General features: G+C 60.2%; 54 protein-coding genes (1 of these 54 only partly in view). 32 read left to right on the forward strand and 22 right to left on the reverse strand.

Going from position 1 to position 56574, the window contains the following annotated elements:
- The 4 genes from J5M66_RS11780 to J5M66_RS11795 form a co-directional block, all read left to right on the forward strand.
- Positions 1–593, forward strand: the 3' portion of a protein-coding gene (locus tag J5M66_RS11780) for a polyamine ABC transporter substrate-binding protein (RefSeq protein ID WP_207809601.1). 496 nt of this gene lie to the left of the window's left edge; only the last 593 of its 1089 coding nucleotides appear in the window; the start codon falls outside the window, past its left edge; its stop codon occupies positions 591–593.
- A complete protein-coding gene (locus J5M66_RS11785) occupies positions 590–1891 on the forward strand; it encodes an FAD-binding oxidoreductase (RefSeq protein WP_207809603.1) in 1302 nt (433 codons plus the stop codon). Before J5M66_RS11780 ends, J5M66_RS11785 begins: the two co-directional genes overlap by 4 nt.
- A gap of 245 nt (positions 1892–2136) precedes the next feature.
- Positions 2137–3792: an MlaD family protein gene (locus tag J5M66_RS11790; RefSeq protein ID WP_071172432.1), complete on the forward strand. Its 1656-nt coding sequence runs from the start codon at positions 2137–2139 to the stop codon at positions 3790–3792.
- A gap of 17 nt (positions 3793–3809) precedes the next feature.
- Positions 3810–4361, forward strand: coding sequence for a PqiC family protein (locus tag J5M66_RS11795; protein ID WP_136493346.1), 552 nt, complete (start codon positions 3810–3812; stop codon positions 4359–4361).
- 5 nt (positions 4362–4366) lie between these two features.
- Here J5M66_RS11795 and J5M66_RS11800 read toward each other — a convergent pair whose 3' ends face one another.
- Positions 4367–5305, reverse strand: coding sequence for a tyrosine-type recombinase/integrase (locus tag J5M66_RS11800; RefSeq protein ID WP_306663005.1), 939 nt, complete (start codon positions 5303–5305; stop codon positions 4367–4369).
- Between the two features lie 243 nt (positions 5306–5548).
- Between J5M66_RS11800 and J5M66_RS11805 the strand changes: the two genes are divergently transcribed.
- The 5 genes from J5M66_RS11805 to J5M66_RS11825 all read left to right on the forward strand — a co-directional run bounded on the left by J5M66_RS11805 (position 5549) and on the right by J5M66_RS11825 (position 11647).
- Positions 5549–6928: a UDP-glucose/GDP-mannose dehydrogenase family protein gene (locus J5M66_RS11805; RefSeq protein ID WP_207809605.1), complete on the forward strand. Its 1380-nt coding sequence runs from the start codon at positions 5549–5551 to the stop codon at positions 6926–6928.
- Positions 6929–7221: 293 nt separating this feature from the next.
- Positions 7222–8388: an MFS transporter gene (locus J5M66_RS11810; protein WP_207809607.1), complete on the forward strand. Its 1167-nt coding sequence runs from the start codon at positions 7222–7224 to the stop codon at positions 8386–8388.
- Between the two features lie 168 nt (positions 8389–8556).
- Complete coding sequence (locus J5M66_RS11815) at positions 8557–9243, forward strand: HPP family protein (RefSeq protein WP_024012953.1); 687 nt, start codon at positions 8557–8559, stop codon at positions 9241–9243.
- 142 nt (positions 9244–9385) lie between these two features.
- The gene (locus tag J5M66_RS11820) at positions 9386–10492 is read left to right on the forward strand and encodes an enoyl-CoA hydratase/isomerase family protein (RefSeq protein WP_123442492.1); all 1107 of its coding nucleotides are present in this window, start codon (positions 9386–9388) and stop codon (positions 10490–10492) included.
- Positions 10493–10495: 3 nt separating this feature from the next.
- Complete coding sequence (locus J5M66_RS11825; protein WP_123442493.1) at positions 10496–11647, forward strand: acyl-CoA dehydrogenase family protein; 1152 nt, start codon at positions 10496–10498, stop codon at positions 11645–11647.
- A gap of 91 nt (positions 11648–11738) precedes the next feature.
- On the opposite strand, the gene J5M66_RS11830 is transcribed toward J5M66_RS11825, so the two are convergent.
- The 6 genes from J5M66_RS11830 to J5M66_RS11855 all read right to left on the reverse strand — a co-directional run bounded on the left by J5M66_RS11830 (position 11739) and on the right by J5M66_RS11855 (position 18648).
- Positions 11739–12512 carry an enoyl-CoA hydratase gene (locus J5M66_RS11830; protein WP_207809866.1) on the reverse strand — a complete coding sequence of 258 codons (774 nt, stop codon included), beginning with the start codon at positions 12510–12512 and terminating at the stop codon, positions 11739–11741.
- 15 nt (positions 12513–12527) lie between these two features.
- On the reverse strand, positions 12528–13655 hold the full coding sequence (locus J5M66_RS11835) for an acyl-CoA dehydrogenase (protein ID WP_095180012.1): 1128 nt from the start codon (positions 13653–13655) through the stop codon (positions 12528–12530).
- Positions 13656–13797: 142 nt separating this feature from the next.
- Positions 13798–14991 carry an acetyl-CoA C-acyltransferase gene (locus tag J5M66_RS11840; RefSeq protein WP_125916249.1) on the reverse strand — a complete coding sequence of 398 codons (1194 nt, stop codon included), beginning with the start codon at positions 14989–14991 and terminating at the stop codon, positions 13798–13800.
- 12 nt (positions 14992–15003) lie between these two features.
- The gene (locus J5M66_RS11845) at positions 15004–15765 is read right to left on the reverse strand and encodes an SDR family NAD(P)-dependent oxidoreductase (RefSeq protein ID WP_207809074.1); all 762 of its coding nucleotides are present in this window, start codon (positions 15763–15765) and stop codon (positions 15004–15006) included.
- An 18-nt stretch (positions 15766–15783) separates the two neighbouring features.
- Positions 15784–17448, reverse strand: coding sequence for an AMP-binding protein (locus J5M66_RS11850; protein WP_207809077.1), 1665 nt, complete (start codon positions 17446–17448; stop codon positions 15784–15786).
- Positions 17449–17631: 183 nt separating this feature from the next.
- Positions 17632–18648 (reverse strand): AraC family transcriptional regulator, encoded by a 1017-nt coding sequence (locus J5M66_RS11855; protein ID WP_207809079.1) that lies wholly within the window; start codon positions 18646–18648, stop codon positions 17632–17634.
- 259 nt (positions 18649–18907) lie between these two features.
- Here J5M66_RS11855 and efeU point away from each other — a divergent pair, with 259 nt between their 5' ends.
- From efeU to efeO (J5M66_RS11875), 4 genes are read left to right on the forward strand one after another with little or no spacing between them, the layout of a single operon-like run.
- Positions 18908–19747 carry an iron uptake transporter permease EfeU gene (gene efeU / locus J5M66_RS11860; RefSeq protein WP_207809081.1) on the forward strand — a complete coding sequence of 280 codons (840 nt, stop codon included), beginning with the start codon at positions 18908–18910 and terminating at the stop codon, positions 19745–19747.
- A gap of 8 nt (positions 19748–19755) precedes the next feature.
- Complete coding sequence (gene efeO / locus J5M66_RS11865; RefSeq protein WP_207809083.1) at positions 19756–20940, forward strand: iron uptake system protein EfeO; 1185 nt, start codon at positions 19756–19758, stop codon at positions 20938–20940.
- A gap of 17 nt (positions 20941–20957) precedes the next feature.
- Positions 20958–22256 carry an iron uptake transporter deferrochelatase/peroxidase subunit gene (gene efeB, locus J5M66_RS11870; protein ID WP_123442499.1) on the forward strand — a complete coding sequence of 433 codons (1299 nt, stop codon included), beginning with the start codon at positions 20958–20960 and terminating at the stop codon, positions 22254–22256.
- 26 nt (positions 22257–22282) lie between these two features.
- Entirely contained in the window at positions 22283–23107 is an 825-nt protein-coding gene (efeO, locus tag J5M66_RS11875; protein WP_207809085.1) for an iron uptake system protein EfeO, read from the forward strand.
- Positions 23108–23227: 120 nt separating this feature from the next.
- Here efeO (J5M66_RS11875) and pssA read toward each other — a convergent pair whose 3' ends face one another.
- On the reverse strand, positions 23228–24571 hold the full coding sequence (pssA, locus tag J5M66_RS11880; RefSeq protein WP_207809087.1) for a CDP-diacylglycerol--serine O-phosphatidyltransferase: 1344 nt from the start codon (positions 24569–24571) through the stop codon (positions 23228–23230).
- 215 nt (positions 24572–24786) lie between these two features.
- On the opposite strand from pssA, the gene J5M66_RS11885 reads away from it, so the two are divergent.
- The 3 genes from J5M66_RS11885 (at position 24787) to J5M66_RS11895 (ending at position 26895) form a co-directional block, all read left to right on the forward strand.
- Positions 24787–25350, forward strand: a complete 564-nt coding sequence (locus tag J5M66_RS11885; protein ID WP_136493643.1) for a TetR family transcriptional regulator — start codon at positions 24787–24789, stop codon at positions 25348–25350.
- A 54-nt stretch (positions 25351–25404) separates the two neighbouring features.
- Positions 25405–25884, forward strand: a complete 480-nt coding sequence (locus J5M66_RS11890; protein ID WP_130930111.1) for a nuclear transport factor 2 family protein — start codon at positions 25405–25407, stop codon at positions 25882–25884.
- A 231-nt stretch (positions 25885–26115) separates the two neighbouring features.
- Positions 26116–26895, forward strand: coding sequence for a TSUP family transporter (locus J5M66_RS11895; protein ID WP_016774706.1), 780 nt, complete (start codon positions 26116–26118; stop codon positions 26893–26895).
- Here J5M66_RS11895 and nudC read toward each other — a convergent pair.
- From nudC to J5M66_RS11915, 4 genes are all read right to left on the reverse strand, one after another.
- Positions 26863–27693, reverse strand: a complete 831-nt coding sequence (nudC, locus tag J5M66_RS11900) for an NAD(+) diphosphatase (protein ID WP_125916241.1) — start codon at positions 27691–27693, stop codon at positions 26863–26865. The two genes, J5M66_RS11895 and nudC, sit on opposite strands and share 33 nt — an antisense overlap.
- A 7-nt stretch (positions 27694–27700) precedes the next feature.
- Positions 27701–28513: a crotonase/enoyl-CoA hydratase family protein gene (locus tag J5M66_RS11905; RefSeq protein ID WP_207809089.1), complete on the reverse strand. Its 813-nt coding sequence runs from the start codon at positions 28511–28513 to the stop codon at positions 27701–27703.
- 186 nt (positions 28514–28699) lie between these two features.
- Positions 28700–29845: a PQQ-dependent sugar dehydrogenase gene (locus tag J5M66_RS11910; protein WP_207809090.1), complete on the reverse strand. Its 1146-nt coding sequence runs from the start codon at positions 29843–29845 to the stop codon at positions 28700–28702.
- A gap of 52 nt (positions 29846–29897) precedes the next feature.
- Positions 29898–30218, reverse strand: coding sequence for a hypothetical protein (locus tag J5M66_RS11915; protein ID WP_016774702.1), 321 nt, complete (start codon positions 30216–30218; stop codon positions 29898–29900).
- Positions 30219–30407: 189 nt separating this feature from the next.
- On the opposite strand from J5M66_RS11915, the gene J5M66_RS11920 reads away from it, so the two are divergent.
- Positions 30408–31274 (forward strand): Ku protein, encoded by an 867-nt coding sequence (locus tag J5M66_RS11920; protein WP_122612738.1) that lies wholly within the window; start codon positions 30408–30410, stop codon positions 31272–31274.
- 132 nt (positions 31275–31406) lie between these two features.
- On the opposite strand, the gene lpxO is transcribed toward J5M66_RS11920, so the two are convergent.
- A complete protein-coding gene (gene lpxO / locus J5M66_RS11925; protein WP_207809093.1) occupies positions 31407–32306 on the reverse strand; it encodes a lipid A hydroxylase LpxO in 900 nt (299 codons plus the stop codon).
- Positions 32307–32615: 309 nt separating this feature from the next.
- On the opposite strand from lpxO, the gene J5M66_RS11930 reads away from it, so the two are divergent.
- Positions 32616–33050 (forward strand): short chain dehydrogenase, encoded by a 435-nt coding sequence (locus J5M66_RS11930; RefSeq protein ID WP_122698302.1) that lies wholly within the window; start codon positions 32616–32618, stop codon positions 33048–33050.
- A 33-nt stretch (positions 33051–33083) separates the two neighbouring features.
- Here J5M66_RS11930 and J5M66_RS11935 read toward each other — a convergent pair whose 3' ends face one another.
- The 4 genes from J5M66_RS11935 to J5M66_RS11950 all read right to left on the reverse strand — a co-directional run bounded on the left by J5M66_RS11935 (position 33084) and on the right by J5M66_RS11950 (position 37689).
- A complete protein-coding gene (locus J5M66_RS11935; protein WP_016774697.1) occupies positions 33084–34028 on the reverse strand; it encodes a class I SAM-dependent methyltransferase in 945 nt (314 codons plus the stop codon).
- 14 nt (positions 34029–34042) lie between these two features.
- Complete coding sequence (locus tag J5M66_RS11940; protein ID WP_207809095.1) at positions 34043–35410, reverse strand: iron-containing redox enzyme family protein; 1368 nt, start codon at positions 35408–35410, stop codon at positions 34043–34045.
- 107 nt (positions 35411–35517) lie between these two features.
- Entirely contained in the window at positions 35518–36447 is a 930-nt protein-coding gene (locus J5M66_RS11945; protein ID WP_130927242.1) for a ZIP family metal transporter, read from the reverse strand.
- 15 nt (positions 36448–36462) lie between these two features.
- Positions 36463–37689, reverse strand: coding sequence for a zinc-dependent alcohol dehydrogenase (locus tag J5M66_RS11950; protein ID WP_207809097.1), 1227 nt, complete (start codon positions 37687–37689; stop codon positions 36463–36465).
- Between the two features lie 375 nt (positions 37690–38064).
- On the opposite strand from J5M66_RS11950, the gene J5M66_RS11955 reads away from it, so the two are divergent.
- Both J5M66_RS11955 and J5M66_RS11960 read left to right on the forward strand, forming a co-directional pair.
- On the forward strand, positions 38065–39651 hold the full coding sequence (locus J5M66_RS11955; protein WP_016774693.1) for an ABC-F family ATPase: 1587 nt from the start codon (positions 38065–38067) through the stop codon (positions 39649–39651).
- A gap of 250 nt (positions 39652–39901) precedes the next feature.
- On the forward strand, positions 39902–41089 hold the full coding sequence (locus tag J5M66_RS11960; protein ID WP_207809100.1) for an MFS transporter: 1188 nt from the start codon (positions 39902–39904) through the stop codon (positions 41087–41089).
- Between the two features lie 128 nt (positions 41090–41217).
- On the opposite strand, the gene J5M66_RS11965 is transcribed toward J5M66_RS11960, so the two are convergent.
- Both J5M66_RS11965 and J5M66_RS11970 read right to left on the reverse strand, forming a co-directional pair.
- Entirely contained in the window at positions 41218–42255 is a 1038-nt protein-coding gene (locus tag J5M66_RS11965; protein WP_207809102.1) for a dienelactone hydrolase, read from the reverse strand.
- A 167-nt stretch (positions 42256–42422) separates the two neighbouring features.
- Positions 42423–43034, reverse strand: coding sequence for an FMN-dependent NADH-azoreductase (locus J5M66_RS11970; RefSeq protein WP_016774691.1), 612 nt, complete (start codon positions 43032–43034; stop codon positions 42423–42425).
- A gap of 126 nt (positions 43035–43160) precedes the next feature.
- On the opposite strand from J5M66_RS11970, the gene J5M66_RS11975 reads away from it, so the two are divergent.
- Together J5M66_RS11975 and J5M66_RS11980 are read left to right on the forward strand one after the other, a co-directional pair.
- On the forward strand, positions 43161–44069 hold the full coding sequence (locus J5M66_RS11975) for a LysR substrate-binding domain-containing protein (RefSeq protein WP_125916232.1): 909 nt from the start codon (positions 43161–43163) through the stop codon (positions 44067–44069).
- Positions 44066–44425, forward strand: coding sequence for an MmcQ/YjbR family DNA-binding protein (locus J5M66_RS11980; protein ID WP_207809104.1), 360 nt, complete (start codon positions 44066–44068; stop codon positions 44423–44425). The genes J5M66_RS11975 and J5M66_RS11980 overlap by 4 nt, the downstream gene beginning before the upstream one ends.
- A 149-nt stretch (positions 44426–44574) precedes the next feature.
- Here J5M66_RS11980 and J5M66_RS11985 read toward each other — a convergent pair whose 3' ends face one another.
- Positions 44575–45003, reverse strand: coding sequence for a DUF1294 domain-containing protein (locus J5M66_RS11985; RefSeq protein WP_123442514.1), 429 nt, complete (start codon positions 45001–45003; stop codon positions 44575–44577).
- Positions 45000–45830 carry an undecaprenyl-diphosphate phosphatase gene (locus tag J5M66_RS11990; protein WP_016774688.1) on the reverse strand — a complete coding sequence of 277 codons (831 nt, stop codon included), beginning with the start codon at positions 45828–45830 and terminating at the stop codon, positions 45000–45002. Before J5M66_RS11990 ends, J5M66_RS11985 begins: the two co-directional genes overlap by 4 nt.
- A 293-nt stretch (positions 45831–46123) precedes the next feature.
- Between J5M66_RS11990 and J5M66_RS11995 the strand changes: the two genes are divergently transcribed.
- From J5M66_RS11995 to J5M66_RS12035, 9 genes are all read left to right on the forward strand, one after another.
- Positions 46124–47758, forward strand: coding sequence for a methyl-accepting chemotaxis protein (locus J5M66_RS11995; RefSeq protein WP_123442515.1), 1635 nt, complete (start codon positions 46124–46126; stop codon positions 47756–47758).
- 170 nt (positions 47759–47928) lie between these two features.
- The gene (pnuC, locus tag J5M66_RS12000) at positions 47929–48492 is read left to right on the forward strand and encodes a nicotinamide riboside transporter PnuC (protein ID WP_123442516.1); all 564 of its coding nucleotides are present in this window, start codon (positions 47929–47931) and stop codon (positions 48490–48492) included.
- Positions 48489–49013, forward strand: a complete 525-nt coding sequence (locus tag J5M66_RS12005; protein WP_123442517.1) for an AAA family ATPase — start codon at positions 48489–48491, stop codon at positions 49011–49013. The genes pnuC and J5M66_RS12005 overlap by 4 nt, the downstream gene beginning before the upstream one ends.
- Before the next feature lie 331 nt (positions 49014–49344).
- Positions 49345–49794: a hypothetical protein gene (locus J5M66_RS12010; protein ID WP_024012918.1), complete on the forward strand. Its 450-nt coding sequence runs from the start codon at positions 49345–49347 to the stop codon at positions 49792–49794.
- Between the two features lies 1 nt (position 49795).
- Positions 49796–50368, forward strand: a complete 573-nt coding sequence (locus J5M66_RS12015; RefSeq protein WP_122601745.1) for an adhesin — start codon at positions 49796–49798, stop codon at positions 50366–50368.
- A 73-nt stretch (positions 50369–50441) separates the two neighbouring features.
- Complete coding sequence (locus J5M66_RS12020) at positions 50442–51440, forward strand: heme utilization protein (RefSeq protein ID WP_206420305.1); 999 nt, start codon at positions 50442–50444, stop codon at positions 51438–51440.
- A gap of 66 nt (positions 51441–51506) precedes the next feature.
- Positions 51507–52187, forward strand: a complete 681-nt coding sequence (locus J5M66_RS12025; RefSeq protein ID WP_073474518.1) for a C39 family peptidase — start codon at positions 51507–51509, stop codon at positions 52185–52187.
- Positions 52188–52230: 43 nt separating this feature from the next.
- Positions 52231–52977: a hypothetical protein gene (locus J5M66_RS12030; protein WP_123442519.1), complete on the forward strand. Its 747-nt coding sequence runs from the start codon at positions 52231–52233 to the stop codon at positions 52975–52977.
- Positions 52978–53022: 45 nt separating this feature from the next.
- A complete protein-coding gene (locus J5M66_RS12035; RefSeq protein WP_125916227.1) occupies positions 53023–54336 on the forward strand; it encodes a hypothetical protein in 1314 nt (437 codons plus the stop codon).
- Between the two features lie 85 nt (positions 54337–54421).
- On the opposite strand, the gene J5M66_RS12040 is transcribed toward J5M66_RS12035, so the two are convergent.
- On the reverse strand, positions 54422–55747 hold the full coding sequence (locus J5M66_RS12040; protein WP_122704350.1) for a sigma-54 dependent transcriptional regulator: 1326 nt from the start codon (positions 55745–55747) through the stop codon (positions 54422–54424).
- A 523-nt stretch (positions 55748–56270) separates the two neighbouring features.
- Here J5M66_RS12040 and J5M66_RS12045 point away from each other — a divergent pair.
- Positions 56271–56537 (forward strand): hypothetical protein, encoded by a 267-nt coding sequence (locus tag J5M66_RS12045; RefSeq protein ID WP_016774677.1) that lies wholly within the window; start codon positions 56271–56273, stop codon positions 56535–56537.
- The last annotated feature ends 37 nt before the right edge of the window (positions 56538–56574 follow it).

Below are 56574 nucleotides of genomic sequence, written 5' to 3' on the forward strand. Positions count from 1 at the left end.
GCCAGTGCGGCGTGTCGATGATGGACTCCGCCGACGAAGTCTTCCCGGCCATCCTCAACTACATGGGCATGGACCCGCGCAGTGAAAACCCTGAAGACTACAAAAAGGCCGAAGCCAAGCTGCTGAGCATCCGCCCGTACATCACCTATTTCCATTCTTCCAAGTATGTGTCGGACCTGGCCAATGGCGACATCTGCGTTGCGTTCGGTTACTCCGGCGATGTGTTCCAGGCAGCCAACCGCGCCAAGGAAGCCAAGAACGATGTGAATATCGCTTACGCCATCCCCAAGGAAGGCGCCAACCTGTGGTTCGATCTGCTGGCGATCCCAGCCGATGCGAGCAACGCCAAAGAGGCGCACGCCTTCATCAACTACCTGCTCGATCCGCAAGTGATCGCCAAAGTCAGCGCCACCGTCGGCTACGCCAATCCGAACCCGGCGGCCAAGCCGTTCATGGATCAGGAACTGGTCAACAACCCTGAGGTTTATCCGCCGCAGTCGGTGCTCGACAAACTCTACATTTCCTCGACCCCGCCCCAGGCGATCATGCGTCTGATGACCCGGTCGTGGAGCAAAGTGAAGTCGAACAAATGAATCAGCACAGCGCACAACACACCGGCTCTTATTACGCCGCTTCTGCGCGGGCGAGCACGCCCTACCCTGCGCTGGATGGTGATTTGCTTGCCGACGTCTGCGTAATCGGTGGCGGCTTCACTGGCGTCAATACCGCGATTGAGCTGGCCCAGCGCGGTCTGTCGGTGGTGTTGCTCGAGGCGCGACGTATCGGCTGGGGCGCCAGCGGGCGCAATGGCGGTCAGCTGATTCGCGGTATCGGCCATGAAGTCGAGGGTTTCGCCCGTTACGTTGGCCAGGACGGCGTGCGCTATCTGCAGCGCGCCGGTATCGATTCGGTGGAGCTGGTGCGCCAGCGCATCACTGAAAACGCCATCGACTGTGATCTGCGCTGGGGCTTTTGCGAACTGGCCAACACCGCCGCGCAATTCGCCGCGTTCAAGCAGGAACAGGCCAGTCTCGCCGAACTCGAGTATGCCCACCAAACCAGGCTGGTCGGCCCGCAGCAGATCCGTGAGCAAGTGGTCGACGCCGGAGTGTACGCCGGCGGATTGATCGACATGGGTTCGGGCCATTTGCATCCGCTGGATCTGGTCCAGGGCGAAGCGCGTCTCGCGGCAGCGCTGGGCATGCGTATCTTTGAGCAGAGTCCGGTGCTGGAAATCTTCCATGGCCCGACCGTCGAGGTGCGCTGCGCCACGGGTTCAGTGCGCGCCGGCAGCCTGGTGCTTGGTTGCAACGCGCATCTGGATGACCTCGAGCCGAAACTCAGCGGCAAAGTTCTGCCCGCTGGCAGTTACATCATTGCCACCGAGCCGTTGGACGAAAGCCGCGCCGCCCAGTTGATTCCGCAGAACCTAGCGCTGTGCGATCAAAAAGTCGGGCTGGACTATTACCGACTCTCGTCTGATCGACGGTTGCTGTTTGGCGGCGCTTGTCATTATTCCGGGCGCGATCCGGCGGACATCGCCGCCTATATGCGCCCGAAAATGCTCAAGGTGTTCCCGCAACTGGCCGATGTGCACATCGACTACCAATGGGGCGGCAAGATCGGCATTACCGCCAATCGCTTCCCCCAGGTTGGCCGACTCAAACAGCACCCGAACGTGTTTTACGCGCAGGGTTATTCCGGCCATGGCCTCAACGTCACCCATTGGTGCGCGAAACTGTTGGGCGAAGCCATTCATGCCGGGCACAGCCAGGGCATGGACGTGTTCAGCGGCGTGCCGCACATGACCTTCCCCGGTGGCCCGGCCTTGCGTTCGCCGCTGCTGGCGCTGGGCATGTTCTGGTATCGCCTGCGCGAAATGCTCGGCTGAGCCCGCCAAGATTCTGGCCCCTGTAGGAGCTGCCGAAGGCTGCGATCTTGGGACGCAGAGCGTCCCGGGCTGCATTCCCACGCAGAGCATGGGAACGATCAGGTCGCAGCCTTCGGCAACTCCTTGCACCGCAATCGCGTCCCACGCCAGCTATACACATTTGCTCTATCGCCAAGCACTTCTATATTGATGAGGTGCTTTTGCGTTCCTGACGCTCAGTGCCCGATAAATTGAGGAGGACATGGATGAAGTCGTCAGCCAGCGATGAGCCGCTAGCACCCGGTCAAGCGCCGATCAAAACCCGCCGTTTCGCGATTTCACTGGTATGGATCGTGCCGATTGTGGCGGTGCTGGTCGGGATTTCGCTGGTGATTCACAACATCCTTCAGGAAGGCCCGGTCATCACCGTTACCTTCAAGACCGGCGATGGCCTGACCGCTAACAAGACCGAAGTCAGATACCGCAACGTGGTCATCGGCCATGTCTCCGACGTCGAACTGGCCAACGACCATAGACACGTCAACGCCACGATCAAACTCGCCAAGCAAGCCGAAGCCTTTACCCGCGAGGACTCGCAATTCTGGGTGGTGCGTCCGCGTATCGGCGCCGGCGGTGTATCGGGCATCGATACGCTGCTGTCGGGTGACTACATCGGTGCCGACATAGGTCAGGCCAATACCCGCTCAAAAAACTTCAAAGGTCTGGAGAACCCGCCGCCGATCACCTACGGCGAACCGGGCAAACGCTTTACGCTGCACACCGCAGACCTTGGCTCGCTGGACATCGGCTCCCCCGTTTATTACCGCAAGATTCCGGTTGGCCAGGTTGTGTCCTACGCGCTGGACCCGGACGGCAAAGGCGTCAACATCGAAGTCTTCGTGCATTCGCCGAACGACGCCTACGTCACCGAAAACACCCGCTTCTGGAACGCCAGTGGCATCGACATCAATGTCGGCGCCAACGGCTTTGCGGTGAAAACCGAATCGCTGTCGACCCTGCTGGTGGGCGGCATCGCTTTCCGCGCCCCGGACTACAGCCCCGACGATAAGCCGGCCAGCGACGACAAGAGTTTCGAGCTGTTTGCCAACCAGACCGCCGCCCTCGCCCCGCCCGACGGCAAGGCGCAATATCTGGCGCTGCGGTTTGATCAGGCGTTGCGCGGCCTCAAGGTGGATGCGCCTGTCGAGTTTCTCGGTATCGAAATCGGCCGGGTGGTGGCGGTCAATCTCGACTTTGACGAGGTCAAGCGCACCTTTCCGGTGAATGTCGGCATCGTCATTTATCCGCAGCGACTCGGCCGTGCCCACGCGAAGATTCTCAAGACCTACCATGGCGACGAAAACGACGAGGCCACCGGCGCGCGCCTGATCGGCACGTTCATTGAAAATGGCCTGCGCGCCCAGGCCCGCAATGGCAACCTGCTCACCGGTCAGTTGTATATCTCGCTGGATTTCTACCCCAAAGCGCCGAAAGTCGCGTTCGACCCTAAGGCACGGCCGGTCACCATTCCGACCGTCCCTGGCAGCCTCGAACAGTTGCAGGAAAAACTCGAGGCGATGGTCAACAAGATCAACGCATTGCCGGTTGAACGCATCGCCAGCAACCTCGACGGCAATCTAGTCGAGCTGCGCAAGGGCCTGAAGCAGTTCAACGCCAGGACTCTGCCGGGTGTACAGAGCACCCTCGCCGATGTCAGCAAGACCTTGCAGTCGGCCAATTCGACCCTCGCCGAGGATTCGCCGCAACGTGAGCAACTCACCGAGACCCTCGACGAACTCGGGCGCATGTCGCGCTCGTTGCGAGAGCTGTCGGATTACCTCGGTCGCCACCCTGAGTCGCTGATTCGCGGGCGTCCCGACAACGCCGCGCCGCTGGACCTCAAAGGACCGCCACGCAATTGAGCACAGGAGCTGCATCCATGGCTTTACCGTTGAAGATCACCGTGCTCGCTGCCTTCGTGCTGCTGACTGCGTGCCGTAGCGACCCGATCAGCTTTCACACACTGACCCCGGCGCAACCGGGTGCCAGCCGCAACGGTGCCGACATCGCCATTGAAAGCATCAGCGTGCCGCCACAGGTCGATCGCGCGCAGATTGTGATTCGCCAGGGCAATAGTGGCGTGGCGATTCTGGAAACCGATTGGTGGAGCGCCACTCTTGCCGATGAGTTGCGCGGCGCGCTGATCGATCAATTGAGCAGCGGTGTCGGCCAGCAGCGCGCCTCCGTGCGTATCGACGTGCAGCGCTTCGATTCGATTCCCGGCCAGTACGCCTTGATCGATGTGAAATGGCGAGTGCGCCCGCTGGGTGCTGAAGACGCGGCGCTACTGACCTGTCGCTCGGTGTTGCAGACGCCTTCAGGGCCAAGCATCGACGAGCTGGTGACTGCGCAACAGAACAACGTCAAACGGCTTGCTGCACAAATCACTCAGGCTGCGACGACCGCGCGCAATTGCCCTTCATCGGGCTAATCGCGTCACAAATCGAAGCGATCCACCGCCCGCCGCCGCTCGTTGTCATCGCGCACATCGTAGTTGGCGGTCGTCTGGATATTGCTGTGATGCGCCAGTTTCTGCGCGATCGACAGGTCGTGCTCTTCGATCACCCGGGTGATGAATGAACGCCGAAAATCGTGGGGCATGATTTTTACCCCGACCTGCGTACCGCGCTGGCGGGCGATGTAGTAAATCGCGTGTTTGGTGATGCGCTCGCGGGTGATGTGGCTGCCCCGGCGAATGCGATTGAACAGGAATGCATCGTCGCTCTCGCCTTCCTTGAGCTGTGAATGACGCAGTTCCAGCCAGGCGTCGAGCTTGGCAAAGGCCCAGGCCGGCGCGTACTTGATCAGCTGTTTGTTGCCCTTGCCGGTGACGGTCAGGCTGCGTTCGTTGAAGTCGACCTGACTCAGATCCAGATCCACCGATTCCGACTTGCGCATGCCGGTGCCGTACAGCAACGCAATCACCGCCGCATCACGCAAACCCTGCGGGCGCGGGTCGGCAGCGCAGACTTCCATCAGTTCGTGGATCAGCGTGCGCTTGAGGTTGCGCCCTTGGGACAGCCGCGTGCCGGCTATGCCCTTGACCGAACGCATCTTCAACAGGTGATCCTGGCTGATCAGGCTCATGCGCCACGCCTCGTTCATCACCCCGCGCACGGCGTTGACGTAAAGCGACGAGGTGTTCGGTGCATAACCGTCGGCACGCAAAGCGGCGACCAGCGCCACCACGTCTTCCGGTTGCAGACCGTGCCACGGGATATCTTCGATATCGACGTCCTCGAAACCGAGGCGGTCAGCGGCATCTTGCAGCACATAGCGCATGGTCAACTGGCTGGAAGGTGCCAGTCGCGCCAGGTAAACGGTCAGCGGATTGCTGGTGGACGGTGCAGGTTGGGTACTCGACAAATCACTCAAACGAAACGGCCTTGAAATAAAAAACGATTCAACAAAAACAATAAATGCATGAAATGAAACGCAAAAAAACGGCGTGACTCAATGACAGGGGTTGCCGCGAAAGGCCGACAACCTGCCGTTCGAGGCCGTAAAAGTCAATCGGGCATTCCCCGAACGGTCTGTTTGCGGCTTTATCTGCACGGTAGGCGAACTGAAACATCGCGCTCTTATGTTCAATGCAGGGACTGCGAACAGGAGTGCGGCATGAAGATCACGGTGTTTGGCAGTGGTTACGTCGGTCTGGTGCAAGCGGCGGTGCTGGCCGAGGTTGGTCACGACGTGGTGTGCATGGATGTCGACGCGCAGAAGATCGAGCAGTTACGCCAGGGCCACGTCAGTATTTTCGAGCCGGGGCTGGCTAGCCTGGTGCGTGAGGGCCTGGATTCGCAGCGCCTGCAATTCACCACTGATGAGCGGTTTGCGGTGTTGCATGGGCGGGTTGCGTTCATCGCGGTGGGCACGCCGTCACGGGAGGACGGCTCGGCGGACCTGCGCTACGTGTTGTCGGTCGGCGACGCGATTGCCCGGCATCGCCAGCAGCCGTTGATCGTGGTGGAAAAATCCACGGTGCCGGTGGGCACGGGTGACGCTTTGAGCAGCCACATCGAAAAGGCCCTGATCAAGATTGGCCGCCTGCTGCAGTTTGATATCGTCTCCAACCCGGAATTTCTCAAGGAAGGTTCAGCGGTTGCTGATTGCCGGCGGCCGGATCGTATCGTCATCGGTTGCGAAGGCGCGGAAGTGCGCGATGTGATGCGCGATCTGTACGCGCCATTCAACCGCAACCATGACCGCATCCTGTTCATGGACCTGCGCAGCGCCGAGCTGACCAAATACGCCGCCAACTGCATGCTGGCGACCAAGATCAGTTTCATCAACCAGATCGCCGAACTCGCCGAGCACCTCGGCGCGGACATCGAATCAGTGCGCCAGGGCATCGGTGCCGATACGCGGATTGGCTATCACTTTATCTATCCGGGTTGCGGCTACGGCGGTTCGTGTTTTCCCAAAGACATGCGCGCCTTGATTCACAGTGCCGAACAGGCGCATTGCTCCAGTGATCTGCTGCAAGCGGTTGAGGCGATCAACCAGCGGCAGAAGCACAAGCTGTTTGAACGCATCAACGCGTTCTACCGGGGCGATTTGCGCGGCAGGACCTTTGCCCTGTGGGGCCTGGCGTTCAAACCCAACACCGACGACATGCGCGACGCACCGAGCCGGGTTCTGCTCGAAGATTTATGGGCTGCCGGGGCCAGCGTGCGCGCGTTTGATCCGGAGGCCATGGTGGAAACCCAGAGTCTCTATCCAAACGAATCAAAACTGATGCTGATGGGCACGCCGGAATCGGTACTGGCCGGCGCCGATGCGCTGATCATCTGCACCGAATGGCAACAGTTCAAAGCCCCGGATTTCGAGCTGATCAAACAGCGCCTCAACAGCCCGGTCATCTTTGACGGCCGCAACCTGTACGACGCCGGACGCCTGGCGCGCAATGGTTTCCAGTATTTCCCGATGGGGCGCGGTGAATCGTGCAAGTTGCCGATCACCTTGCGGCACAGGCCGGCGGCGTCTGATGTAGCCTGAATTGACCTTGTGGGAGCGAGCCTGCTCGCGAATACGGTATGTCAGCGACATCGGAGGTGACTGAACCGCCGCCTTCGCGAGCAGGCTCGCTCCCACGCTGGATTTGCGGTGGTCAGCGATAATCGTTTGTACACAACCCCTTGTAGGAGTGAGCCTGCTCGCGATAGCGGTGTACCATTCGACACATTCAGAGACTGATCCACCGCAATCGCGAGCAGGCTCACTCCTACAAAGGGGCGATGGTGTGTCAGCTTTTTCGCCCCAGGCTTCCCGAATAAGGACATTCCCCTTCCGTGGCCATGTATTCGCCTTTCATCCGCCGGTTGATGATCAGCTCGCTGACCGTGGTCATCAGCCGCGCCCTGGTCAGTCCGTTGTTGACGCTGTTCCTGAGCAACAAGCTTGGCCTCAATCCGCAGGATGTCGGCTTGCTGCTCGGCATCGCCGTGTTCAGCGCCACGCTGCTGTCGCTGTACGGCGGCTACATCATCGACAAGCTGGACAAGCGCCAGTTGCTGATTGTGGCCATGCTCTCCAGCGGTATCGGCGTGATCCTGCTGACCTTCGCGCAGAACCTGTATCTGGTCACCCTGGTGCTGATCATCAGCGAAACCGCGTCGGCGCTGTTCCTCATCGGCTCCAAGGCGATCCTCAGTGAAAACCTGCCGGTGGGCCAGCGGGTCAAGGCGTTTTCCCTCAATTACACGCTGACCAATATCGGCTACGCCGTCGGCCCGATGATTGGCGTGGTGATTGCCGGGGTGCAGCCGTCCGCGCCGTTCATCGTTGCCGGTGCGATCGCCATTGGCAGTATTTTTCTGCTGCTCGGCGCGACCCGGGATGCCAGTCCGACAACTTCCGGCAGTGCGCCGCAAAGTTTCCTCAACACGCTGATGATCCTGAAAAACGACCGCACCATGGTTCTGTTCACCCTCGGTTGCCTGCTCAGCACATTGGTGCACGGGCGCTTTACGCTGTACCTGTCGCAATACCTGCTGGTCACCCACACCCAGCAACAGACCCTGGACACCATGGCCGCCCTGCTCGCCTGCAACGCAATCACAGTGATCCTGCTGCAATACCAGGTCGGTCGCTGGCTCAGTCGCGAACACCTGCGTCACTGGATTGCTGGCGGCACTGCGCTGTTCATCGTCGGGTTGATTGGCTTCAGTTTGGCGGACAGCCTGCTCGGCTGGTGCGTGGCGATGTTCATCTTCACCTTGGGAGAGATGATCATTTACCCGGCAGACTTCCTCTTCGTCGACACCCTCGCCCCGGAGGCACTGCGCGGCAGCTACTACGGCGCGCAGAACCTGGCGGCACTCGGCGGCGGGGCGAGCCCGGTGCTGTGCGGGTTTCTGCTGATGCACACGCCGGCGCTGAGCATGTTCTACGCCCTGAGCGGCTTGGCGGCGCTGGGTGGATATCTATGCTTCGTCAGCGCGCGGCGCACCACTTAAATGCAAAAATAGTGCACTAAAACTGCATTTATATGAATTTGTCAGCATCGATTTTGATCGGCAAACTACGCGCGTTCCTCCCCCAATGTTGGAACGCTTCGAGGGCTTTCCGGATATGCCGGACAAGTCCTTTTTTTTGCCCCGGATTTTGTAAAGGATCAGTTCTACATGCTTGCTCGCTGGTTGCCCGCTGCCATCAACACCCGCCCCACTGAATGGAGCCGTGCCGCGATCGGCATGGCCTTGGGCACGCTGTTCAGTGTGTGGATGTGCGCGCAGGTGTTCGGCCATGACGTTGCGTTTCACCTGGTCGGCCCGCTCGGCGCTTCGGCGGTGCTGCTGTTCGCCGTGTCCTCCGGCGCCCTCGCCCAGCCATGGTCGATTCTCGGCGGCTACCTGTGTGCTGGCGTGGTCGCCTTGCTGGTGGCCCATGTGCTTGGCCGTACGCTGGGCAGCGCCTGCCTTGCCGCCGGCATGGCAGTGATTCTGATGTGCTGGCTGCGTTGCCTGCACCCACCGGCCGGCGCCTTGGCGTTGACACTGGTGCTGGCCGACCCTGCGACCATCGCCATGGACTGGAAAGCCATGGAGCCGGTGATGCTCGGCGCCCTGTGCATGCTCGTCAGCGCGCTGGCCTATAACAACCTGACCCGCATCCGTTATCCGAAACGCGCTGCCGACCCGGCACCGCCAGTGGTCCCGGTCGACCGCCAGGCGATTACGGCCGAAGACTTGAAACTGGCGCTGGCCGACATGGAAGCCTTCATCGACGTCACCCCCGAAGACCTCGAACGGCTGATCCACGCCAGCGAACTGCACGCCAAGCGCCGCAGCATCAGCGAAACCTTCCGATAATCACGCAATTTCGAGGCATGTAAAAACGCAGATTCCCCCTGCACATATCCCCGTTGTACACGACAAATTTGCACTGTTACGATCCGCTAACGCCCGCGCGCGGGCTTTTCGAATAAAGACAATAAAAAGCAGGGAGTTACAGATGACAGCTCAGGCTTCATCCCGGCGGACCCCGTCCATGGATGCCATACCAAACGACGTGCTGGCCGAGGTGCGCAACCATATCGGCCACCTGACCCTCAACCGCCCTGCGGGCCTCAATGCAATCACCCTGGACATGGTGCGTCTGCTGCAACAGCAGCTCGATGCCTGGGCGTCTGACGCCGATGTGCACGCCGTGGTATTGCGCGGTGCCGGCGAAAAGGCTTTCTGCGCCGGCGGTGATATTCGTTCGCTGTACGACAGCTACAAGAGCGGCGACACGCTGCACGAAGATTTCTTCGTCGAGGAGTACGCCCTCGACCTGACGATTCATCACTACCGCAAACCGGTGCTGGCCCTGATGGACGGTTTCGTCCTCGGCGGCGGCATGGGCCTGGTGCAAGGCGCCGATCTGCGCGTGGTCACCGAAAAGAGCCGTCTGGCGATGCCGGAAGTGGCCATCGGTTATTTCCCCGACGTCGGCGGCAGCTATTTCCTGCCACGCATTCCCGGTGAACTGGGGATTTATCTGGGCGTCAGCGGCGTGCAGATTCGCGCTGCCGATGCGCTGTACTGCGGCCTCGCCGACTGGTATCTGGACAGCAGCAAACTGGCCCTGCTCGACGAGAAACTCGACCAGATGGAGTGGCAGGACACGCCGCTCAAGTCGCTGCAGAACCTGCTGGCCAAGCACGCTGTACAAACCCTGCCGGATGCCCCACTTGAGGCGCTGCGCCCGGCCATCGACCACTTCTTCGCCCTGCCCGACGTGCCGAGCATGATCGAGCAATTGCGCGCCGTCACTGTCGCCGACAGCCACGAATGGGCGGTCACCACGGCGGATCTGCTGGAAACCCGCTCGCCGCTGGCCATGGCCGTGACCCTGGAAATGCTCCGTCGCGGCAGGCACCTGAGTCTGGAGAATTGCTTTGCGCTGGAGCTGCATCTGGACCGCCAGTGGTTTGCCCGTGGCGACCTGATCGAAGGCGTGCGCGCCCTGCTGATCGACAAGGACAAGTCACCGCGCTGGAACCCGCCGACCGTCGCTGAGCTGGACGCTGCGCAGGTTGCGAGCTTCTTCCATGGTTTTGATGAGAGCGGGAGCTGAGTCATGCACGATCTCGAACTGACTGAAGAACAAGTGATGATCCGCGACATGGCCCGGGATTTTGCCCGTGGCGAAATCGCACCCCACGCCCAGGCGTGGGAAAAGGCTGGCTGGATCGACGACGCGCTGGTGGCGAAGATGGGTGAGCTGGGCTTGCTCGGCATGGTTGTGCCGGAAGAATGGGGCGGCACTTACGTCGATTACGTCGCCTATGCCCTGGCGGTTGAGGAAATCTCTGCCGGTGACGGCGCGACCGGCGCGTTCATGAGCATCCACAACTCGGTAGGCTGCGGGCCGGTGCTCAACTACGGCAGCGCCGAACAGAAACAGACTTGGCTGGCCGATCTGGCCAGTGGGCAGACCATCGGTTGCTTCTGCCTGACCGAACCCCAGGCCGGTTCCGAAGCGCACAACCTGCGCACCCGCGCCGAACTGCGCGACGGCCAATGGGTGATCAACGGTGCCAAGCAATTTGTCAGCAATGGCAAGCGGGCGAAACTGGCGATCGTCTTCGCTGTGACCGATCCGGATCTCGGCAAAAAAGGCCTGTCAGCGTTTCTGGTGCCGACCGACACACCGGGTTTCATCGTCGATCGCACCGAACACAAAATGGGCATCCGCGCCTCCGACACCTGCGCGGTGACGCTGAACAACTGCAGCATCCCCGAGGCCAATCTGCTCGGCGAACGCGGCAAGGGCCTGGCGATTGCCCTGTCCAACCTTGAAGGCGGACGCATCGGCATCGCCGCGCAGGCATTGGGTATCGCCCGGGCAGCGTTTGAAGCGGCGTTGGCCTACTCGAAAGACCGGGTGCAATTCGACAAGCCGATCATTGAGCACCAGAGCATCGCCAATCTGCTGGCTGACATGCACATGCAGATCAACGCCGCACGGTTGCTGATCCTCCATGCAGCGCGGCTGCGCACGGCGGGTAAACCATGCTTGTCCGAGGCCTCACAGGCCAAGCTGTTCGCGTCGGAAATGGCCGAGAAAGTGTGTTCGTCGGCGATCCAGATCCATGGCGGCTATGGCTATCTGGAGGATTACCCAGTCGAGAAGTACTACCGCGATGCGCGGATTACCCAGATCTATGAAGGGTCGAGCGAGATACAGCGGATGGTGATTGCGCGGGATTTGAAGAACTATCAGCTGTAAAAGCTTCGCGAGCAGGCTCGCTCCCACATTGGACGGCGCAGATCCTGTGGGAGCGAGCCTGCTCGCGAAAGCGTCAGCTTAGGCACCGCATCTATTTGCCTTGGAATGCAGCCTCACGCTTGGCGATAAACGCCGCCATCCCTTCCTTCTGATCCTGCGTCGCAAACGCGGCATGGAACACCCGTCGCTCAAAGCGCACGCCTTCGCTCAGGTTGACCTCGAACGTGCGGTTGACGCTCTCCTTGATCATCATCGCAATCGGCAATGACTTGCCGGCGATCACCGCTGCGACTTTCAGCGCTTCATCAAGCAGCTCATCGCTCGGCACGATGCGCGCGACGATGCCGCAACGCTCGGCTTCTACCGCGTCGATCATGCGCCCGCTCAGGCACATTTCCATGGCTTTGGCTTTGCCCACGGCGCGGGTCAGGCGCTGGGTGCCGCCCATTCCCGGCAGCACGCCGAGGTTGATTTCCGGCTGGCCGAATTTGGCGTTGTCGCCCGCCAGGATGAAGTCGCACATCAGCGCCAGTTCACAACCGCCGCCGAGGGCAAAGCCGTTGACCGCTGCGATGATCGGCTTGCGTCGGTTGGCAACGCGATCGCTGTCGCTGAACAGATCGTCCATGTAGATCTGCGGATAGGTCAGCTCAGCCATTTCCTTGATGTCGGCACCGGCGGCAAAAGCTTTTTTCGAACCGGTGAGGACGATGCAGCCAATGTGCGCATCGGCTTCCAGCGTATCGAGGGCGTGGTTCACTTCGCTGACCAGTTGCGCGTTCAGCGCGTTCAGCGCCTGCGGCCGGTTGAGGGTGATCAGGCCGACGCGGTCGCGGGTTTCCAGCAGAATCGTTTCGTAAGTCATGAAGAAAATTCCTTGTCAGAGATTGCGCGAAATGACCATGCGCTGAATGTCGCTGGTGCCTTCGTAGATCTGGCAGACGCGCACGTCGCGGTAGATGCGTTCCAGCGGGAAGTCGTTGAGGTAACCGTAACCGCCGAGGGTTTGCAAGGCCATGGAACAGACCTTCTCGGCCATTTCCGAGGCGAACAGCTTGGCCATCGACGCCTCGACCAGCGCCGGTTGGCCGCTGTCGCGCAAGGCTGCGGCGTAATGCACCATCTGCCGGGCGACGGCAATTTGCGTGGCCATGTCCGCCAGGCGGAACGCCACGGCCTGATGCTCGATGATCGGCTTGCCGAAGGTGTCACGCTCGCGGGCGTAATCACGCGCGGCCTCGAACGCAGCGCGGGCCATGCCGACAGCTTGCGAGGCGATACCGACGCGGCCGCCTTCTAGGTTGGCCAGGGCGATCTTGTAACCTTCGCCCTCCTCGCCGAGGCGGTTGGCGACCGGCACTTTCACATCTTCAAAAAGAATCTGGCAGGTGTCGGAGGCGTGCTGGCCGAGTTTGTCTTCGACCCGCGCAACTTTGTAGCCGGGCGAGTCGGTCGGCACGATAAACGCGCTGATCCCGCGTTTGCCGGCGCTCGGGTCAGTCACGGCAAACACGATCACGATGCCGGCGTTCTGCCCGGAGGTGATGAACTGTTTGCAACCGTTGAGCACGTAGTGATCGCCGTCCAGCCGGGCGCGGGTTTTCAGGCTGCTGGCATCGGAACCGGCCTGCGGTTCGGTCAGCGCGAACGCACCGAGCATGGCGCCGCTGGCCAACGGTTTGAGGAAGCGTTCACGCTGGTCGTCATTGCCGAACTTGAGAATCGGCACGCAGCCGACCGAGTTGTGCACGCTCATGATCGTCGAACAGGCACCGTCGCCGGCGGCGATTTCTTCCAGGGCCATGGCGTACGCGAGGTAGCCGGTGTCACAGCCGCCCCACTGCTCCGGCACGAGCATGCCGAAAAAGCCCAGCTCGGCCATCTCGGCGATGGCTTCCTTGGGGAAACGGTGTTCGCGATCCCACTCGGCGGCGAACGGCTTGAGCCGCTCCTCGGCAAACTGCCGGGCCATGTCGCGGATCTGGGTTTGGTCTTCGTTGGGGATCATGGTGATTCCTTAATTCTTCCAAACAACCACATAACCTGTGGGAGCTGGCTTGCCAGCGATGAGGCCGTCACATCCAACATTGATGGTGACTGATCCATTGCCATCGCGGGCAAGCCCGCTCCCACAAGGTCAACTGTCAACCTCAATAGACGCATTCCACAGCCATGGCCGTGGCTTCGCCGCCGCCAATGCAGATCGCTGCAATGCCGCGCTTGAGCTGTTTCTGCCGCAGCGCCGCGAGCAACGTCACCAGAATCCGCGCCCCCGACGCACCGATCGGATGGCCCAGCGCGCAGGCGCCGCCATGCACGTTGAGCTTGTCGTGGGGAATCTCCAGGTGCGTCATCGCCGCCATGCCGACCACGGCAAACGCTTCGTTCACTTCAAACAGATCCACTTGATCCAGCGTCCAACCGGTCTTCTTCACCAGTTTCTTGATCGCGCCAATCGGTGCGGTGGGAAACAGCCCAGGGGTATCAGCGAACGCAGCGTGGCCATGAATCACCGCCAGCGGCTTGAGGCCCAGTTGCTGCGCGTGGGACTGGCGCATCAGCACCAACGCCGCCGCGCCGTCGGAAATCGAGCTGGAGTTGGCTGCGGTGACCGTGCCACCGTCGCGGAACGCCGGTTTCAGCGAGGCGACCTTGTCGAGTTTGGCTTTTGGCGGCTGTTCATCGTTGCTGATGACCACCTGCTCTTTGCCGACGGTCACCGTCAGCGGGACGATTTCGTCCTTGAAGCTGCCATCCTTGATCGCCTGTTGCGCGCGGGTGGTCGAGGCAATGGCGAAAGCGTCCTGCGCCTCGCGGCTGAAGCCGTTGGCCTCGGCGCAATCCTCAGCGAAGGTGCCCATCAGGCGGCCCTTGTCGTAGGCGTCTTCGAGGCCGTCGAGGAACATCGAATCGAGCACGCGGCCATGGCCCATGCGATAACCGGCGCGGGCGCGATCGAGCAGGTACGGCGAGTTGGACATGCTTTCCATGCCGCCGGCAATCACCACGTCGGCACTGCCGGCAAGCAGCATGTCGTGGGCCATGATGGTGGTCTGCATGCCCGAGCCGCACATCTTGTTCACCGTGGTGCAGCGCGTCGATTTATCCAGCCCGGCACCCAGCGCAGCCTGACGTGCCGGCGCCTGGCCGAGGCCGGCAGGCAGTACGCAACCGAACAGCACTTCATCAACCGCGTCGCTGGCGACACCGGCGCGTTCGACCGCAGCCTTGATCGCCGCCGCGCCGAGTTGCGGTGCGGTAAGGCTTTTCAGTTCACCTTGAAAACCGCCCATCGGCGTGCGGACGGCGCTGACGATAACAATCGGATCATTGGACATAGTCATGACTAATCCTCCTTACTTGGCGGCCATGCGCAAGGCGCCGTCGAGACGGATCACCTCGCCGTTGAGCATGCTGTTTTCGATGATATGGCGCACGAGCGCGGCGTATTCGGCGGGCTTGCCCAGACGCGGCGGGAATGGCACGCCGGCGGCCAGCGAGTCGCGCACTTCCGGGGTCATGCCGGCCATCATCGGCGTTTCGAAAATGCCCGGTGCGATGGTCATCACGCGGATGCCGAAGCGCGCCAGTTCGCGGGCGGCCGGCAGGGTCAGGCTGGCGATCGCGCCTTTCGAAGCCGAGTACGCAGCCTGGCCAATCTGACCGTCGAACGCTGCGACCGAGGCGGTGTTGATGATCACACCACGCTCGCCATCAGCATTGGCTTCGCTCTCGGCAATCGCCGCAGCGGCCAGGCGCAGCATGTTGAAACTGCCGATCAGGTTGACGTTGATCACTTGCGCGAAACTGCTCAGGGCATGCGGGCCGCTCTTGCCGAGAATTTTCTCGCCACGCACGATGCCGGCGCAGTTGATCAGGCCGTTGAGGCCGCCAAATGCGGCAACGGTCGCCTGCACAGCGGCTTCGGCGGCGGCTTCATTGCTGATGTCGGCAACTACACTTTGCGCACCGAGGCGCTGAGCCTGAGCGGCGACGGCTTCGGCGTTCATGTCGACCAGCATGACTTTGGCGCCGGCACTGACCAGCAATTCAGCGCTGGCGGCACCGAGGCCTGACGCGCCGCCGGTGACGATAAAAACCTTGTTCTCGATCTGCATGACGGTGTTTCCTTGGATTCAAGCTGAAACGTTGTGCGCCGCGGCCTCTTGAGCCTTGGCGATTTCCTGGTTGCGCAAGATAAAGCGCTGCAATTTGCCACTCGGGGTTTTGGGCAATTCGCTGACAAATTCGATTTCACGCGGGTACGAATGCGCGGCCAGGCGCTTGCGTACGTGTTGGCGCAGTTCTTCGGCCAGCTCCGGCGCGGCGCGGAACTGCGCGCTCAGCACGACGAAGGCTTTGACCAGTTCAGTGCGTTCCGGGTCGGGCTTGCCGACGACCGCCGCTTCGACCACGGCCGGGTGTTCGATCAGGGCACTTTCCACGTCGAACGGGCCGACGCGGTAGCCCGAAGTGGTGATCACATCATCACTGCGGCCGACGAAGCTGATGCTGCCGTCCGGGTTCCACTCCACGGTGTCGCCGCTCAGGTAGTAGTTGCCAACAAAGGCCTTGGTCGGCGCGCCTTCGTAGCCGCCGAACCAGCACATCGGCGACTGCGGGCGGTCGATGGCGAGGATGCCCGGCTGACCGACGCCGAGTTCGTTGTATTGCTCATCGAGCACGACGATGCGATGGCCCGGCGAAGCGAAACCAGCGGCGCCGACATGCACCGGGTGCTCAAGGCCGTGGTGGTTGCACAGCACCATGCCCAGTTCGGTCTGGCCGTAATGATCGTGAATGACCACGTCGAGGTTATCGGCGAACCAGCGGATCACTTCCGGGTTCAGCGGCTCACCGGCGCTGCTGACGATGCGCAGTTTGCCCTTGATCGATCTGGCGAACTCCTCTCCCCCGGCTATCAGCAAGCGATAGGCAGTGGGCGAACCGGTGAGATTGGTGATGCCATATTTGTTGATCACCCGGCAGGTGCTTTCGAGGGTGAACGGGCCATCGTAGAAGGTGATCGGGTGGCCCAGCGCCAACGGCCCGGTCACGCCGAAATAGATGCCATAGGCCCAGCCCGGATCGGCGACGTTCCAGAATGCGTCTTCGGGACGCAGGTCCACCGCATCACGGGTGTAGCTCTGGAAAGCGACGATGGCTTTGAGCGGCACTGACAGTGCCTTCGCCGGCCCCGTGGTGCCCGAGGTGAACATCAGCAGGAACGGGTCTTCGCCGGTCAGTAACAACGGTTCGCAAACGTTGGAATGGTTGGCCAGCTCAGCCCAGAAACTGAAATCACCACGAACGATGCCCTGACCTTTCTCACCGCCAACGGTGACGACGGTCGGGCAGGCGCTGACTTCACTGAGCTTGGGGCGATTGATCGCATCGGTGACCACGACTTTCGCCCCGGAACTGTTCAGGCGATGTTCGAGGGCTTTCGGCCCGAATGCAGTGAATAGCGGCTGATACACCGCGCCGATGCGCCAGGTGGCGAGCACGGTGATGAGTAATTCGACGTTGCGCGGCAGCAGGCCGGCGACCTTGTCGCCCTTCTGCACGCCCTGGGCCAGGAGGAAATTGGCGAAACGCGCGGCTTTGTCTTGCAGATCAGTGAAGGTGTAAGTCGCACTTGAGCCGTCGCGACCTTCCCAGAACAACGCAATGCGCCCAGGCAAGGCATGGCGGTCGCAACATTCGACGCAGGCGTTGAGTGCCGCAAGCGTGCCGCGCAGTGACGCGTCGACGGTGTGCTGATAATCGAACTGTTCGGTGGCAGACAAGTAATCGCGCATTGCCAGAATCCCTCGGTGTTTTTATTAGGCTGGGAACCGTAAACAACACAGGGATAGTCGCGCCGCGCGGGGCTTGGGGCAATGGTCAAAGTTATCAAAGTGGCTGACTGGTTTGGCCAAGCCTTTTAAGGGAATGGTCACGCGGCCCTGGGTGGGAGCGAGCCTGCTCGCGAAGGCGTCGGGTCAGACCACCTCATTGAGGATCAGTGTGCGGTAATGCCCCGGGTTCGACCCGGACCATTTGCGAAACGCCTTGTAGAACGAACTGGCATCCGCAAAGCCCAGCCGTGCAGCAATCTCGACGAAACTGATCGAGGGCTCTGCCAGCCAGGTGATTGCCAATTCCTTTCGCACGCTGTCCTTGAGACCCTGATAAGTCTGCCCTTCCTCGGCCAGACGCCGGCGTAATGTCGACGCGGACATGCACAGTTGCTGGGCCAGCGCCTCGGTTTCCGGCCAGTGCTCGGCGGGCACTTGCCGCAGATCCTGCTTGATCCGGCTGGCGAGGCTGTCGGGGTCGCGGTACTTGACCAGAATGTTCGCCGGCGCCTGGGCCAGAAAGCGCTTGAGTTCTTCGGCACTGCGCTTGACCGGCAGATCGAGGCAATCGGCGGAAAAGATCATTCGTGTGCGCGGACGTTCGAAGCGCAGGTTTTCCGAAAACATCACCCGATAGTCGTCAGTGAAATCAGGTTCGGCGCAGCGCAGTTCAATCGCCAGAATCGGAATCCGCCGCCCGGCCAGCCAGCACGCGACGCCGTGCACGATCATCCAGTAAGTGAAATAGGTGAAGGCGCGGCGCGGTTCGGCGTCGTCTTCGAGCAGGACGATTTCCGCCAGGCTCTGCTGATGCACCAGTTGCGCCGGCAGTTTTTCCAGCATCAGCGAAAGGAACGTCAGGCCGGTATCCAGCGCCGCCGCCAGCGTCGGTTGCGCCATTGCGCTGCGACACAGAAACGCCAGGCTGCCGGACTTGAGCGGGCGTGGGTCCATGCCGAAGAACTCGTCATCACAGCGTCTGGCCAGCAGGCGCCAGAGTCTGGCGTATTGCGAGGCCGGCACCCTGCCCTCATCGGCCGCTAACAAAGCCGGATCGATGCCGACCTTGCTCAACGCCTCATCCGTCGCCGCGCCCGGGGCACAACTTTGCAGCAGCGCTTCGCGCACCAGTTGAATGGCAATGGTGTCTTTTTCTGCCATGGAGCGAGGTGAGCCTTGTTGTTTTTTGGGTGGTGGGCATCTTAACCCAGCTGCTGAAGTCACCGCAGGGCCAATGTGGGAGCGAGCCTGCTCGCGAACGCGGTGTGTCAGATAAACAAATGTCACAGGCATACCGCATTCGCGAGCAGGAATGACAGTTGTTCAGCTAAGGTTCAGCTAAATGTCAATGAATGCCATTTGGGAATGAGTGTCATTATGTTACAACTTAGCCTCCTATCTAAATCGCTGTGGCTCGCCAATGCTCGTTCCCTTTTTGATCATGTTGCGCGAAGGCATCGAGGCCGCGCTTATCGTCGGCATCATTGCCAGTTATTTGCAGCAGACCGGCCGTGGCCAATGGATGCCGGCCGTATGGATCGGCGTCTTCCTCGCCGCCGCCCTTGCCCTGCTGGTCGGCGGTGGCCTGGAGTTGGTGAGCGCTGAATTCCCGCAAAAGCAGCAGGAGTTGTTCGAAGGCGTGGTCGGTCTGGTCGCCGTGGGCATTCTCAGTTCGATGGTGTTCTGGATGCGCAAGGTCGCGCGGTCGATCAAGCACTCGCTGCAAGCCTCGCTGGATCAGGCGCTGACGCACTCCAGGCATCAGGTGATTGCATTGATCGCCATGGTTTTCTTCGCCGTCGCTCGCGAAGGCCTGGAGACGGTGTTCTTCCTGCTCGCCGTGTTCCAGCAAAGCGAAGGCCCGGGCGCGCCGATTGGCGCCCTGCTCGGCCTGATCCTGGCGGTGATCGTCGGTTTCCTGATCTACAGCGGCAGCATGCGCCTCAATCTCTCGGCGTTCTTCAAGTGGACCGGATTGTTCATCCTCGTGGTCGCCGCCGGGATTCTCGCCAACTCGGTGCAGGCGCTGCATGAAGCCGGGCTGTGGAATCACCTGCAAACGGTGCTGTTCGACTTCAGCGCGACGCTGCCGATGGACGGCCCGCTGGGCTCGGTGCTGGCCGGCATGTTCGGTTATCAGGATGCGCCGACCGTCAGCACCTTGGGCGCGTACCTGATTTATCTGCTGCTGGCACTGGTGATGTTCTTCATGCCCGCGCCTCGCCAGGCGACGCCAACCACTTCCGTTTCCAGCCAATAAGGCCCTTCATGTCTACTACCCAAACACCTCCGGCCCTGCGTTGGGCGCTGGCCGGCTCGGTGCTGCTGATGATCGCCGCCGGCGGGCTGTTCTGGTACGCCTCGAACATGGCCGCCGCCAAGCGTCAGCACAACCACGACGAAATCGTCGTCAACATCCATCCACACAGTTGCGAGCCGAACGCACTGACGGTGCCGGCCGGCCGCGCCAGTTTCCGCATCGTCAACCGCTCCGAGCGTGCGGTCGAGTGGGAAATTCTCGACGGCGTGCTGGTGGTCGAAGAGCGGGAAAACATCGCGCCGGGCCTGAGCCAGGTGATCAACGCCAACCTGCAACCGGGCGACTATGCGATCACTTGCGGCTTGCTCAGCAACCCGCGCGGCACCTTGCACGTCACCCCGACGGCCGCTTCCGATGCCGCCGCCAAGGCCAAGCCGTCGATGGTGGCGTTCGTCGGGCCGCTGTCGGAATTTCGCGTGTATCTGGCCGTTCAGGGCAGCGCGTTGATCAAAGCGGCGACGGCGCTGAATCAGGCGATCGCCAGTGGCAATCTCGATCAGGCGCAAGCGTTGTACCTGCCGGCGCGTGCTGCCTATCAGCGTCTGGCGCCGGCGGCGCAGCGCCTGGCCGAGCTGGACAATCAGATCAATGCCCGCGCCGATTACTTCGAAAAGCGCGAGCAGGATCCGGCCTTTGTCGGTTTCCATCGCCTCGAATACGCGCTGTTCCAGCAGCGCAATCTCGACGATGTCACGCCGATTGCCCAGCGCTTGCTCGCAGATGTCACCACCCTCAAGCAACAGTTGCTCGCGCAGTCACTGCCGCCGGAGCAACTGGTGGGCATCGTCGTGCGCAACCTCAACAGCCTCGCCGAGGTGCGCGCCGGCAGCGGCGAGGAAGAACGCTACAGCCACAGCGATCTCAACGGTTTCGCCGCCAACGCGCAGACCGCGCGCAAGGTCGTCGACCTGTTGCGCCCGATGCTGAGCAAATCCTCCGCTGACGTGTTGGCGAATATCGACCAGGCCATGAGTGACTTCGACAACCAGCTCAACGCGTACAAATCCGCCGATGGCTACGTCAGTTACGACGCCGTGACCGCCGCGCAACGCCAGCAGATCGCCGCCAAAGCCAAGGCTCTGGCCGCGGCAATGGATGGCATCGACCCCGCCCTCGGCCTTTCCGGCCTGTAAGCAGAAGACCACGACAGATGAACGATTCAGAACCTCTCAACCTGCAACGACGTCGCGTGCTGATGGGCATGGGCGCCGCCGGTGTCGCCCTTGCCGGCTCGGCGCTGAGCTGCCCGGCCATGGCCGCGCAGCCTGCGCAAGTCACCGAAGCGCCGAGCAGCGACAAGACCGAAGACCGCCATGATTTCCACGGTGTGCACCAGGCCGGCATCGTCACCCCGCGCCCGGCCTCCGGGATGCTGGTGGCGTTCGATGTGCTGGCCAGCGATCGCGAAGACCTCGAGAGGCTGTTCCGCACCCTCAACGAACGCATCGCGTTTTTGATGAAGGGCGGCCTGGTCGCGCAGATCGACCCGAAACTGCCACCGCTGGACTCCGGCATCCTCGGCCCGGTGGTCACCCCGGACAACCTGACCATCACCGTTTCCGTCGGCGATTCGCTGTTCGACGAGCGCTTCGGTCTGGCGGCGGCAAAGCCCAAGCGTCTGCAACGCATGGTCGGCTTTCCCAATGATGCGCTGGACGCCGATTGCTGCCATGGCGACCTGAGCCTGCAGTTCTGCGCCAACACCGCCGACACCAACATTCACGCCCTGCGCGACATCGTCAAGAATCTTCCTGATCTGTTGCTGGTGCGCTGGAAACAGGAAGGCAGCGTCCCGCCGCAAGCCCCGGCCAAACCTGGTGTACCGGCGCAGTCGGCGCGCAACTTTCTCGGTTTTCGCGATGGCTCGGCCAACCCTGATTCCAACGACGCCAAGGCCATGGAGCGGATTGTCTGGGTACAACCGGACAGTGACGAACCGGCCTGGGCTGCCCACGGCAGTTATCAAGCGGTGCGCATCATCCGCAACTTCGTCGAGCGCTGGGATCGCACGCCGTTGCAGGAGCAGGAAAGCATTCTCGGCCGGGTCAAGAGCAGCGGCGCCCCCATCGGCGGCCACAAGGAAAGCGAAGTGCCGGATTACAGCAAGGACCCCGCCGGCAAGCTGACCAGGCTCGATGCGCACATTCGTCTGGCCAACCCGCGCACCGCCGCGACCCAGGCCAATTTGATCCTGCGGCGGCCGTTCAACTACTCCAACGGCGTCAACAAGAACGGCCAGCTCGACATGGGCCTGCTGTTCATCTGCTACCAGGCCGACCTGGAACAAGGCTTTATCACCGTGCAAACCCGCCTCAACGGCGAACCGCTTGAGGAATACCTCAAACCGGTCGGCGGCGGTTACTTCTTTACCCTGCCCGGCGTGACCGGCGATGACGATTTCATCGGTCGCTCGTTACTGGCTGCCACCTCCCAAAACAAAACCGCATGACACCCAACCGACACTGGAGCCGCCCCATGAAAAAAACGCCACTCGCGTTATTGCTGACCCTTGGTTTGCTCAACACCCCGCTGGCGGCGTTCGCCGCGACTGCGCCGCTGGATCTGGTGGGGCCGGTGTCGGACTACAAGATTTACGTCACCGAAAAGCTCGATGAACTGGCCAGCCACACCCAGCAGTTCACCGACGCAGTGAAGAAAGGCGACTTGGCCACCGCGCAGAAGCTCTACGCGCCGACGCGGGTTTATTACGAGTCGATCGAGCCGATTGCCGAGCTGTTCAGCGATCTCGATGCGTCCATCGACTCGCGTGTCGACGATCACGAAAAAGGCGTAAAGGCCGAGGACTTCACTGGCTTTCACCGGATCGAATATTCGTTGTTCGCGGAGAAATCCACCCAAGGCCTGGACGCATTGGCCGACGGTTTGAACAAAGACGTGCAGGATCTGCAAACCCGTGTGGCCGGTCTGACCTTCCCGCCGGAAAAAGTCGTTGGCGGCGCTGCTGCGCTGTTGGAAGAAGTGGCGGCGACGAAGATTTCCGGCGAGGAAGACCGCTACAGCCACACTGACCTGTATGACTTCCAGGGCAATATCGACGGCGCCAAGAAGATCGTCGACTTGTTCCGCCCGCAGATCGAACAGCAGGACAAGGCGTTCGTAGCGAAAGTCGACAAGAACCTCGCCACGGTCGACAGGATTCTGGCCAAGTACAAGAATGCGGATGGCGGATTTGAGACCTATGACAAGGTCAAGGACAACGACCGCAAAGCGCTGGTCGGGCCGGTGAATACACTGGCAGAGGATTTGTCGATGATGCGCGGGAAGTTGGGTCTGAATTAAATCTTCAGCGCCTCATCGCGGGCAAGCCCGCTCCCACAGGTTTCCAGGTGTGCATAGGCTTTGTGAACGACATCGAACACTGTGGGAGCGGGCTTGCCCGCGATAGCGATTTCAGCAGCTCTAGAGAATCCTGTACAGCAACCGCTCAATCCTCACCCGACTCACCCGCTTGAGAAACTTCGCCACCCCTGCCGGGTAATCCGGCAGTGTTTCCAGGGTCTGGAAGCTGTCGATCCGCGTGGTATGGCGGAAGATGTTTTCCAGCTCTTTCGCCCGTGGCTCCAGCCACTCGCCTTTCGGGTCTTCGATCAGCAGCGCGTTTTCCAGGTCGAGGCGGAACGCCCGTGGGTTGAGGTTGTTGCCGGTCAGCAAGGTGTAGCGCTGATCGATCCACATGCCTTTAAGGTGATAGGTGTTGTCACCGTCACGCCACAAGTGCAGGTTCAACTGGCCACTGTCGATGCTGTGCTGATGGCGTTTGGCGAAGCGGCGCAGGCTGATTTCGTACAGATACGGCAGCGCGGCGATCACCTTGAACGGCTCGCTCGGCGGAATGTAGAAGTCATTGGCGGTCTTGTCGCCGACCACGATATCGATCTTTACGCCACGGGTCAGCGCTCGATTGATCTCACGAATCACACCCAGTGGCAGATTGAAGTACGGCGTGCAGATGGTCAGCTGCTTTTGCGCGCTGGCGATCAGCTCGAGAATCGCCCGGTTCAGCGGGTTGTTCTTGCCGACGCCGAGCAGTGGCGTGACCGATAGACCTTCTCGGCTGGTGCTGCCGGCGCCGGTGTCATAAGTCGCGTATTTCAGACGGCTGCGCAGATCGCCGATGTCGTTGCGCAGGCTGCGGGTAGTCGGCAGGTTGGGCAGGTCGAGGCGGTGCACGGCTTTCGATTCGATCAGGCCATGCTTGACTAGGTGATGCATCGAATCCGCCAGCTCGCGACTGCGCAGCACGTGGTAACGGTCGAAACGGTACTTGTCGAGTTTGTGCAGGTAGACGTTGTTGAGGCTCGCGCCGCTGTAGACCACCTTGTCGTCAATCACGAAGCCTTTGAGGTGCAGCACGCCGAACAGCTCGCGGGTCTGCACCGGCACGCCGTAGATCGGCACTTCGCTCTGATGTGTGCGGGTCATGTCCTGATACCAGGCGGCGTTGCCCGGCTGCTTGCCCGCGCCGATCAGGCCGCGCTGGGCGCGCAACCAGTCAACCACCACGGCGATTTCCAGTTCGGGACGCTTGAGTTTGGCAGCGTGCAGGGCATCGAGGATTTCCTGGCCGGCTTCGTCCTGCTGCAGATACAGCGCGACGATGTAGATGCGCTGGGTCGCTGCGGCGATTTGCTCGAGCAGGCAGCGTCGGAATTCGGCAGCACTGGACAGAATGCTCACCGCCTCGGCGGTCAGCGCGAAGCTGCGCAGTTTGGGCAGCAGAGAACGTTTGAAAAGCAACGGCATAAGGCTCGCAAGGTTCGATTCCGAAGAGTTTGAGAGCTTACACCATCGTCTGCGCCGGGTCTTGTCAGTGTCCGTAATGGCCCCTTCGCGAGCAGGCTCGCTCCCACCGTTGAAATGCATTTCCCTGTGGGAGCGAGCCTGCTCCCGAAAGCGTTTTCACACACGCCGAAGAAAATCGCTTGACCAAGGAGAACACTCGTTCTACTGTTCGCCACATGAACGAATCAATCAGCAATGACACACGCGACATCATTCTGGATGTCACCGAAAAGTTGATCTACAAAAGTGGCATCGCTGCCACCAGCATGGATCTTCTGGTGAAGACCGCCGGCGTCTCCAGAAAAAGCATTTACCGTTACTTTGCCGACAAGGACGCACTGGTTGTCGCAGCGCTTCAGCGACGCGATGTTCGCTGGATGCACTGGTTCACACATGCTGTCGATCAGGCCGAAACCCCGGTTGATCGCCTGCTCAACCTGTTTACCGTGCTCAAGGGCTGGTTCGACTCGGAAGGCTTTCGCGGCTGCGCCTTTATCAACACCAGCGGCGAAACGGGCGATCCGCAGGATCCGGTGCGGCTGGTGGCCAAAGAACACAAACAGAAGCTGCTCGACTACGTGAGCAAGCTGTGTACCGAATATGGTGCCGAGGATCCGCAACTATTGGCCAGACAGTTGCTGATCCTGATTGAAGGCGCCATTACCGTAGCGCTTGTGATGGGTGATCACAGTGCCGCCGATAATGCGCAATGCATGGCGCGAAAGTTATTGGGCCTGTAACTCTTAATAAGCCGGACTTGTTGTTCATACATTAAATGAATCAGGAGATTGAACATGTCGAATGCAGCCCAGGTACGTCCGCCATTGCCGCCATTCAACCATGCGTCAGCGATCGAGAAGGTACGTCTGGCCGAGGATGGCTGGAACAGCCGTGATCCGGAAAAGGTTTCGCTCGCTTATACCCTCGATACCAAGTGGCGCAATCGCGCCGAGTTCGCCAACAACCGCGAAGAGGCCAAGGCATTTCTGACGCGCAAGTGGGCGAAGGAACTGGATTATCGCTTGATCAAAGAGCTCTGGGCCTACTCCGATACGCGTATCGCCGTGCGTTATGCCTATGAATGGCACGACGATTCGGGCAACTGGTTCCGCTCGTACGGTAACGAGAACTGGGAGTTCGACGACAACGGCCTGATGTTCCAGCGCTATGCCTGCATCAACGACATGCCGATCAAGGAAAGCGAGCGCAAATTCCACTGGCCGCTGGGCCGCCGGCCGGATGATCATCCGGGGCTGAGTGAACTCGGTCTCTAAAGCCAACCCACCCCTGTGTAGGAGCTGCCGAAGGCTGCGATCTTTTGATCTTGATTTGATCGTTCCCACGCGCCCCGGAAGATCGCAGCCTTCGGCAGCTCCTACACAGGAATGTATTCCACACTGTAATTGACGACGGCATGCTCTGGCTCGCCGCAACAGTTCGATACAGGTAACATAACCGCCCTCCCCGCAGCCCACGTTCTGCGCCTTGCCGAATAAGCCGAATCCATGCCTTTCGAACTCAGCGTTGACCTCACCACCCTGGCCATTCTGGCTGCTGTTGCTTTCCTTGCCGGTTTCATCGATGCCATCGCTGGCGGTGGCGGTCTGTTGACTACGCCGGCGCTGCTGACGGCGGGCCTGCCGCCGCACCTGGTGCTGGGCACCAACAAGCTGAGTTCGACTTTCGGTTCGGCGACCGCCAGCTTCACCTTCTACAAGCGCAAACTGTTCCACCCACGCCAGTGGACCCACGCGATTGTCGGCACCCTGGTCGGCGCGCTCACTGGCGCGGTGGTTGCGCATTACCTGCCGGCCGAGTGGCTAAACAAGATGCTGCCGGTGATCGTCTTCGCCTGTGGCCTGTATTTGCTGTTTGGCGGCACGCCGAAAGCGCCGCTGGACAGCGACGCGCCGATCAAAAAGAAATGGCAATCGACCCAAGGCTTCAGCCTCGGCTTCTATGATGGCGTGGCCGGTCCCGGCACGGGGGCGTTCTGGACAGTCAGCAGTCTGCTGCTGTACCCGATTGATCTGGTCAAGGCCAGCGGCGTGGCGCGCAGCATGAACTTTGTCAGCAACATCGCGGCGCTGTCGGTGTTCATCTTCTCCGGTCAGGTCGACTGGATCATTGGCTTGTGCATGGGCCTGTCGGTGATGGTCGGAGCGTTCTTTGGCGCGCGTACCGCGATCAGCGGCGGCGCCAAATTCATTCGTCCGGTGTTCATCACCGTCGTGCTCGGCTTGACCGTGCGCTTAGCCTGGCAGCACTGGTTCAGCGTGGCCTAAGCGCCGCGCCACATAGACGTCGATCAGGTAACGGGCAATCGAACGCGACGCCGGCAACGGCGGCAGGTCATGCACGTTGAACCACTGAGCGTCCTCGATCTCGTCTTCCTGACAGACAATCTCGCCACCGGCATATTCGGCATGGAAGCCGAGCATCATCGAGTGCGGGAACGGCCAGCACTGGCTGCCGATGTACTGGATGTTCTTCACTTCAATCTGCACTTCCTCGCGAACTTCGCGAATCAGGCAATCCTCGGCTGATTCCCCCGGCTCGGCGAAACCGGCCAGCGTGCTGTAAACCCCGGTAACGAACCGCGGCGAGCGTGCCAGAAGGATTTCGTCGCCACGGGTGATCAGCACGATCATGCTCGGTGAAATGCGCGGATAACTGCGCAGCTCGCACGGCTGGCAATACATCGCTCGTTCGCGCGGTACTTGTGTCATCGGCTGGCCACAGTTGCCGCAGAAGCGATGCTCTCGTGCCCAAGTGCCGATCTGTGCGGCATAACCGAGCACTTTGTACAGCGTGTGATCGCCTTCGAGCATGAACGCCCGCAAGCCTTTCCAGCCGCATCCGGGCACTTCGCTGACGCTGCGCAACTCGAGCAGATACACCGGCTCGCCATCCAGATGACCAATCCCATGCTCGGCGAGGACTGAAAGGTCCTGGCGCTTGAGCCATTCGCGCGGGAACAGCGCGCCGTTGTCATCGAACAGAAAGCCTTCCGGGCTGCGCGCTACGGCCCAGCCGCCGGGTTGATCGGTGTCGAGTACTGCAGTGGTCCAGCGAGAGGTCATGGTTAACTTAATCCAGAAATTCGGGTTTCTGTTTTCTCATGTGGGCGGCCATGGCCACGCGCAGATCGGTGGATTGCAGCATGGCGGCGTTCCAGGTGGCAACGTATTCGAGACCATCGTCGATGCGATGGTCGCGCATGTAGCTGATCATTTCCTTGGTGCCGGTCACGGCAATCGGCGACTTCGCCGCGATGTCGCGGGCAATGCCGAACACGCCTTCGAGCAGCGTGTCCTTGTCGCTGTAGACGCGATTGACCAGGCCCATGCTGCGCGCTTCCTCGGCGCCAAAGGTGCGACCGGTGTAAGCCAGTTCACGCAGCATGCCGTCTCCGATGATTCGCGGCAACCGTTGCAGCGTACCGACGTCAGCGGCCATGCCGATGTCAATTTCCTTGATGGAAAATTGCGCGTCCTCGGCGGCATAACGCATGTCACAGGCTGAGATCAGATCAATTGCCCCGCCCAGGCAATAGCCCTGAATCGCAGCAAGCACCGGTTTGCGGCAGTTGTCGACGGCGTTGAACGAGGCTTGCAGATTGAGGATCTTGCGCCGCAACAGGCGCGCATTGCGGCCCACGTCCTTGCCCAGCTCGTTGGCGACGCCGGCAAGCATCATCAGGTCAATGCCGGAGGAAAAATGCTTGCCGTTACCGCTGAGGACTGCCGCGCGGACTTCGTCGGTATCGTCGATCCATTGGAATATCTCGACAATCTCGCTCCAGAACGCCGCGTTCATTGCGTTGATCTTTTCCGGGCGATTGATCTGCACATGGGCGATGTTGTCGGCCAGTTCGACGCTGAAGGCGGAGTATTGAGTCATGGCAGTGATCCTTTACCGGGCTGGGAAATAAGCCCCGAACTATAACAAGGCAATGGGGCGGCGGTTCGGCCAAATGCGGGACTGACGGGCGCGGCTCATTGGGGAGCTGCCGAAGGCTGCGATCTTTTGGGACGCAGAGCGTCCCGGATTGCATTCCCACGCAGAGCGTGGGAACGATCGATTGGCTTATTTCAGCCCCAGTCTGTAAAGCGAGCCATTTTCTTCATCCGTCAGCACATACAGATAGCCGTCCGGCCCTTGGCGCACATCGCGTATCCGCTTGTTCAACTCACCCAGCAAACGCTCCTCATGCACGACTTTGTCACCATCGAACTGCAGGCGAATCAGTTCCTGACTCACCAGTGCGCCGATAAACGCGTTGTGCTGCCACGGGGTGAAGCGATCGGCGTCGTAGAACGCCATGCCGGTAACCCCGGGGGATTTTTCCCAGACATGATGCGGCGCCAAGGTGCCTTCAGCAGTTTTGCCCTTGGCCTCTGGAATCGGCTGCATTGAGTAATTGATGCCATGGGTCGCCAACGGCCAGCCGTAGTTTTTGCCGCGCTCGATGATATTCACTTCATCGCCGCCACGTGGCCCGTGCTCGTTTTCCCACAACGTGCCGGTCCACGGGTTGAGCGCCGCGCCCTGCGGGTTGCGCAGGCCATAGGACCAGATTTCAGGCCGGACACCGGATTGGCCAATGAAAGGGTTATCGTCCGGCACTTTGCCGTCCGGGAAGATGCGTACGACTTTGCCTTGCAGCTTGTCGAGGTCCTGCGCAGTCGGGCGGTCGTTGTTTTCGCCGAGGGTGATGAACAGATACCCGTCGCGATCGAACACCAGGCGTGAACCGAAGTGGTTGCTCACCGACAGTTTCGGTTCCTGACGGAAGATCACATTGAAGTCCTTCAGCGTCTTCAAGTCATCGGAAAGCCGTCCGCGCCCTACCGCCGTACCAGCCTTGCCGCCCTCACCACCGCCTTCGGCATACGACAGATAGACCATGCGGTCCTGCTTGAAGTCTGGCGACAGCGCCGCATCGAGCAAACCGCCCTGCCCTTTGGCCCAGACCTGCGGCACGCCACTGATCGGCTCCGACAGTTTGCCGTCCTTGCTGACGACGCGCAGATGCCCCGGGCGCTCGGTCACCAGCATGCCCTTCTGATCAGGCAGAAATGCCAGCGCCCACGGATGTTCCAGGCCTTGGGCAATGGTGGTGACTTCAAGAATGCCCTGTTCGCTTTTCAGCTCTTTGGGCGCGGCGGCGAATGCCGGGGCACTGATCAGCGCGGCGGCGCAGCAGGTGGCTAGTAGGGTTTTACGCAACATGCACGATTCCTTTTGTTAGTGTGAAAGGCTGACAGAACATCAGTCCTGCCGTTCAACGGTTGCTGCCGGTGCCCCGTGGGGGCGGGTTGGGAATAAAGGTTGGCGGATTGCTCGGCACCGAGCGAATTGGCTGGCCATTGCCGATACCGCGATTTTCAACGGTTGGCTGACGTGGCACGGGAACGGTGTTCGGCCCGCGAAGGGGCGGAGCGCTGGGCTGGGTGCCCTGCATGCTGTTGGGATTGGCCCGGCGGATCGGGCTGTTGTAGGGATTGTTGCTGTTGCCCGTAGGGCTTTGCGCCAGCACGACATCGGCATGAACCAGACCGCCACTGAGGGCAAGGACGGCGATGCCAAGCAGAAACCGGTTCATGGGAAATACCTCTCGATGTGCGTGGACTAGAGCCTTGGAGCCCACGCTACGCCGTGGGTTCGGATTTGTTAACCCTCGCGCCTTAAACAACATGTAACACGGCTTGACCGTACCGCTGGAAGCCGCGCAATCACCGGAAACTTTCTCACCGCGCCGCGGGTCACCTGATCATCAATCGGAGGACAGGTCATGGCTCGGGCAATCTGGAAAGGCGCAATCAGTTTTGGACTGGTACACATCCCCGTGGCGCTGGTTTCAGCGACGTCGTCCCAAGGCGTGGACTTCGACTGGCTCGACAGCCGCAGCATGGACCCGGTGGGCTACAAACGCATCAACAAGGTCACCGGCAAGGAAGTCACCAAAGAGAACATCGTCAAAGGCGTGGCCTACGAAAAGGGCCGATATGTGGTGCTCAGCGAGGAAGAAATCCGCTCCGCGCACCCCGTTTCCACGCAGACCATCGACATTTTCTCTTTCGTCGACGCCGAGCAGATTCCGCTGCAGAACATCGATACGCCCTACTACCTGGCACCGGACAAACGCGGCGGCAAGGTCTACGCGTTGCTGCGCGAAACCCTGAGCAAAACCAACAAGGTCGCCCTCGCCCGCGTTGTCCTGCATACCCGTCAATATCTGGCCGCGTTGATGCCGCTGGAGTCGGCGCTGGTTCTGGTGAAACTGCGCTGGCCGCAGGAAGTGCGCAGCCTTGATGAACTGGCGCTGGGCAGCGAAGTGACGAAGCCGCAACTGGCCAAGGGCGAGCTGGACATGGCCAAACGTCTGGTTGAAGACATGACCTCGGAGTGGTCGCCTGAGGACTACAAGGACGAGTTCGAAGACAAGATCATGGCGCTGGTCGAGAAGAAAGCCCACGAAGGCAAGATCGAGGACGTCGAGACCGCCACTGGCGAGGAAGAGCGCAAGACTGCCGATGTTATCGACTTGACCGAACTGCTCAAGCGCAGCCTCGGCGGCAAGGCACCGGCCAAGTCCAAGGCCAAATCAACCAGTAAGGCGGCGCCGGCGAAGAAGACTCGGAAGGCGTCTGGGGAGTAAGCGTTGGGCCAGATAGAGGTATGTTGGAAGTGAAACCGCCTTCGCGAGCAGGCTCGCTCCCACAGGGGAACGCATTCCAGATTGTGGGCGCGAGCCTGCTCGCGAAGAGGCCGGTACTGACGCCGCAAGCCTTCAGATCAGAATAAAGATCGCCAACAACGCGGCAAAAATCGCCCATTTCTCGAGGTAATACCGCGTACGGTTGCGCTTCTTCAGCTCTTTGCCGCGCAAACGGATCTTGTAGATCTTGGTAAACAAGCGGTTGATACCACCAGTCTTGTCCCCCGCATCATTCGGCGCGCCTGCCGCTGACATCACGGTGCGGCTGAACCAGCGATTGAACGCGGCGGCCCAACGGTATTTCAACGGACGCTCAATGTCGCAGAACAGAATGATGCGGTTCTGATCCGTGGTGTTTTCGGCGTAATGAATAAACGTCTCGTCGAACATCACCGCTTCGCCATCGCGCCAGTGATAGTTCTCACCGTCGACGTTGATGTAGCAGCCAGGATCGTTCGGCGTATCCAGGCCCAGGTGATAACGGTAGGAACCCGCATACGGATCGCGATGGCGCACCAGTTTCGAGCCCGGTGGCAGCTCGGCAAACATCGCCGCTTTGATCGAGCCGATGCTTTGCACCAGTTCGGTGGTGCGTGGGCACAGCTTCATCGCCGATGGGTGACTGTCGCCGTACCACTTGAGGTAGAAGCGCTTCCAGCCAGTCTTGAAGAAGGAATTGAAACCGACATCGTCGTATTGATTCGAGCGTTTGATCTCGCCGGCACGCAGCAGATTCTGGCCTTCCTCGCGAATCTCTTCCCAGTGCGCCTGCAACGGGCTCAGATCGGGAAAGTCTGCCGGGTTCAGATACGGCTTGTTCGGCATCCTGGAAAACAGATAGAGGAAGCAGTTGATCGGCGCGAGGAACGTCGAGTGGTCACTCAATTGCCGCCCCAGTTTGTGGCGCACGCGCCCACGCAAGTGAACGTAAGCAATGGAGATGGCATAAACAGCGGCAATGATGAGTTTCACGGAAAAGGGTCACACGTCAAAAGTGAACAAACTGCGCGCGTGGCGACCTGAGGCCCAGCGTCTTATGCAGCGGTCTTGATGCACAGGGCGCGTCCTTGGCCCGCGCCGTTTCCGGGCGCTCGGTGAAAGGGTCGCATTTTAGCCACAGTTCGTAACCGATAGTGAACCCTCAACTGTGAAAAACTGTCTTGCGCGTTTGCGTGTGAAGCTCCAGCACACTTCAGTCCATACAAACGCCCGTTGCTCATTTCGATGGAACCACGCTTGGCACGCGCTCCTCTATCGCTTACCAATAACGGAGGAACCCCCATGATCGCCCCAGAAACCGGTATGAAACCAGGTCAGCGCTATCGAATTGAAAGCGTCGAGCGCGCGCCGCAATTCTCTGGCTTTTTTCTCGATGGAAAGTATTACCTGGGACCTGAGTTGCAGACCGCCATCGGCTGGCTTGAAGGGCAAATCTTCTTCTACGACCAGCTCGACCCGACCGGTGAGCCGGTTTATCCGGGCAGAATTGCCGGCACGATCGAAGGGCTGACGCTGGTAATGCCGGACGGCTTACGGCTGGAGATTGAAGAAGCGCCTTATATGGCGGAACCTGCTGCGCCAGTGCGCGCTTCCCTCGCCGGGCGCATCGAGCGTATCTCGCGGCAGCCAATTCGCCCTTCACCGCTTCTGGTGGCCGGGGCTGCGATGCTGGTAGGGGTTTGCCTGCTGACGATCTCGCGCATCAGAAATCGCTGAAGGCCACCGCGCGAGCAGTGGCCCAACTATCGGTCACTGCTCGCGGGTTACCGTCAGTGCGACCACGGCGATGCGCTCGGCGCGCTCGTATTCAGGCTTGAGCAGTTCCTCGCTGAACACATCCGGATCGAGTTCGCGATAAGTCCAGCCGAATCGCTCGCCCTTGAGCAGAGGCGCCACGGCCTCGCGGAACGGATCCTGCCCGGCGACGATCGCCACGCCGGTGTACACCAGCAACGTGCCGCCGACTTCCAGACGCGGTAACGCCTCACGCACGATCCGCACCGACAAACCCTCACCCAGCGCCCCGCCGCCGTGGCGATAGGCGCGCTGTTGTTCGTCGTTCATGTACGGCGGATTGGCGATGATCAGATCGAACTGCCCTTCGACACTGGCGAGCAGATCGCTGTGATACACCGACACATTGTTTGCGCCCGCCAGCTCGGCGTTGACCGCACTCATGCGCAGCGCCCGCGGATTGATGTCGACCGCCAGCACGTCGGCATCAGGACGTGCCTTGGCCATGACCACCGCGCCGGCGCCGCTTCCGCAGCCGATGTCCACCGCGCGTCTGATCGGCGAAAAGCGTTGCTGCAATTGCGCTTCGATGGCCTGGGCGAAGCGATAAGTGTCGGGGCCGAAGAACACCGCATCACTCGCCGTCGTCGGGAACGCCGAATGGGCGAACAACCGGTCATTCAGGGTCGACCAGCGCACATGGCTGCGCCACACGGCGCCATCGCGTTCGACTACGCCGGCCTGCTCCAGCGTGGCCAGTTCCTCTGCGCGAAATAGCTCTGAAGGAAACGGCATCGACCAACCAAACACATCGCGCAGATCCTTGGCCAAAGGCGTGGCAAAGCGCTGCAGAAATCGTTCGTGAGTCAATGGCGTTGGAGTAATGAAGTGATAACCACTGTCGAGCAGGCGCTTGCCCAGCTCGAACAGGGCTCTATCGGATGTTTCTTGTGCCGACATGAAGCCTCCTTGTTTCAACGCAAGCGGGCGCGCAGTTGGATGAAGCGACGCGTCGCGAAAAGTCCGGCCGGGCGCCAGTGTCGCTGCGGTTGCAGCCAAGGCATCAACAACGACATTTGCTCGGCGGCAGGTTTGTCGGCCAGTGCCGCTTCCAAATTCAGCAGATCGGCATCATCGTCAAAGGCTTCCTCTACCGCAGCTTCGCGGCGCACATAAGGCCGAGGCCGCGATGCCGGGCAATCCTGAGTGATCCAGTCGCGCAGCAGCTGTTTTTCATAGCCGTTGAACACACCGAACATGGCCGCATCGCTACCGTCGATCAACCGCCAGAAGCGACTTTCTTCCACCGCCTCGCCGCGCTTGATCCAGCTCTTGCGCTCCAGCGCCGAAAGAAACTCGCCCATTTGCCCCGGCGTGGCCAGCCATTGATTGATGGTGCGGTTTTCGATGCGGCAGTAATCGGAATGCATGTGCCGGCCAAACACAGCCTTGCGCTCAAGCATGGCGATGACTTCGTGGTCCAGATCGAACTCTGTGATCACGGCGGTTGTGCCCTTGCCAATGTCATTGAGGCGATAACCGACAGCCATGCGCCGATAGAACTCATCGCGCTCTTCACCCAGCGGCATCAGTTCGAGCATTGATTGCACAGCCTTGCGCGCGTGCCCGGTACTGGCGTTGTCGATGGTCACATGCAGGCGGAAATAATGCGGATCGATGCCCAGCTCTGCCAATTCATAAGCACTGATCAGCAGATGCAGAGGCAGTTGTTCGTAGCCGAGATTGAAACCGATAACTTCAGGCAAAAACTGCCCGCCGAAACGTCCCAGTGCCAACTGCACCGCGCCTTGCAGAAAATACTCGTCGGCAAGACCGCTCAGATCGGAGCAGTCATGCTCGGCGAGCAGCTTGCGATAGATCACCACATGATTCTGCCGTGGCACGCCCTCGCCCAGCTCTTCAAGATAGGTATCGAGTAAATCATCGATACGCGGGTCCTGCCACTGCGGCAACAGCCCGGCCAGCCAAGCGCCATCGACCTCCTTGGTCGGTGCCACATGCAAAATGAAATACAACGCGTGGGATTTGTTACGGAAATAGCGGCGCGGTGCGCCCTGCTGACGTTGCTCAAGATAATCGGCGTATTCGGCCGCCACGCTGGCGCAGCGGGTTTCCGACCATTGCAGCAACTCTTCGGCGCTGGCCGGCAAATCATCAGACAGCGCAGCCGCCTTGCTCAGTTGCCGGCGCAGAAAGTCCAGTGCCGCGCGATCAACCGTGGAGTCTTCCGCCAGCAATCGGTCATAGAGCCGGCGCTCGGTATCCGCCGGCGTGGATGTTTTACCCGAAGACTTCCTGGTCGGGATTTCGATCAGCGACATGACTCATTCCCCTGCGTTATTGGCATTGCCTATAAACGAAAGAGTGATTGGCGCTGAAAAAAATTCCTTTTTTGTGCGGGGCGATGCGCTCAGTGGTGGATGGTTGACTAACCCAAAGCCGTGTCGAGAAACATCATTACGCCGAAGCCGAGCATCAGCCCGAGCGTGGCCGGTGTTTCGTGGCCGTTGCGGTGAGTTTCCGGAATCACTTCATGGGACACCACGAAAATCATTGCACCAGCGGCCAGGCCCATCGCCACCGGGAAGCCCAACGCGAAGCTGTTGGTGATGCCCAAACCGATGATCGCGCCCAACGGTTCCATCAATCCTGAAGCGGCGGCGATCAACGCTGCACGCACTGCGGAAATTCCGGTCACCCGCAGCGCCAACGCCACGGCCAGACCTTCGGGGATGTCCTGAATGGCGATCGCAGTGGTCAGCGGCAAGCCGATTTTCATGTCGCCGGTGGCGAAGCTGACGCCGATCGCCATGCCCTCCGGCAGGTTGTGCAAAGTGATCGCCAACACGAACAGCCAGACCCGATTGAAGCGCTTGGCTTCAGGCCCGCGCCGGCCGCTCTTTTCATGTTCGTGGGGGACGAAACGGTCGAGGCCGACCATCAACGCCACGCCTAAGGCCATGCCGGCCACAACGACGGCAGCGGCGAGCATGGGACTGCTCACCGCCTCCTTCGCCGCCGCAATGCCCGGCAGGATCAGTGAAAAGGAACTGGCTGCCAGCATCATCCCTGCCGCAAACCCGAGCATGGTGTCTTGAGTTCGCGAAGTAATCGCGCGCAACGCCAGGGCCAGCAACGCACCGACTGCCGTGGCCGCGAAACCCGACAGCCCGCCAAGTGTGGCGAGGCGCAAGGTGTCGCGGCCCGTACTGACCAAACCGGTGTAGCCACTGATCAACAGCAACACGGTTACACCGACCAGGGTCAGCCAGAAAATGCGCCCTCCCCAGCCCGTACGCGAAAGGCTGACGAGCCATGCGCGCACGGGGGCGGCGAACGAAGATGACGGTAGCGCCATGAAAACTCCTCAATTTCAGGTGGCCGGTGCGAACGGCGTGGTTTCATCCAACTGCGCCAGCGGAACATCGCTGCCACCCGGGGTCAGAATCACCTTGCGGCATTCTTCCTGCTTCTTATTGAAGATCTTGTAACCCTCGGCCGCCTGCTCCAGCGACAGCCTGTGAGTGATGATCGCTTCGGGCTGCAACTTGCCGGTTTCGATGTAGCCAAGCAGCTCAGGCAGAAAACGCTGTACGTGAGTCTGGCCCATTTTGAAGGTCAGGCCCTTGTCAAAAGCGTCGCCGAACATAAAACCATGGATGAACCCGGCATATACGCCCGGAACGCTGACCACGCCGCCACGGCGTACAGCGGCGATGCACTGGCGTAAGGCCTTGCCGCTGCTGCCTTCAAGCTTGAGTGTAGCCATGACCGTTTCGGTGGTGCTGCCCTTGGCTTCAAGGCCGACGGCATCGACCACGGCATCGACGCCGCGATGGCCGGGAGTCTGGCTGGTAATGGTGTCGGCCGGGTCATCGTCTTCATCGAAGTTGATCGGAATAACGCCGTAGGTGCGCTGGGCATAATCGAGGCGGTACTGGTGATGGTCGACCATGAAGATCAGCTCGGCACCGAGCATTCTCGCGCAGGCTGCGGTGAGCAAACCGACCGGTCCGGCGCCGTAGATCGCCAGACTCGAACCCTGTTTGACGCCGGCGTTGATCACGGCTTGCCAGGCAGTCGGCAGGATGTCAGACAGAAAAAGCACTTTCTCGTCCGACAGCGTGCCCGGCACCTTGAACGGCCCGGTATTGGCTTTCGGTACCCGCACCAGTTCCGCCTGGCCACCGGGAACTCCGCCATACAGACGGCTGTAGCCAAACAGCGCTGCTGGCGGCGGAATCATTTTCTTGTTCAGCGCCGCGCCGGGACCTTCATTGGTGGTCTCGCAGGCGGCGTAAAGCTCTTGCTGACAGAAGAAGCAATCGCCGCAGGCGATCACGAACGGAATCACCACACGGTCGCCGCGCTGCACCGCCGTAACGGCTGGCCCGGTTTCTTCGACGATGCCCATGAACTCATGGCCAAAGATATCGCCGTGCTCGACGGTGGGTATTTTGCCGCGGTACAGGTGCAGGTCCGATCCGCAGATGGCGGTAGCGGTGACGCGCAGGATGATGTCGTCGGCGGCTTCAAGTTTCGGGTCCGGTACGGTTTCGACGCGCACGTCATGGGCGCCGTGATAGGTCATTGCTCGCATGGCTTGGTCCTCACTCGTTTGAACGAAAATGGCTACTGCTCCACTTTCCGAAGTGAAAATGGCCGAGTGAGTTCATTCGGGTTTTCGAGATTTTGATCAGCGGATATCGGTGACTTCTCGGACGAGCCGATGCGTACGCCCGTTTGCCTGCCATATAACTGCCGTCTGAGTTATGCGACAATGCGCGCCAATGTCCAACAAGAACCCCGTACTCGTCGCTCAGCAGCTTGCCTTCAACGGCCCCAGTTGCGGTCGGCTTATGCGCGTTGGCTCAACTCAAGCACAGACTGGGGGGAGCTGGAAAAGCTCCAGATTGGTACGCAAGTTTGTACCAGGCACCACAGACCAGCTCTAACCCATTGATAGGTAAGGTAATTGATCTCCACAGCTAACATCACGATGCAGTTTGGCGCCAAGCCGCTGTTCGAAAACGTTTCGGTCAAATTCGGCGCAGGCAATCGCTACGGCCTGATCGGTGCCAACGGTTGCGGCAAGTCGACCTTCATGAAAATCCTCGGCGGCGATCTCGATCCGTCCGGTGGCCAGGTCATGCTCGAGCCGAACGTGCGTCTGGGTAAGCTGCGCCAGGATCAGTTCGCCTACGAAGAATTTACCGTGATCGACACCGTGATCATGGGTCACGAAGAGCTGTGGAAGGTCAAAGCCGAGCGCGATCGCATCTACTCGCTGGCTGAAATGTCCGAAGAAGACGGCATGGCCGTTGCCGAGCTGGAAACCGAGTTCGCCGAGATGGACGGCTACACCGCCGAATCCCGCGCCGGCGAATTGTTGCTGGGTCTGGGCATTCCGCTGGAACAGCATTTCGGCCCGATGAGCGAAGTCTCGCCAGGCTGGAAGCTGCGCGTGTTGCTGGCGCAGGCACTGTTCTCCGATCCGGAAGTGCTGTTGCTCGACGAACCGACCAACCACCTGGACATCAACACCATTCGCTGGCTGGAAAACATCCTGACCCAGCGTAACAGCCTGATGATCATCATCTCCCACGACCGTCACTTCCTGAACAGCGTGTGCACGCACATGGCTGACCTGGATTACGGCGAGCTGCGTCTGTTCCCGGGCAACTACGACGAATACATGACCGTGGCGACCCAGTCCCGCGAGCAGTTGCTGTCGGACAACGCCAAGAAGAAAGCGCAGATCTCCGAGCTGCAATCGTTCGTCAGCCGCTTCTCGGCCAACGCCTCGAAAGCCAAGCAGGCCACCTCCCGCGCCAAGGCGATCGACAAGATCCAGCTGGCCGAGGTCAAGCCTTCCAGCCGCGTCAGCCCGTTCATTCGTTTCGAACAGAACAAGAAGCTGCACCGTCAGGCGGTCATGGTCGAGAAAATGGCCAAGGGTTTCGATGGCAAGCCACTGTTCAAGGACTTCAGCTTCCAGGTTGAAGCCGGCGAGCGCGTCGCGATCATCGGCCCGAACGGTATCGGCAAGACCACCCTGCTGCGCACCTTGGTCAACGAACTGACCCCGGATGCCGGTAGCGTGAAATGGACCGACGCCGCCGAGCTGGGCTACTACGCTCAGGACCACGCTCACGACTTCGAAGACGACGTCACCCTGTTCGACTGGATGGGTCAGTGGACCCAGGGCGAGCAGATGATTCGCGGTACTTTGGGCCGGATGCTGTTCTCCAACGACGAGATCCTCAAGTCGGTCAAGGTCATCTCCGGTGGTGAGCAAGGTCGCATGCTGTTCGGCAAGCTGATCCTGCAAAAGCCGAACGTGCTGATCATGGACGAACCGACCAACCACCTGGACATGGAATCGATCGAGGCGCTGAACCTGGCGCTGGAAAACTACCCGGGCACGCTGATTTTCGTCAGCCACGACCGTGAGTTCGTATCGTCCCTGGCCACACGCATCATCGAGCTGAGCCCGAATGGCGTGACTGACTTCAGCGGCACTTATGACGACTACCTGCGTAGCCAGGGCGTTGTTTTCTAAGAGCAGCTGCGAGTTTCTAGCTGCAAGCTGCAAGTTGAAAGCCCTGTCCGTGTGACGGGGCTTTTTGCATTCGGCGTTTGGGAATTGTGGGTGCGCAGATATTCGCGAGCAAGCTCGCTCCCACATTGATCGTTCCCACGCTCCGCGTGGGAACGATCATTAAGGCGAAGTAGTTAGCCTGCTTTCTTTTATCCCGGCCCCGCGCCATGATGTCGGCAACTCTCCCACCGCCGCCCGCGAACGAGTGCTCATGTCTGCGCAGCCACTGCCACCGCAAAGCTCCCTGGCGATCACCCTGCAGATCGTCTCCATCGTTTTCTACACTTTCATTGCCTTTCTCTGCATCGGCTTGCCGATTGCGGTACTACCCGGTTATGTCCACGAGCAACTGGGTTTCAGCGCGATCATTGCCGGCTTGGTGATCGGTTCGCAGTACCTCGCCACACTGCTCAGCCGGCCAATGGCCGGGCGCATGTCGGATACCCTTGGCACCAAGCGGGCGATCATTTATGGCTTGTGGGGGATTGTCCTCAGTGGCGCGCTGACGTTGCTGTCGACCTTGCTGCAAAGCTTTCCGCTGACCAGCCTGTTCATCCTGATTGCCGGGCGCTTGCTGCTCGGCATTGCCCAAGGCCTGATCGGCGTCGGCACCATCAGTTGGTGCATGGGCCAGGTCGGTGTCGAGCACACGGCGAAATCCATTGGCTGGAACGGCATCGCCTCTTACGGCGCGATCGCCATTGGCGCGCCGCTGGGCGTGGTGATGGTTGCCGAATATGGCTTTGTCAGCCTTGGCATCGCGCTGTCGGCGTTGGCGGCAGGTGCGCTGTGGTTGATCCGCAACAAGCCTTCGGTGCCGGTGATTCGTGGTGAGCGCCTGTCGTTCTGGGCGGTGTTCGGCAAGATTGCGCCGTACGGCACCAGCCTGACGCTGGCCTCGATCGGCTACGGCACGCTGACGACGTTCATCACCCTTTATTACCTCAACCGAGGCTGGACCGGCGCGGCGTACTGCCTGACTGTGTTTGGCCTGTGTTTCATTCTGTCGCGATTGCTGTTTATTTCGGCCATCGCCCGGTTTGGCGGGTTTGCCTCGGCCATCGTTTGCATGTCGGTTGAAACTGTCGGCCTGGTGATGTTGTGGCTGGCGCCCTCCACTGCGTATGCGTTGATCGGCGCAGGGCTGGCGGGGTTTGGGCTGTCTCTGGTGTACCCGGCTCTGGGGGTGGAAGCGATCAAACAGGTGCCGAGTTCCAGCCGTGGTTCAGGGTTGGGGGCTTATGCGGTGTTCTTCGATCTGGCACTGGCGATTGCCGGGCCATTGATGGGCGCGGTGGCGTTGAATCTGGGCTATTCGTGGATTTTCTTCAGCGCGGCATTGTTATCGGTGACCGGGTTGGGCCTGACCTTGTTGCTCAAGCGCCGCGCACTTTCCTGAAAGCAGACAATTCAGTTTCCCGTGGGAGCGAGCCTGCTCGCGAAGGCGTCGTGTCAGAGAAAGATGAGCTGGCTGACTCACCGCTTTCGCGAGCAGGCTCGCTCCCACAGGGGAATGCGGTGTTTGAGTTATTGATCCGCCGTCTGCATCCCGGCCCGTGTCGATCTGCCCAGTGCATGAGCAAAAAACCGTCCGGCCTCGGAGATCAGGTTGCGGTGTATATCTTCGCGATCCACCCCGTCGGCATCGGTGCACAACGCCGGCATGGCGCGGATCTGCTCTTCGGTGCACGGCGCCATGAACACGAAGTGCCCTGCCCCGGCCAGCAATTTGAAGTCCGGCGCGGTGGGCAGTTTGCGCGCCAAAGCCGCAGCGTTTTTATCGAAGGCCACCAATTTGTCGCCGTCGCCGCTGTAGAGCAACACCGGTACGTGCACATCGGCGAGGGTATGGCGGCCGAACTTCAGGCTCAGCGGCGCCATCAGCAATAACGCGTGAACCCGTGGATCGGCCACTGGCTGCAAGTCATCGCGATCGACAATCAGCTCGCCCTGGGTGTTGCAGGCGTCGTGATCGTCCGGACGTTCCTGGCAATAGCGGCGCAGACGATCCAGATCCGGTTGCGCCCCGGAAAGAATCAACGCGGTCTCGCCACCGGCCGAATAACCGATCACACCGACCTGTTCAGCGTTGACGAACGGCGCCAGCATGTTGTCGGCGAGGGTGGCGGTGATCGCTTGGGAAATCTGGATTGGCCGGCCGTATAGATTGCTCAACGTGCCAAGTCGGCTGTGGTCGCGCCAGTTGTCGCCGGGATGAATCACCGCCACCACGACAAAGCCTTTGCGCGCCAGTGAAGTGGCGAGATCATGCAGGGCCAGCGGCGTACCGGTGTTGCCGTGGGAGAGCATCAACATGGGAAAGCGGCCGATCGCGACTTTGGTGTCCTCTCCAGCCTCGACTGAGTAACCCTCAAGCAAACTCATATGCTCGCGTTCACTGGAGGGGTAGAAAGCGATGGCGCGCATCGGTTGCAGATCGAGCGGGTCGAGAAAGGTCATCTCGTGATAACCGACGCTCCAGACAGGGTGGCGCCCCGGTGTGGCCTGCACTGAATTCAGGCTGGCCAGCAGGCAAATCAGCAACAGTGCACAAAGATGCCTCATGAATGCCCTACCCTGTTGGACCACATCGTCGGATGTGCTGAAACTGCATAACCCGGGCCAGATTATGTAATAGCCAGAAACAAAAAACTCCGTATTCGGCCCTTGCGGAACCAGAATACAGAGTTTTTCGGGGATTACCTGAACATCAGCTGTTCTTTACGCAGGCCTTATGCGGCGGCGAACAGTTGCTCGCTGATCTTCGCTTGCGCAGCGCTCATGGCGTTGTTGCGCACTTCTTCGCCGTAGGCCAGACCTTCAGCGCGGACGATTTCGATATCGGTGATGCCGAGGAAGCCCAGTACCAGCTTCAGATACTCTTCGTGAGCGATGCCGCTGGCCTGACCGGCGTGGATGCCACCGGAAGTCGACACGATCACCACTTTCTTGCCGCCGCACAGACCTTCAGGGCCGGCTTCGGTGTAGCGAAAAGTCTGGCCGGCCACGGCAACGCGGTCGATCCACGCTTTGAGCTGGGTTGGCACGGTGAAGTTGTACATCGGCGCGGCAATGACCACGGCGTCAGCAGCGATGAACTCGGCCAGGGTCGAAGCGCTCAGCTCGGCTTCGTGCTGTTGCGCAGCGTCGCGCAGTTCGGCGGTGGTGCCGGCGGCAACCAGCGTGGTCGACGAGAAGTGGCTGATCGCATCGGCGGCCAGGTCGCGGTAGGTGACCACGGCGCTCGGCTCCGCAGCTTGCCAGGCGTCGACGACTTGACGGCTCAACTGACGGGAAGCCGAGTTGTCGCCGAGAATGCTCGAATCGATGTGCAACAGTTTCATGTGGGTTCTCCTGAAAGAATCGCCGGCGGCGACGGAATGGGGACAATCCTACGCAACAAACCAATGGCTGATTAGTCGCCGACAATGCGATAGTTCGTCCCATTGATAGAACGACTGGAAACGCGCATGCAGGACCTCAACGATCTCTACTATTTCGCCAAAGTGGTTGAAGCCGGCGGATTTGCCGCCGCCGGGCGCTTGCTCGGTATTCCCAAGTCACGGCTTTCGAGAAGAATTGCCGAACTGGAAGACCGACTCGGCGCGCGTCTGCTACAACGCACCACTCGCCAACTCAATCTCACCGCCGTTGGCGAACGCTATTTGCGCCACTGTCAGGCGATGTTGCTGGAAGCGGAAATGGCTGACGAAGCGGTGGCGAGCATGTCCAGCGAACCGCGCGGGCGCTTGCGGGTGTCGTGCCCGACCGGGCTTGCCCATGAAATGCTGCCAACGGTGATCAGCGACTTTCTCGGCAAGTTTCCGCAGGTGCAGCTGGAGGTCGTGCTGCTCAATCGCCGAGTGGATCTGGTCACAGAAGGCATCGATGTCGCTTTGCGCGTGCGCGATCACGGCGATGAAGATCCGTTGCTGGTCACGCGGCGCTTGCGTCAGGCCCAAGCGGTGGTGATCGCCAGCCCGGCGTTCATGCAAGGCAAGACCATCAATCATCCGCAGGACCTGAAAACCCTGCCGGTGCTCGGCGCGCTGGAAGCCGATCGCATGGTGCATGTGCGCCTGCTGGATCAACAAGGTAAGAGCGTCGATCTGAGCATGGAAGCGCGGCTGGGCATTGATGACTTCGTGGTGCGCAAGGCCTGCGTCCTGGCCGGTCAGGGCTTTACCGTGCTGCCGATGATGTTCTGCGAAACCGAATTGCGTAACGGCACGCTGGTGCAAGTGCTACCGGAATGGTCATTGCCCGGCGGCTGGTTGCAAGCGGTGTATCCGCACCGGCGCGGGGTAATGCCAGCGGTGCGCGCATGGATCGATCACTTGGTCGAATCGTTCAATGCCTGCGGGGATAGATTTCTATGAAACAGGGAAGAATGAGCGAAGCCGAGGTCGCCGAGTTTTGTCTGGCCCTGCCCGGCGCCCGGGAAGATTATAAATGGGGCGGCGTACGGGTGTTCTCGATTGCCGGCAACAAGATGTTTGCCTTGCAAGGATTACGTGGTGATTCGCTGGCGTTCAAGGTCGAAAAGGACCTGTTTCTCGGCCATTGCGACCGCCCGGGGATTCATCCGGCGCCGTATCTGGCACGGGCGCAGTGGATCATCATGCACCCGCCCTACCCGCTGGGTGCCGAGGAATTGCAGGGTTTGTTGCAGCGATCACATCAACTGGTGGTGAGCAAGTTGCCTAAGAAAACCCAAATCGGCCTGTTGCTGTAAACCCGGTCCCGTGTAGGAGCTGCCGAAGGCTGCGATCTTTTGATTGTGCGTTGATCGTTCCCACGCTCTGCGCGGGAATGCAGCCGGGGACGCTCTGCGTCCCAAAAGATCGCAGCCTTCGGCAGCTCCTACAGGGGGAAGTGTGTTCTTTAGATCAAAGACAACAGGTTGGAACCGAGAAAAATCTGGTCAATCCAGAACACCTGATGCAACAACACGATCACCCAGAACAGAATCTGAAATGAGACCTTGCGCGTCTTGTGCCGAAACACCTGCTGAGCGAGCAAAGCTCCCGGCCAGCCGCCCGCCAGTTCTATCGCATGCAGGATGTTTTCCGGAGTGCGCCAGGCATCGGCGCGGGCCTTGCGTTTGTCGGCCCAGTACAGAAAGAACGCCAGCACACTGACAATCCCGTACGCCGCCAGCGGCACCCGCGAGATGCCGCTGAGCCACATCGACAGCGAGCCGAACAGCGGCAGCGCGCAGACGATCAGCAACACCGCAAGCTTCAATTTCAGATGCTGAACGCGCCCGCCTGAAGGTCGTCCCTCAGGGCGGCGCGTGCGGGAATCGTTCATGCCTTGGCCGCCGACCAGTCCACCCAGCCGAACTGCCAGGTCGCCAGAATGAACAGGCCGAACGCAATCCGGTACCAGGCAAAGGCTGCGTAGCTGTGGCTGCCAATGAACTTGAGCAGGCCGCGCACAGCGATCATGGCGAAGATGAACGCCGTGACAAAACCAATGGCGAACACCGGGAAATCCGCCGGCACGAACAGGTCGCGGTATTTGTACCCCGAATACACTGCCGCACCGACCATGGTTGGCATGGCGAGGAAGAACGAGAACTCGGTGGCGGTCTTGCGTGACAGACCGAACAGCAAGCCGCCAATGATCGTCGAGCCGGAACGCGAGGTGCCTGGAATCATCGCCAGGCACTGCGCGAAGCCGATTTTCAAGGCGTCGGTCCAGCGGATTTCGTCGACGGTTTCGGCATGCACTTCATGCTGGCGCTGTTCGGCCCACAGCATGATGATCCCGCCGATGACCAGCGCCGCCGCCACGGTGATCGGGTTGAACAGGTATTCGTGAATCAGGTCGGCAAAGATCACCCCCAGCACCACGGCGGGCAAAAAGGCGATCAGCAGGTTGGCGGTGAAACGCCGGGCGCTCGGCTGGGTCGGCAGGCCGATCACCACGTCGAGGATCTTGCGGCGAAATTCCCAGACCACCGCGAGAATCGCGCCGAGCTGGATGATGATGTTGAACGCCATGGCCCGTTCGCCGCCGAAGTTCAGCAAGTCGGCGACGATGATCTGGTGTCCGGTACTCGAAATGGGCAAAAACTCCGTCAGCCCTTCTACAACTCCTAGAATCAGTGCCTGCAAGGCGGTCCAAAGATCCATCAATCCCCCAGAGAGCGATGCGCGCGGGCATGCCCCGATAGTATTTTTTCGTTCACTGCGTCCAGCGTAGCCGGTAAAAGCTGTAGCGATTGCGCGCGCACAGGATCCACACGAAACGGTAAAAATTCCGTGAAATATCAAAACCGGATTCAGGTTTTCGCGCGCGGGGCCGAAATCCTAACAGACAAGCCTCAAAAGCGCTCTGCGCGTTGGATGGTAGTCCCGGGCACTCAGCTGTGGCTGGATGCTGGCGATCGTTTATTACAAGAACAAGAATCCGGAGTGACAGCGTTATGAACAGCTTGCGCAGTGTGTCGATCAGCCGACGCTTGTGGCTCATCTTGATCGTGGCGGTGATCATGTTGCTGACCTTGGGCGTGCTGATGCTCAAGCAGATCCACGACGACCTCTACCACGCCAAGGCGCAGAAAACCCAGCACGTGGTGCAGACCGCCAGTGGCCTGCTGACTTATTACCACGGCCTGGAAACCGCCGGCACCCTGACCAGGGACGCGGCGCAAAAACAGGCGCTGACCGCGATCCGTGGCCTGCGCTATGACCAGAGCGACTACTTCTGGATCAACGACCTCACGCCCGTGATGGTCATGCACCCGACCAATCCCAAGCTCGAAGGCCAGAATCTTTCGGCGATCCGCGACCCGGACGGCTTTGCGGTGTTCAACGAGATGGTCGCCATCGCCAAGGCCAAAGGCGCGGGCATGGTCAATTATCGCTGGCCGAAACCGGGGGCGACTGATCCCGTTGCCAAGACCTCGTATGTGAAGCTGTTTGAGCCGTGGGGCTGGGTGATTGGTTCCGGCGTTTACGTCGACGATGTGCAGGCAGAATTCCAAGGACAAATGATCAAGGCGTCGGCGATCGGCCTGGCGATTGCGCTGATCATGGCGCTGCTGGTGATCCTGATCGCACGCAGCATTGTCCGTCCGTTGCAGGAAACCGTGAATGCGATGGCCAACATCGCCAGCGGCGAAAGCGACCTGACCCGCAGCCTTGATACCCACGGCAAGGACGAGGTCACTGAACTGGCCCATCACTTCAATGCCTTCACCGCCAAGTTGCGCCGAGTGATTGGTGACTTGCAGGTGTCGGCCAGCGCTCTGGGGCAGTCTTCCAGCGAGCTGGGCAACGATGCCTCGCAGGCGCAGCAGCGCAGCCAGCAGCAATCGCAGCAGATGGAACTGGTGGCCACCGCGATCAACGAAGTCACCTACGGCGTGCAGGACGTGGCGAAAAACGCCGAACACGCCGCCGCCGAAATGCGTGATGCCGAAGCGCAGGCGCAACAGGGCCAGATCAACATTGACGGTAGCCTGCAACAGATCGACAAGCTCTCCGGCACGATCGATCAGGCGGTGGAAGTGATCCGCACCCTGGCGGCGGAGAGCACGCAGATTGGCAGTGTGCTGGAAGTGATTCGCTCGATTGCCGAGCAGACCAACCTGCTGGCCTTGAACGCGGCGATTGAAGCGGCGCGCGCGGGTGAACAGGGTCGCGGGTTTGCCGTGGTGGCCGATGAGGTGCGCTTGCTGGCCCAGCGTACGCAGAAATCGACGGCGGAGATTCAGTCGATGATCGAGCGTTTGCAGAATCATTCGGAGGCGGCTGTGAAGGTCATAGGTGACAGCAGCAAGGCCTCGCAACTGACCATCGAACAGGCGGGACTGGCCGGGGCGAGCCTTAATGCAATTGGCCAGGCGTTGCGTAATCTCAATGGCCTGAATGCGTCGATTGCCAGCGCTACCTTGCAACAGGCGCAGGTGGTTGAGGACATCAACCAGAACGTGACCCAGGCGGCCGGGCTTTCCCATAGCACCGCGTTGGCGGCTGAACAGTCGAGTGCAGCCAGCCTGCGGCTTGGGCAACTGAGCGAACAGCTCAACGGGTTGCTGCGTCAGTTCCGGGTCTGAACCATAACCTGTGGGAGCGAGCCTGCTCGCGAAGGCGTCGGGCCAGTCATTGGAAGAAGATGTCGACTGGACAGGCCCTTTCGCGAGCAGGCTCGCTCCCACAGGGTACTTCTGTGTCTGGGCGAATGCAGTACAATCCGCCCCCTTCTCAACTCCCCCAAGGATCCGCCATGTCCGGGCTTGAACTGTTTGCCGCTGCCCTCGGTGTCATCGCCGTGTGGCTGACGGTCAAGCAGAATCCGTGGTGCTGGCCGATCGGGCTGGTCATGGTGTTGCTCTACAGCTGGATCTTCTTTGAGGTGAAGCTGTATTCGGACATGTTGCTGCAAGTGATCTACGCCGCACTGCAGATCTACGGCTGGTGGCAATGGACCCGCGCCGGGACGATGCATGACGGTCGCCAAGTTACCCGCCTCGATGCACGCTCGATTCTGCTCGGCCTTGGCATTGGAGCGATCGGCAGCCTGTCGCTGGGCGCGGCGATGGCGCACTGGACCGACGCCGCACAGCCGTGGCTCGATGCCGCGCTCACCGGTTTCAGTCTGGTCGCGCAACTGTGGATGGCGCAGAAACGCCTGCAATGCTGGGCGTTGTGGTTCGTCCTCGATGTGATCTTTGTCGGCCTGTTCATCTATAAAGGCCTCTATCTGACTGCCGCCCTGTACGCGCTGTTTACCTTGCTCGCGGTGCAAGGCTGGCGGGAATGGCGTGCCGATCCGGCGTTGCGCACATGAAAGTCGTTGTTCTCACCGGCCCGGAATCCACCGGCAAGAGCTGGCTGGCGGCAGGTCTGGAGCAGCGTTTCGGCGGCGTGCGCGTTGATGAATATGTTCGTCGGTTCATCGAAGACAACCCACGCGACACTTGCCTCGCGGATATCCCTGATATCGCCCGGGGCCAGTTGCAATGGGAAGATCAGGCACGGGCGAAACAACCCGAACTGCTGATTCTCGACACCCACCTGCTCAGCAACATCCTCTGGAGCCAGACCCTGTTCGGCGATTATCCGGACTGGCTGCAAAGCGAATTGCTCACGCGCCATTACGACCTGCACCTGCTGCTATCGCCGCAACAGGTCGACTGGGCCGAAGACGGTCAACGCTGCCAACCGGATCTTGCGGATCGCATGGCATTTTTCGAAGCCACGCGCGCCTGGTTGATTGAGCATCAACAGTCATTGCAAGTTATCGAGGGCAATTGGGCCGAACGCCAAGCGCAAGCCTTTGCAGCGGTGGAGCTTTTGCTGTCCGAATAACCCACCACGCCGGGCATCGGGCTGATCTGTCCGTTTTTGAAACACTCCTCACCGCGCAAAGCCCCCGTCCAAACGCTGTTCATCACTCCGTCACGTCACCTGTTACGCCGATGAAACACATCGGCGCAAACCCTTGTTCCAGAGCTTTCCAACGTCAAGCATCGTTCAAGCGCCCCTGCATGTGTCTCAGCGCTGAAACAGTACCCGCTTTGAGCATTCCCGGCTAACACCTAACCCATTGAAATAAAGCGACAATTCAAAACCGGCACAGCTTTCGCTCTCTCCTTCACAACGCTGAATAACCCAGCCCACTGAAGAAGGAATTGCAGCCGTGGGGAATTTCAATAAAAGCCTGACCTGCCTCCTGCTGATCGGATCAGCCGCCAGTGCATTGATCAGTGTCAGCGCCCAGGCCGAAGGCAATGGAGTGATCGTCCTCAACCGCGACGTTCAGCCAATCCCGATCGGCCGCAACGGCGGCAAAGATCCCTATCCAACCACGGTCAACGCCAACCCTTCGGCGCGGATCAACCAGACCCTCAGCAGTACCGAACTCACTGACGGTGATTTCGCCAGTGTCGCCAGCGGCTCATCGATTCGCGGCAACATGACCACGCCCAGTTCCAACCTGCCCGGCATGAACACCCTGACCAACCAGAACGGCCTGCCCGGTATGCGCACGGGTAGTGGCGGCGGCTCCGGGGCGTCGATCTCCAACACGGTCAACCGGGCGATGAGCACCGGGCTGGCGCCTCTGACTCGCATGGCCGGAGGCCAATGACATGAATCGCACCCTGCTGCTTCTCGCCCTGCTCGGCTGCACCAGCGCCATGGCCGATTCGGCTTCAGTCAACAAGGCCAATATTCAGGATTCCGGTGCTCAGTATCGCGGCAACTTCAACGTCAACCAGGCCGCCGGTGACCAGATGCAACAAGCCAACACCAAGGCGATTGCCATCGGCACCGAAGCCCATGCCACCACCAACGTCAGGCAAACCATCGATACGCCCGCCAGCCGCGCCATCGACGCGAGCGCCAATATCGGCGGCAACTCTTTCAGCAATGGCAACGGCATCCTCGGTGTGAACCAGGGCGCCGGTGCCAACAATCAAATGGCCAACGTCACGCGCGTCAGCATCAGTGCCGGCCCGCAGAGCGTTGACGACAGCGCCCTTTCACAACAGAACGTGGCGTTTTTACCGAGCTCAGGAGCAACTGGTACCTCAATCGGCAGTCGCCAGGTCACGACCAGTGATCAGGCCTTCACCGGCAGCCGCGGGGTAATCCAGGTGAACCAGAGTGCCGGGGTGGGGAACCGAATGGCTAACACCCTGAGCATCCGGGTCGCAGACTGACCCAAACAAAAAGCAGTGCAATTAGAAAAGTCCCAACACTTAACCAACTAATAAGCACGACGGAGAAACAACCATGAAACCTACAATGGCTCTCAAACCACTGGTTTTCGCACTCGCAGCAGTGATGGCAATGGCAGCACAGGCTGGCGGCCGTGGTGACAATGATCATGGTAACGGGCATGGCAATGGACACGGCAACGGTCACGGCCAGCCGCAAGGTCCGAATCTTGAACAACTGCTGCAGATCACCGCTGGCGCCGGCGCCGCTGTACTCGACGCACAAAACAGCGACGGCAACGTGGTGAAAAACCAGGGCACCCTGAACAACGCCAATGCCAGCGACTCGCTCAACGGCTCCAACGGCAACATGGGCGCCAACGTCGCCGCCGGCGACGGCAACCAGCAGGACAACGCTGCTGCACTGGCCACCGCTGACGAAAGCTTCATCTTCGGCAATGCTGTTGCCGCCTCGAGCGCGACTCAGGTGAACAACAACAACTACGTGAAAAACTCGTCCACCTTCAACAACGCCACGCTCAACAATGCAGGCAACAATGGTTCCGGCAACATCGGCATCAACGTGAGCTCGGGCAACTTCAACCAACAGAAAAACAACCTCGCCATCGCCGTTTCCGGTGGCCGTGTAGCCACCGCTGCTGCCTCTGCCAACCAGTCCTCGACTGGCCTGGTCGTGGAAAACAAAGGCGTGCAGGCTTACAAAACCGACACCCTCACCGGTACTTATGCAGCCGCTGGCGTATTCAAAGCCAAAGGCACTGCGACCATCGAAGACGACAACCACGGCGGTTGGGGCAACCGTGGCGGCGGCCATGGCGGCAACGATGATCAGAAAGCCAAGTTCGAAGCCGTGGGTACTTTTGGCCTCGCTGGCGTCACCACCCAACAAGTGTTGACCAAAGATGGCTGGAAAACTCCCGTCGTCAACAACGCCAACATGACCAACTCGATGAACAACTTCTCCGGCAACGGCGGAGCCAACGTCTCGGCGGGTGTGGGCAACCAACAAAGCAACTCGCTGTCCATCGCCGCAGGTTGCAAAGCCTGCATGTAAGCGCGATCGAAACGAAAGCCCCGGCAACGGGGCTTTTTTCCCAGGTTCCACAAGGCGTATTCGATCATGCGGACTCCTGCCCTCCTCGCTCTGCTTTGTCTGTGCGGCCTGACTCAGGCAGCCCAGATGCCGATCGCTGCCCTGCCGGGTGGCGTGCTGGTCTACAAGGACGTGCAAAGCATTCGTGAGCGCAAGTTTGCCGACATCGTCGAACAGAAAACCGATTTCAGCTGCGGCGCTGCTGCACTGGCAACGGTTCTGCGCCAGGCCTATTGGCTCGACGTCGATGAGGAGCACATCATCAAAGGCATGCTGGTCAACGCTGACCAGGACCTGGTGCGAACCCAGGGTTTCTCCATGCTCGACATGAAGCGCTACGTAGAGAGCATCGGCATGCGTGCCCGTGGCTACCGGATCCCGCCCGAGAAACTCGAAGCGGTGACCATTCCGGTGGTGGTTCTGATGGACATTCGTGGCTACAAGCACTTCGTCGTCCTGCAGCGTTCGGACAAAGATTGGGTTTACATCGGTGACCCGGTTCTTGGCCACAAGCGCTACAAGCACGACGACTTTGTCAAAGGTTGGAACGGCATTGTCTTTGCCATCGTCGGCCCCGGTTACGACAAGGCCAACGCCTTGCGCAGCCCTCCCGTGCCGCTGACGGCGAAGAACTCGCTGGACAGTTTCAACCCGGTCAAAGATGCGGAATTGATGGATTTTGGGTTCATTCAGAGCGACTTCTTTTAATCGCCGAGTTAGAGAATGGGACTGGATGTCCCGGGAGCAGCAGATGAAAAGCTCATACTGGCTGGCCGCCGCCTGCCTGGCAGCGAGTGCGTCAGGTTTAGCCCATGCCGGATTCAAACCCATCGAAATCAAGGACCAGGAGCTCGCCGAGCTGCGCGGTCGTTACGTCATGCCGGGGCGGATCATCAGCTTCGGCATTGTCATGAGCAGCACTTGGCGCAACGCCAGCGGCGACTTGATCGGGGCCGCGACCTCGATGCAGATCCAGGCTGCAACCGTCAAACCGGAATTCTACGTCTCGACCATCAAGGAGTCGGGCAATGGCAGCACCCCTACCCTCGGCACCGGCTCTGTCATCGGCGGCGCCGGCCTCAATAGCAGCCAGGGTGTAACGCAAAGCGTACGCGCCGCCGGCGATGGCAACACCGCCAACAACAACGTCGCGATCAACGTCAGCGAAGCCAGTCAGGCCCCGGCACTGGTGCCGTCGCAGGGCCAGGCGCTCATCGCCGGGCAGACCATCAGCGGCAGCAACGGCGCCGGCAGTGTCGCGGTTTCGGCCAATGGCGGTGGCGTGCAAATGGCCATTCAGGCCAGCGGCAACCAAGGCACGGCGCTGCAACAGGTCGCCCAGGGCGGGCTGCTGCAGAACACCCGTTTGCTGGGCAGCGCCAACGTGGTCAACAACCTTACGCAACTCAACGTCGTACTTAACAATAACGGCAGAAGCGCCGGTGCACTGGATTGCAACCTGACCCAACTCGGGGCCCTACGCAATATCGGATATTGAACTACGCTGAGTCTCGATCATTGGGCTTAAAGGGACGGCTTATTCATGTATCGATCAGTATCACTGCGTGCTGCAGTGTGTTTGAGTACCCTTCTCCCGGCGGCAATGCTGCAAGCAGCACCCGACGCCGATGTAGAAGCCCTGAAACGGGAACTTCTGGAACTGAGACAACGATACGAACAACAACAACAAGCGCTGGCGGTACTTGAACAACGGGTCCGCCAGGTAGAAGAAACACCCGCCGCCCCACCGCCAAAACGGCTGGCCAAATCGCCGTCCGACATGAAAGGCAATCGCGTCGCCGGAGCCGCCACAGGCACCGGTGCGGCCGCTGCATCGGGAGGCGCTGCCGGGGGCAGTGGCGCATCCTACGGTCAATCACTGGCCGATGATTCACAACCGGCACAGAGCGTTTCCAACCTGTATGACGAAGCCAGCGGTTTCTTTGGCGGCGGCAAGTTCAGCGTGGAAACCGGCCTGACCTATTCGCGCTACGACACCCGCCAGTTGATCCTGAACGGGTTCCTTGCGCTGGATTCGATCTTCCTGGGCAACATCAACCTCGACCGGATCAAGGCCGACACCTGGACCCTGGACCTCACCGGCCGCTACAACTTCGATAACCGCTGGCAGTTCGACCTGAACGTGCCGGTGATCTATCGCGAGTCGACGTATCAATCCGGCGGCGGCAACGAGGGCGCGGCTGGCGTAACAACCGAAGAAACCGTCACCAAGGATCCAACCATCGGCGACGTCAACTTCGGTATCGCCTACAAGTTCCTCGACGAATCGGTCAACACCCCGGACGCCGTCGTCACCTTGCGCGTCAAGGCGCCGACCGGCAAAGACCCGTTCGGCATCAAACTGCGCCAGACCGACGCCAACTCCAACCTGTTCGTCCCCGACACCCTGCCCACCGGCAACGGCGTCTGGTCGATCACGCCGGGCATCTCGCTGGTCAAGACGTTCGACCCGGCGGTGCTGTTCGGCAGCCTCTCCTACACCCACAACCTCGAGGAATCGTTCGACGACATCAGCTCCACCGTCAACCAGAAAAACCCGGGCAAAGTGCGCATCGGCGACAGCTTCCAGATTGGCGCCGGTATCGCCTTCGCGCTCAACGAGAAGATGAGTATGTCGTTCTCGGTCTCCGACCTGGTACAACGCAAGAGCAAGCTGAAACAGGACGGCGGCGATTGGGAATCGGTGGTATCCAGTGACGCCAACGCCGGTTACTTCAACGTTGGCATGACCATCGCGGCGACCGACAACCTGACGATCGTGCCGAACTTGTCGATTGGTATGACGGATGATGCGCCGGACTTTTCGTTCAGTCTGAAATTCCCGTATTACTTCTAAAAGCAAAAGATCGCAGCCTTTGGCAGTGCCTACATTGTTCCGTGTAGGCGCTACCGAAGGCTGCGATCCTTTGATCTTCAGCTAATTAACGAATCTGATGTTTATGCAACAACCGATAAAAAGTAGGCCGCGAAACCCCTAACACTTTCGCAGCCACACTCAAATTATCACTATGCCGGTTCAACACATCACACAACGCCTGCCGTTCCGCCCTGGTCTTGTAATCCTCAAGCGTGCCCATCGGCGTTGCGACAGAGTGCTGACTGATCAACCCCAAATCCCGCGCCTCGATTTGCCGCCCCTCCGCCAACACCAGCCCCCGCCGTACCCGATTCGCCAGCTCGCGCACATTGCCCGGCCAGTCATGCTTGCCCATGGCAATCAATGCATCTTCGCTGAAGCTGCGTGGCCGGCGCCCGGTTTCGTGGCTGTAGAAGTGCGAAAAGTGGTTGGCCAGCATCGACAGATCGCCATGGCGCTCGCGCAATGGCGCGGTTACCACTTGCAGTACGTTGAGCCGGTAATACAGGTCTTCGCGAAAGCGCTTCTTCTCGATCGCCGCTTCCAGGTCAACGTGGGTTGCGGCCAGAACGCGAACGTCCACCGGGATCGGCTGACTGCCGCCTACCCGCTCGATGTGCTTTTCCTGCAGAAAGCGCAACAGGTTGGCCTGCAATTCCAGCGGCAAGTCGCCGATTTCGTCGAGAAACAACGTACCGCCATTGGCCGCTTCGATGCGTCCGACCTTGCGCTGGTGTGCGCCGGTGAACGCGCCTTTCTCGTGGCCGAACAATTCTGACTGGATCAAATGCTCTGGGATCGCCCCGCAGTTGATCGCTACAAACGGTTTGTTGTGACGCTGGGATTGTCGATGCAGGGTGCGCGCGACCAGCTCTTTGCCGGTGCCACTTTCGCCGCGAATCAGCACGGGCGATTCGGTCGGGGCCAGTTTGCTCAGCAGTTTGCGCAGCTCGCGGATCGGCTTGCTGTCGCCGAGCAGTTCGTGCTCTGGCTGATCGACATGAATCGTGCCCTGCCCGCGCAGGCGCGCCATGCCGAAGGCGCGGCCGAGTGTGACTTGTACGCGGGAGACATCGAAGGGCAAGGTGTGGAAGTCGAAGAACCATTCACAAACGAAATCGCCAACGTTCTGTAAGCGCAGGACTTCCTGATTGAGCACGGCAATCCATTCGGTGCCGCTGCGGCTGATCAGTTCTTTGACCGCTTCTGGACGTTCCAGGTGGTAAGGCTGTAAGCGTAGCAGGCCGACGTCACAGGCGCGGGATGCGGCGTTCTCCAGATTACAGCTGTCGACATCCCAACCCACGGCGCGCAATCCGGGCAACAGGCGATGGCAGTCGTCGCAGGGATCGACCACCAGTAAACGTCTCGACGCAGGCGCTTCGCTCATGACTGTTCCTTGGCGCCAAATTTGATAAATGATCGTAAAAACAGTCGTTTGGCAGACCCGGTTGTAACACTAGCAAGATTTTGACGGGGGCTTGTACCGATTGCTTATAGGCTGGCTATTAAAAGAGTTATAAGAAAGTTGGTTGTTAGTTAGCTATCGACTATTTGCGGCGAGTCAAAGAGCGGCCCCTCACCCTAGCCCTCTCCCAAGGGAGAGGGAACTGACCGAGGTGCTTGCGCGAGGTACGCCGATCTGAAAGACCAAGCCGAACTCGGGTTTGAAAAGCCCACAAATCGGCTCCCTCTCCTCGGGGAGAGGGCTGGGGAGAGGGGTGAATTCAGCGCGGTGTTCGGACGGGTGCAGAATTAACGAAACGAACTTACGTTATGTAAAGAACCTGAAATTTCTTTGTTTCAAGTGTGACCCACCCCCCGGTTGCGTGCATCAGTACAAGTAACCCGCCGCACGGTAAGCCCAACCGACGGCACATCACTTGATTGGGCGCCAATAGAGAGAAGACCCCATGACTGCCCCGCTGCGTATCAACGAAGCACTTTTGATTGCCAACCACGCGTTCAAGCCTTTTCAGTGCGTGGCCTGGGCGCCACAAGACGGCAATGGCGAACTGAGCCTGACCGTCGTCGACCGCACCAACTCACACATCGGTCGCAAACAGATCCCGAGCAGCGCCTACTCTGACCCGGCGCAACTCGAACAACTGCTGCAACAGGCCCGCGCCGAGCTGAGCGAAGACGGCCACAAGTTGCAATCGTGGTCGATGCCACACTGATAATCGAACAAAGGCGGATGACGTTAAAGTCACCCGC

Origin of the sequence: Pseudomonas sp. 67(2021) (assembly GCF_017491835.1) — a bacterium.
GTDB lineage: Bacteria > Pseudomonadota > Gammaproteobacteria > Pseudomonadales > Pseudomonadaceae > Aquipseudomonas > Aquipseudomonas atacamensis.

Bases quoted from the DNA above. Each gene is read 5' to 3' on its own strand.
- J5M66_RS11975 (WP_125916232.1), top strand. From the start codon at position 43,161: ATGCAGGACCTCAACGATCTCTACTATTTCGCCAAAGTGGTTGAAGCC.
- J5M66_RS11850 (WP_207809077.1), bottom strand. From the start codon at position 17,448: ATGCGCGATTACTTGTCTGCCACCGAACAGTTCGATTATCAGCACACC.
- J5M66_RS11935 (WP_016774697.1), bottom strand. From the start codon at position 34,028: ATGTCGGCACAAGAAACATCCGATAGAGCCCTGTTCGAGCTGGGCAAG.
- J5M66_RS11845 (WP_207809074.1), bottom strand. From the start codon at position 15,765: ATGCAGATCGAGAACAAGGTTTTTATCGTCACCGGCGGCGCGTCAGGC.
- J5M66_RS11820 (WP_123442492.1), top strand. From the start codon at position 9,386: ATGACAGCTCAGGCTTCATCCCGGCGGACCCCGTCCATGGATGCCATA.
- J5M66_RS11795 (WP_136493346.1), top strand. From the start codon at position 3,810: ATGGCTTTACCGTTGAAGATCACCGTGCTCGCTGCCTTCGTGCTGCTG.
- J5M66_RS11855 (WP_207809079.1), bottom strand. From the start codon at position 18,648: ATGGCAGAAAAAGACACCATTGCCATTCAACTGGTGCGCGAAGCGCTG.
- J5M66_RS11965 (WP_207809102.1), bottom strand. From the start codon at position 42,255: ATGAGGCATCTTTGTGCACTGTTGCTGATTTGCCTGCTGGCCAGCCTG.
- efeU (WP_207809081.1), top strand. From the start codon at position 18,908: ATGCTCGTTCCCTTTTTGATCATGTTGCGCGAAGGCATCGAGGCCGCG.
- J5M66_RS11790 (WP_071172432.1), top strand. From the start codon at position 2,137: ATGAAGTCGTCAGCCAGCGATGAGCCGCTAGCACCCGGTCAAGCGCCG.
- J5M66_RS11980 (WP_207809104.1), top strand. From the start codon at position 44,066: ATGAAACAGGGAAGAATGAGCGAAGCCGAGGTCGCCGAGTTTTGTCTG.
- J5M66_RS12035 (WP_125916227.1), top strand. From the start codon at position 53,023: ATGTATCGATCAGTATCACTGCGTGCTGCAGTGTGTTTGAGTACCCTT.
- J5M66_RS11805 (WP_207809605.1), top strand. From the start codon at position 5,549: ATGAAGATCACGGTGTTTGGCAGTGGTTACGTCGGTCTGGTGCAAGCG.
- J5M66_RS11950 (WP_207809097.1), bottom strand. From the start codon at position 37,689: ATGCGAGCAATGACCTATCACGGCGCCCATGACGTGCGCGTCGAAACC.
- J5M66_RS12015 (WP_122601745.1), top strand. From the start codon at position 49,796: ATGAATCGCACCCTGCTGCTTCTCGCCCTGCTCGGCTGCACCAGCGCC.
- J5M66_RS11915 (WP_016774702.1), bottom strand. From the start codon at position 30,218: ATGAACCGGTTTCTGCTTGGCATCGCCGTCCTTGCCCTCAGTGGCGGT.
- J5M66_RS11840 (WP_125916249.1), bottom strand. From the start codon at position 14,991: ATGACTATGTCCAATGATCCGATTGTTATCGTCAGCGCCGTCCGCACG.
- J5M66_RS11910 (WP_207809090.1), bottom strand. From the start codon at position 29,845: ATGTTGCGTAAAACCCTACTAGCCACCTGCTGCGCCGCCGCGCTGATC.
- J5M66_RS11905 (WP_207809089.1), bottom strand. From the start codon at position 28,513: ATGACTCAATACTCCGCCTTCAGCGTCGAACTGGCCGACAACATCGCC.
- J5M66_RS11890 (WP_130930111.1), top strand. From the start codon at position 25,405: ATGTCGAATGCAGCCCAGGTACGTCCGCCATTGCCGCCATTCAACCAT.
- J5M66_RS11825 (WP_123442493.1), top strand. From the start codon at position 10,496: ATGCACGATCTCGAACTGACTGAAGAACAAGTGATGATCCGCGACATG.
- J5M66_RS11920 (WP_122612738.1), top strand. From the start codon at position 30,408: ATGGCTCGGGCAATCTGGAAAGGCGCAATCAGTTTTGGACTGGTACAC.
- J5M66_RS12020 (WP_206420305.1), top strand. From the start codon at position 50,442: ATGAAACCTACAATGGCTCTCAAACCACTGGTTTTCGCACTCGCAGCA.
- J5M66_RS11940 (WP_207809095.1), bottom strand. From the start codon at position 35,410: ATGTCGCTGATCGAAATCCCGACCAGGAAGTCTTCGGGTAAAACATCC.
- J5M66_RS11830 (WP_207809866.1), bottom strand. From the start codon at position 12,512: ATGACTTACGAAACGATTCTGCTGGAAACCCGCGACCGCGTCGGCCTG.
- J5M66_RS11995 (WP_123442515.1), top strand. From the start codon at position 46,124: ATGAACAGCTTGCGCAGTGTGTCGATCAGCCGACGCTTGTGGCTCATC.
- J5M66_RS11960 (WP_207809100.1), top strand. From the start codon at position 39,902: ATGTCTGCGCAGCCACTGCCACCGCAAAGCTCCCTGGCGATCACCCTG.
- J5M66_RS11885 (WP_136493643.1), top strand. From the start codon at position 24,787: ATGAACGAATCAATCAGCAATGACACACGCGACATCATTCTGGATGTC.
- J5M66_RS11815 (WP_024012953.1), top strand. From the start codon at position 8,557: ATGCTTGCTCGCTGGTTGCCCGCTGCCATCAACACCCGCCCCACTGAA.
- J5M66_RS12045 (WP_016774677.1), top strand. From the start codon at position 56,271: ATGACTGCCCCGCTGCGTATCAACGAAGCACTTTTGATTGCCAACCAC.
- J5M66_RS12040 (WP_122704350.1), bottom strand. From the start codon at position 55,747: ATGAGCGAAGCGCCTGCGTCGAGACGTTTACTGGTGGTCGATCCCTGC.
- efeO (WP_207809085.1), top strand. From the start codon at position 22,283: ATGAAAAAAACGCCACTCGCGTTATTGCTGACCCTTGGTTTGCTCAAC.
- efeB (WP_123442499.1), top strand. From the start codon at position 20,958: ATGAACGATTCAGAACCTCTCAACCTGCAACGACGTCGCGTGCTGATG.
- J5M66_RS11985 (WP_123442514.1), bottom strand. From the start codon at position 45,003: ATGAACGATTCCCGCACGCGCCGCCCTGAGGGACGACCTTCAGGCGGG.
- J5M66_RS12025 (WP_073474518.1), top strand. From the start codon at position 51,507: ATGCGGACTCCTGCCCTCCTCGCTCTGCTTTGTCTGTGCGGCCTGACT.
- pssA (WP_207809087.1), bottom strand. From the start codon at position 24,571: ATGCCGTTGCTTTTCAAACGTTCTCTGCTGCCCAAACTGCGCAGCTTC.
- J5M66_RS11970 (WP_016774691.1), bottom strand. From the start codon at position 43,034: ATGAAACTGTTGCACATCGATTCGAGCATTCTCGGCGACAACTCGGCT.
- J5M66_RS11785 (WP_207809603.1), top strand. From the start codon at position 590: ATGAATCAGCACAGCGCACAACACACCGGCTCTTATTACGCCGCTTCT.
- J5M66_RS11930 (WP_122698302.1), top strand. From the start codon at position 32,616: ATGATCGCCCCAGAAACCGGTATGAAACCAGGTCAGCGCTATCGAATT.
- J5M66_RS11945 (WP_130927242.1), bottom strand. From the start codon at position 36,447: ATGGCGCTACCGTCATCTTCGTTCGCCGCCCCCGTGCGCGCATGGCTC.
- J5M66_RS12005 (WP_123442517.1), top strand. From the start codon at position 48,489: ATGAAAGTCGTTGTTCTCACCGGCCCGGAATCCACCGGCAAGAGCTGG.
- J5M66_RS11835 (WP_095180012.1), bottom strand. From the start codon at position 13,655: ATGATCCCCAACGAAGACCAAACCCAGATCCGCGACATGGCCCGGCAG.
- pnuC (WP_123442516.1), top strand. From the start codon at position 47,929: ATGTCCGGGCTTGAACTGTTTGCCGCTGCCCTCGGTGTCATCGCCGTG.
- J5M66_RS11895 (WP_016774706.1), top strand. From the start codon at position 26,116: ATGCCTTTCGAACTCAGCGTTGACCTCACCACCCTGGCCATTCTGGCT.
- J5M66_RS11990 (WP_016774688.1), bottom strand. From the start codon at position 45,830: ATGGATCTTTGGACCGCCTTGCAGGCACTGATTCTAGGAGTTGTAGAA.
- nudC (WP_125916241.1), bottom strand. From the start codon at position 27,693: ATGACCTCTCGCTGGACCACTGCAGTACTCGACACCGATCAACCCGGC.
- efeO (WP_207809083.1), top strand. From the start codon at position 19,756: ATGTCTACTACCCAAACACCTCCGGCCCTGCGTTGGGCGCTGGCCGGC.
- J5M66_RS12030 (WP_123442519.1), top strand. From the start codon at position 52,231: ATGAAAAGCTCATACTGGCTGGCCGCCGCCTGCCTGGCAGCGAGTGCG.